This window comes from Pseudomonas sp. Marseille-Q5299, assembly GCF_943737035.1.
Lineage (GTDB): Bacteria > Pseudomonadota > Gammaproteobacteria > Pseudomonadales > Pseudomonadaceae > Aquipseudomonas > Aquipseudomonas putida_E.
This window is the reverse complement of record NZ_CALSFR010000002.1, coordinates 734,849-790,987: the sequence shown is the minus strand read 5'-3', so window position 1 is coordinate 790,987 and position 56,139 is coordinate 734,849. Positions and strand designations below refer to the sequence as shown.

At 61.4% G+C, this 56,139-nt stretch carries 52 protein-coding genes and 1 pseudogene (2 of these 53 only partly in view); 30 read left to right on the top strand and 23 right to left on the bottom strand.

Annotation, left to right across the window (positions count from 1 at the left end; all coding sequences use genetic code 11):
* From NGJ21_RS08065 to NGJ21_RS08010, 12 genes are all read right to left on the bottom strand, one after another.
* On the bottom strand, window positions 1–1,317 hold the 5' portion of the coding sequence (locus NGJ21_RS08065; protein ID WP_046784811.1) for a mannose-1-phosphate guanylyltransferase/mannose-6-phosphate isomerase. It extends 138 nt beyond the left edge of the window; the window shows 1,317 of its 1,455 coding nt (coding positions 1–1,317); the start codon lies at window positions 1,315–1,317; its stop codon lies beyond the left edge, outside the window.
* Window positions 1,318–1,354: 37 nt separating this feature from the next.
* Window positions 1,355–2,002 (bottom strand): alginate O-acetyltransferase AlgF, encoded by a 648-nt coding sequence (locus NGJ21_RS08060; protein WP_115273612.1) that lies wholly within the window; start codon window positions 2,000–2,002, stop codon window positions 1,355–1,357.
* A gap of 21 nt (window positions 2,003–2,023) precedes the next feature.
* Window positions 2,024–3,181 carry an alginate O-acetyltransferase gene (locus NGJ21_RS08055; RefSeq protein WP_174142261.1) on the bottom strand — a complete coding sequence of 386 codons (1,158 nt, stop codon included), beginning with the start codon at window positions 3,179–3,181 and terminating at the stop codon, window positions 2,024–2,026.
* Between the two features lie 11 nt (window positions 3,182–3,192).
* A complete protein-coding gene (locus tag NGJ21_RS08050) occupies window positions 3,193–4,653 on the bottom strand; it encodes an MBOAT family O-acyltransferase (RefSeq protein WP_012312809.1) in 1,461 nt (486 codons plus the stop codon).
* A 216-nt stretch (window positions 4,654–4,869) separates the two neighbouring features.
* Entirely contained in the window at window positions 4,870–5,973 is a 1,104-nt protein-coding gene (locus NGJ21_RS08045; RefSeq protein WP_012312810.1) for a mannuronate-specific alginate lyase, read from the bottom strand.
* 7 nt (window positions 5,974–5,980) lie between these two features.
* Window positions 5,981–7,420 (bottom strand): alginate O-acetyltransferase, encoded by a 1,440-nt coding sequence (locus NGJ21_RS08040; RefSeq protein ID WP_177010705.1) that lies wholly within the window; start codon window positions 7,418–7,420, stop codon window positions 5,981–5,983.
* A gap of 13 nt (window positions 7,421–7,433) precedes the next feature.
* Entirely contained in the window at window positions 7,434–8,993 is a 1,560-nt protein-coding gene (gene algG, locus NGJ21_RS08035; protein ID WP_046784815.1) for a mannuronan 5-epimerase AlgG, read from the bottom strand.
* Between the two features lie 19 nt (window positions 8,994–9,012).
* On the bottom strand, window positions 9,013–10,491 hold the full coding sequence (locus NGJ21_RS08030; protein WP_115273615.1) for an alginate export family protein: 1,479 nt from the start codon (window positions 10,489–10,491) through the stop codon (window positions 9,013–9,015).
* Window positions 10,488–11,909 carry an alginate biosynthesis TPR repeat lipoprotein AlgK gene (gene algK, locus NGJ21_RS08025; protein ID WP_119688304.1) on the bottom strand — a complete coding sequence of 474 codons (1,422 nt, stop codon included), beginning with the start codon at window positions 11,907–11,909 and terminating at the stop codon, window positions 10,488–10,490. The genes NGJ21_RS08030 and algK overlap by 4 nt, the downstream gene beginning before the upstream one ends.
* 12 nt (window positions 11,910–11,921) lie before the next feature.
* Window positions 11,922–13,088, bottom strand: coding sequence for a PilZ domain-containing protein (locus NGJ21_RS08020; RefSeq protein WP_251961996.1), 1,167 nt, complete (start codon window positions 13,086–13,088; stop codon window positions 11,922–11,924).
* A gap of 37 nt (window positions 13,089–13,125) precedes the next feature.
* Window positions 13,126–14,607, bottom strand: coding sequence for a mannuronan synthase (gene alg8 / locus NGJ21_RS08015; RefSeq protein ID WP_174142263.1), 1,482 nt, complete (start codon window positions 14,605–14,607; stop codon window positions 13,126–13,128).
* 67 nt (window positions 14,608–14,674) lie between these two features.
* Window positions 14,675–15,991 (bottom strand): nucleotide sugar dehydrogenase, encoded by a 1,317-nt coding sequence (locus NGJ21_RS08010; RefSeq protein WP_119688305.1) that lies wholly within the window; start codon window positions 15,989–15,991, stop codon window positions 14,675–14,677.
* A gap of 341 nt (window positions 15,992–16,332) precedes the next feature.
* Between NGJ21_RS08010 and NGJ21_RS08005 the strand changes: the two genes are divergently transcribed.
* The 7 genes from NGJ21_RS08005 to NGJ21_RS07975 all read left to right on the top strand — a co-directional run bounded on the left by NGJ21_RS08005 (window position 16,333) and on the right by NGJ21_RS07975 (window position 22,757).
* Window positions 16,333–16,857 carry a hypothetical protein gene (locus NGJ21_RS08005; protein ID WP_251961995.1) on the top strand — a complete coding sequence of 175 codons (525 nt, stop codon included), beginning with the start codon at window positions 16,333–16,335 and terminating at the stop codon, window positions 16,855–16,857.
* A gap of 60 nt (window positions 16,858–16,917) precedes the next feature.
* Window positions 16,918–17,358, top strand: coding sequence for a hypothetical protein (locus tag NGJ21_RS08000; protein WP_115273619.1), 441 nt, complete (start codon window positions 16,918–16,920; stop codon window positions 17,356–17,358).
* Between the two features lie 114 nt (window positions 17,359–17,472).
* On the top strand, window positions 17,473–18,267 hold the full coding sequence (locus NGJ21_RS07995; RefSeq protein ID WP_052750401.1) for a hypothetical protein: 795 nt from the start codon (window positions 17,473–17,475) through the stop codon (window positions 18,265–18,267).
* Complete coding sequence (locus tag NGJ21_RS07990) at window positions 18,264–18,929, top strand: ABC transporter ATP-binding protein (protein ID WP_251961994.1); 666 nt, start codon at window positions 18,264–18,266, stop codon at window positions 18,927–18,929. Before NGJ21_RS07995 ends, NGJ21_RS07990 begins: the two co-directional genes overlap by 4 nt.
* Window positions 18,922–20,091 carry an ABC transporter permease gene (locus NGJ21_RS07985; RefSeq protein ID WP_251961993.1) on the top strand — a complete coding sequence of 390 codons (1,170 nt, stop codon included), beginning with the start codon at window positions 18,922–18,924 and terminating at the stop codon, window positions 20,089–20,091. The genes NGJ21_RS07990 and NGJ21_RS07985 overlap by 8 nt, the downstream gene beginning before the upstream one ends.
* Window positions 20,084–21,547, top strand: coding sequence for a TolC family protein (locus tag NGJ21_RS07980; protein ID WP_251961992.1), 1,464 nt, complete (start codon window positions 20,084–20,086; stop codon window positions 21,545–21,547). Before NGJ21_RS07985 ends, NGJ21_RS07980 begins: the two co-directional genes overlap by 8 nt.
* 97 nt (window positions 21,548–21,644) lie before the next feature.
* Complete coding sequence (locus NGJ21_RS07975) at window positions 21,645–22,757, top strand: efflux RND transporter periplasmic adaptor subunit (RefSeq protein ID WP_251961991.1); 1,113 nt, start codon at window positions 21,645–21,647, stop codon at window positions 22,755–22,757.
* 68 nt (window positions 22,758–22,825) lie between these two features.
* Here NGJ21_RS07975 and yaaA read toward each other — a convergent pair whose 3' ends face one another.
* Window positions 22,826–23,605 (bottom strand): peroxide stress protein YaaA, encoded by a 780-nt coding sequence (gene yaaA / locus NGJ21_RS07970; protein WP_251961990.1) that lies wholly within the window; start codon window positions 23,603–23,605, stop codon window positions 22,826–22,828.
* Between the two features lie 136 nt (window positions 23,606–23,741).
* On the opposite strand from yaaA, the gene NGJ21_RS07965 reads away from it, so the two are divergent.
* The 5 genes from NGJ21_RS07965 to moaE all read left to right on the top strand — a co-directional run bounded on the left by NGJ21_RS07965 (window position 23,742) and on the right by moaE (window position 27,805).
* Entirely contained in the window at window positions 23,742–24,869 is a 1,128-nt protein-coding gene (locus tag NGJ21_RS07965; protein WP_251962018.1) for a polysaccharide deacetylase family protein, read from the top strand.
* A gap of 281 nt (window positions 24,870–25,150) precedes the next feature.
* Window positions 25,151–26,545 (top strand): PhoH family protein, encoded by a 1,395-nt coding sequence (locus NGJ21_RS07960; protein ID WP_046784825.1) that lies wholly within the window; start codon window positions 25,151–25,153, stop codon window positions 26,543–26,545.
* 95 nt (window positions 26,546–26,640) lie between these two features.
* Window positions 26,641–27,111 carry a cyclic pyranopterin monophosphate synthase MoaC gene (moaC, locus tag NGJ21_RS07955; protein ID WP_161871772.1) on the top strand — a complete coding sequence of 157 codons (471 nt, stop codon included), beginning with the start codon at window positions 26,641–26,643 and terminating at the stop codon, window positions 27,109–27,111.
* Complete coding sequence (moaD, locus tag NGJ21_RS07950; RefSeq protein WP_012312828.1) at window positions 27,111–27,356, top strand: molybdopterin converting factor subunit 1; 246 nt, start codon at window positions 27,111–27,113, stop codon at window positions 27,354–27,356. Before moaC ends, moaD begins: the two co-directional genes overlap by 1 nt.
* Window positions 27,357–27,358: 2 nt before the next feature.
* Window positions 27,359–27,805: a molybdopterin synthase catalytic subunit MoaE gene (gene moaE, locus NGJ21_RS07945; RefSeq protein ID WP_046784826.1), complete on the top strand. Its 447-nt coding sequence runs from the start codon at window positions 27,359–27,361 to the stop codon at window positions 27,803–27,805.
* A 136-nt stretch (window positions 27,806–27,941) separates the two neighbouring features.
* Here the strand turns inward: moaE and rhlB are convergent, their stop codons facing one another.
* Both rhlB and NGJ21_RS07935 read right to left on the bottom strand, forming a co-directional pair.
* On the bottom strand, window positions 27,942–29,393 hold the full coding sequence (rhlB, locus tag NGJ21_RS07940) for an ATP-dependent RNA helicase RhlB (RefSeq protein WP_125923868.1): 1,452 nt from the start codon (window positions 29,391–29,393) through the stop codon (window positions 27,942–27,944).
* A gap of 100 nt (window positions 29,394–29,493) precedes the next feature.
* Window positions 29,494–30,150, bottom strand: coding sequence for an alpha/beta hydrolase (locus NGJ21_RS07935; RefSeq protein ID WP_046784828.1), 657 nt, complete (start codon window positions 30,148–30,150; stop codon window positions 29,494–29,496).
* 330 nt (window positions 30,151–30,480) lie between these two features.
* Here NGJ21_RS07935 and NGJ21_RS07930 point away from each other — a divergent pair, with 330 nt between their 5' ends.
* From NGJ21_RS07930 to NGJ21_RS07915, 4 genes are all read left to right on the top strand, one after another.
* Entirely contained in the window at window positions 30,481–31,509 is a 1,029-nt protein-coding gene (locus tag NGJ21_RS07930) for an amino acid ABC transporter substrate-binding protein (protein ID WP_046784829.1), read from the top strand.
* Between the two features lie 67 nt (window positions 31,510–31,576).
* Entirely contained in the window at window positions 31,577–32,755 is a 1,179-nt protein-coding gene (locus NGJ21_RS07925) for an amino acid ABC transporter permease (RefSeq protein WP_119688313.1), read from the top strand.
* Between the two features lie 10 nt (window positions 32,756–32,765).
* A complete protein-coding gene (locus NGJ21_RS07920) occupies window positions 32,766–33,863 on the top strand; it encodes an amino acid ABC transporter permease (RefSeq protein WP_046784831.1) in 1,098 nt (365 codons plus the stop codon).
* Window positions 33,864–33,873: 10 nt separating this feature from the next.
* Window positions 33,874–34,638: an amino acid ABC transporter ATP-binding protein gene (locus NGJ21_RS07915; protein WP_012312835.1), complete on the top strand. Its 765-nt coding sequence runs from the start codon at window positions 33,874–33,876 to the stop codon at window positions 34,636–34,638.
* 103 nt (window positions 34,639–34,741) lie between these two features.
* On the opposite strand, the gene algW is transcribed toward NGJ21_RS07915, so the two are convergent.
* Complete coding sequence (gene algW / locus NGJ21_RS07910) at window positions 34,742–35,902, bottom strand: Do family serine endopeptidase AlgW (protein ID WP_115273626.1); 1,161 nt, start codon at window positions 35,900–35,902, stop codon at window positions 34,742–34,744.
* Between the two features lie 158 nt (window positions 35,903–36,060).
* On the opposite strand from algW, the gene NGJ21_RS07905 reads away from it, so the two are divergent.
* The 3 genes from NGJ21_RS07905 (at window position 36,061) to cysN (ending at window position 39,879) form a co-directional block, all read left to right on the top strand.
* Window positions 36,061–36,819: a Nif3-like dinuclear metal center hexameric protein gene (locus NGJ21_RS07905; protein WP_012312837.1), complete on the top strand. Its 759-nt coding sequence runs from the start codon at window positions 36,061–36,063 to the stop codon at window positions 36,817–36,819.
* Between the two features lie 225 nt (window positions 36,820–37,044).
* On the top strand, window positions 37,045–37,962 hold the full coding sequence (cysD, locus tag NGJ21_RS07900; protein WP_009684445.1) for a sulfate adenylyltransferase subunit CysD: 918 nt from the start codon (window positions 37,045–37,047) through the stop codon (window positions 37,960–37,962).
* A gap of 15 nt (window positions 37,963–37,977) precedes the next feature.
* Entirely contained in the window at window positions 37,978–39,879 is a 1,902-nt protein-coding gene (gene cysN, locus NGJ21_RS07895) for a sulfate adenylyltransferase subunit CysN (protein WP_046784834.1), read from the top strand.
* Between the two features lie 71 nt (window positions 39,880–39,950).
* On the opposite strand, the gene NGJ21_RS07890 is transcribed toward cysN, so the two are convergent.
* Together NGJ21_RS07890 and NGJ21_RS07885 are read right to left on the bottom strand one after the other, a co-directional pair.
* The gene (locus NGJ21_RS07890; RefSeq protein WP_251961989.1) at window positions 39,951–40,463 is read right to left on the bottom strand and encodes a hypothetical protein; all 513 of its coding nucleotides are present in this window, start codon (window positions 40,461–40,463) and stop codon (window positions 39,951–39,953) included.
* Window positions 40,464–42,069: 1,606 nt separating this feature from the next.
* A complete protein-coding gene (locus NGJ21_RS07885) occupies window positions 42,070–42,549 on the bottom strand; it encodes an Lrp/AsnC family transcriptional regulator (RefSeq protein WP_039604488.1) in 480 nt (159 codons plus the stop codon).
* A 127-nt stretch (window positions 42,550–42,676) separates the two neighbouring features.
* On the opposite strand from NGJ21_RS07885, the gene NGJ21_RS07880 reads away from it, so the two are divergent.
* The gene (locus NGJ21_RS07880) at window positions 42,677–43,870 is read left to right on the top strand and encodes a methionine gamma-lyase (RefSeq protein ID WP_115273632.1); all 1,194 of its coding nucleotides are present in this window, start codon (window positions 42,677–42,679) and stop codon (window positions 43,868–43,870) included.
* Between the two features lie 185 nt (window positions 43,871–44,055).
* Here NGJ21_RS07880 and NGJ21_RS07875 read toward each other — a convergent pair whose 3' ends face one another.
* A complete protein-coding gene (locus NGJ21_RS07875; protein WP_012312843.1) occupies window positions 44,056–44,493 on the bottom strand; it encodes a Z-ring associated ZapG family protein in 438 nt (145 codons plus the stop codon).
* A gap of 136 nt (window positions 44,494–44,629) precedes the next feature.
* Here NGJ21_RS07875 and NGJ21_RS07870 point away from each other — a divergent pair, with 136 nt between their 5' ends.
* The 3 genes from NGJ21_RS07870 (at window position 44,630) to zapE (ending at window position 47,820) form a co-directional block, all read left to right on the top strand.
* The gene (locus NGJ21_RS07870; protein ID WP_115273633.1) at window positions 44,630–45,265 is read left to right on the top strand and encodes an alpha/beta hydrolase; all 636 of its coding nucleotides are present in this window, start codon (window positions 44,630–44,632) and stop codon (window positions 45,263–45,265) included.
* A 25-nt stretch (window positions 45,266–45,290) separates the two neighbouring features.
* Complete coding sequence (locus NGJ21_RS07865; protein ID WP_046784839.1) at window positions 45,291–46,640, top strand: tryptophan--tRNA ligase; 1,350 nt, start codon at window positions 45,291–45,293, stop codon at window positions 46,638–46,640.
* Window positions 46,641–46,725: 85 nt separating this feature from the next.
* Window positions 46,726–47,820, top strand: a complete 1,095-nt coding sequence (zapE, locus tag NGJ21_RS07860) for a cell division protein ZapE (RefSeq protein ID WP_039603943.1) — start codon at window positions 46,726–46,728, stop codon at window positions 47,818–47,820.
* A 377-nt stretch (window positions 47,821–48,197) separates the two neighbouring features.
* Here zapE and NGJ21_RS26045 read toward each other — a convergent pair.
* The 3 genes and pseudogenes from NGJ21_RS26045 to NGJ21_RS07845 all read right to left on the bottom strand — a co-directional run.
* Window positions 48,198–48,368, bottom strand: a pseudogene (locus NGJ21_RS26045) (IS110 family transposase); the annotation flags it as partial.
* A gap of 309 nt (window positions 48,369–48,677) precedes the next feature.
* Entirely contained in the window at window positions 48,678–49,598 is a 921-nt protein-coding gene (locus NGJ21_RS07850) for a GlxA family transcriptional regulator (protein WP_174142280.1), read from the bottom strand.
* A 219-nt stretch (window positions 49,599–49,817) separates the two neighbouring features.
* Complete coding sequence (locus tag NGJ21_RS07845) at window positions 49,818–50,858, bottom strand: NADP(H)-dependent aldo-keto reductase (RefSeq protein ID WP_251961988.1); 1,041 nt, start codon at window positions 50,856–50,858, stop codon at window positions 49,818–49,820.
* A gap of 257 nt (window positions 50,859–51,115) precedes the next feature.
* Here NGJ21_RS07845 and rplM point away from each other — a divergent pair, with 257 nt between their 5' ends.
* From rplM to NGJ21_RS07810, 7 genes are all read left to right on the top strand, one after another.
* Entirely contained in the window at window positions 51,116–51,544 is a 429-nt protein-coding gene (rplM, locus tag NGJ21_RS07840) for a 50S ribosomal protein L13 (RefSeq protein ID WP_008097538.1), read from the top strand.
* Window positions 51,545–51,558: 14 nt separating this feature from the next.
* Window positions 51,559–51,951 carry a 30S ribosomal protein S9 gene (gene rpsI, locus NGJ21_RS07835; protein ID WP_046784841.1) on the top strand — a complete coding sequence of 131 codons (393 nt, stop codon included), beginning with the start codon at window positions 51,559–51,561 and terminating at the stop codon, window positions 51,949–51,951.
* A 263-nt stretch (window positions 51,952–52,214) separates the two neighbouring features.
* On the top strand, window positions 52,215–52,808 hold the full coding sequence (gene petA, locus NGJ21_RS07830; protein WP_039604011.1) for a ubiquinol-cytochrome c reductase iron-sulfur subunit: 594 nt from the start codon (window positions 52,215–52,217) through the stop codon (window positions 52,806–52,808).
* Window positions 52,808–54,019 carry a cytochrome b gene (locus NGJ21_RS07825; RefSeq protein WP_042111179.1) on the top strand — a complete coding sequence of 404 codons (1,212 nt, stop codon included), beginning with the start codon at window positions 52,808–52,810 and terminating at the stop codon, window positions 54,017–54,019. Before petA ends, NGJ21_RS07825 begins: the two co-directional genes overlap by 1 nt.
* Window positions 54,019–54,798: a cytochrome c1 gene (locus tag NGJ21_RS07820; RefSeq protein ID WP_012312852.1), complete on the top strand. Its 780-nt coding sequence runs from the start codon at window positions 54,019–54,021 to the stop codon at window positions 54,796–54,798. Before NGJ21_RS07825 ends, NGJ21_RS07820 begins: the two co-directional genes overlap by 1 nt.
* 120 nt (window positions 54,799–54,918) lie before the next feature.
* On the top strand, window positions 54,919–55,542 hold the full coding sequence (locus NGJ21_RS07815) for a glutathione S-transferase N-terminal domain-containing protein (protein ID WP_046784843.1): 624 nt from the start codon (window positions 54,919–54,921) through the stop codon (window positions 55,540–55,542).
* Between the two features lie 10 nt (window positions 55,543–55,552).
* Complete coding sequence (locus NGJ21_RS07810) at window positions 55,553–55,984, top strand: ClpXP protease specificity-enhancing factor (RefSeq protein ID WP_046784844.1); 432 nt, start codon at window positions 55,553–55,555, stop codon at window positions 55,982–55,984.
* 51 nt (window positions 55,985–56,035) lie between these two features.
* Here the strand turns inward: NGJ21_RS07810 and NGJ21_RS07805 are convergent, their stop codons facing one another.
* Window positions 56,036–56,139 carry the end of a YgdI/YgdR family lipoprotein gene (locus NGJ21_RS07805; RefSeq protein ID WP_046784845.1) on the bottom strand. It continues 115 nt past the right edge of the window, so the window shows 104 of its 219 coding nt (coding positions 116–219); the start codon falls outside the window, past its right edge; the stop codon is at window positions 56,036–56,038.

Sequence of the window (56,139 nt, the reverse complement as noted above, 5' to 3'; positions counted from 1 at the left end):
GCCCGGGTTGCGCAGGCGGTGGACCGAGGCGATCGGGATATAGGTCGACTGGTTTTCGGTGAGCAGGAAAACGTTTTCATCGCACGTCACTTCGGCGGTGCCCGATACCACGATCCAGTGCTCGGCCCGGTGGTGGTGCATCTGCAGCGACAGGCTGGCGCCCGGCTTGACGGTGATGTGCTTGACCTGGAAACGACCGCCCATGTCCACCGAATCATAAGAGCCCCACGGGCGGTACACTTCGAGATGGTTCTGGGTTTCGCTACGGCCTTGCTCGTCGAGGGTCTTGACCATCTGCTTGACGCCCTGGACCTTGTCCTTGTGGGCGATCATCATCGCGTCCTTGGTCTCGACCACGACGATATTTTCCAGGCCGATCACCGACACCAGCTTGCCATTGCCATGGATCATGCAGTTGCGGCTGTCCTGCACCACCACATCACCCTTGGTGACGTTGCCATTGGCGTCCTTGTCATGCACTTCCCACAGCGACGACCAGCAGCCGACGTCGCTCCAGCCAGCCGACATCGGTACAACGCAGGCGCGCTGGGTCTTTTCCATCACCGCGTAGTCGATGGAGTTGTCCGGGCAGCAGGCGAAGGTCGCTTCGTCGATGCTCAGCACATCATCTGTTTCGTCGCTGCGCTCCAGGGCCAGCACGCAAGTGTCATAGATGTCGGGCTCGTGCTTTTTCAGCTCTTCAAGGAAGCGGCTGGCGCGGAACAGGAACATGCCGCTGTTCCAGAAGTAGCCACCGGACTGAACGAATTCGGCGGCGCGTTTTTCGTCGGGTTTTTCGACGAACTGCGCCACCCGGGCCACACCTTCGGGCAGCAGGGCGTCCTGGCTGGAGCGGATGTAGCCATAGCCGGTCTCGGGCTTGGTCGCCGGGACGCCGAACAGCACCATCTCGCCACGCTCGGCGGCCACGGTGGCCAGGGCCAGGGCACGTTGCAGGGCCTTCTGGTCGTCGATCACGTGGTCGGCCGGCAGCACCAGCATCAAGTCATCGCGCCCCTCGTTGACCAGCTTCATGGCGGCCATGGCCACCGCAGGGGCCGTGTTGCGGCCGAAGGGTTCCATCAGGATGCCCTGGGTTTGCAGTTTCAGCGCCGCGAGCTGTTCCTGGACGATGAACTTGTGGTCCTTGTTGCAGACCACGATCGGGGCGTCCATGCCTTCGAACACCAGGCGCTCGAGGGTTTGCTGGAACAGCGTGTGCTCACCGGTCAGGGCGAGGAACTGCTTGGGGAACTGCTTGCGCGACAAAGGCCACAGACGCGAACCGCTACCACCAGAAAGAATTACCGGGATCATGTTGTTTCTCCAATAAGGTCGTTAAAGAGGCAGAGGATCAGTTGGTGGACACTGGGCGGGTGACCCAGACTGGCGACAGGCTGCTGCCCGAGCCGGTGACGTACAGCACGGCGGCTTCGCCGCGCTCCAGGGCGACGGGTTTGACGTCGCTGACTTTCTTGTCTCCTGCAAACAGGGCCAGGTTCACCTTGACCGGGTTGATCTCACGCTCGCCACGGCCTTTGGCCGCCACCGGAGTAACCACCTCGGTCTTGCCGTCAGCGGTCTTCAGGGCCAGCGCCTGATCGCTCAGGTTCTGTACACGCACCAGGGCTTTCTGCTTGTTCTTGAAAGGCGGTTCTTCGATCAGCTGCGGGTTGCCGCTGCCGTTGTTGACCAGGGTGTAGTACTTGTCTGCGGCGAGCTTGACCGGGACACTCTTGCCGGCGACCTGCGCGGTGTAGTCACCGCCCGGGAGGAAGCTGAAGTCGCTGCTGGCCTGGGCGCCGACCTGTTTGATCTGGGTGTTGCCGACGCTGGCGGCAGCCGGTGCAGGGGAGGCGTTGTACAGGCGCACGAAGGTCGAGCCTTTCGGTGCGGTCGGGCCATACAGGGCAGCGTCGGCGCCGGCGAATGCCTGCATCGAAGCCAACGACAGGCCTGCTGCGAGGGTGAGGGCTTTGGCAATGGAAGTCTTGGTAGTCATGTGCGTGTTCCTCTCTATCTATCAGTGGTCCGTCCGGTTGGACGACAGGGCCAGGTTTTCTTCGGATTTGCGGGTGTTCTTCAGTTGCGCGATCCACTGTGGATCGAAGCTGCTGAGGTCGTTTTTCATTGGCAGATAACGTTCGGGGAATTCCCACACCACAACCTGTGGCGCGGCGTTCTTGAAAGCATCGCTTTGCAGGTACTTGAGCATTGGCAGCAGGGGGCCGTGGCCGTCTTCGGCATAGTTGGCGACGTCGCTGCGCAGGGCCTGCTGCAGCGCGCCGAGGAAGTTCCAGTGCGGGTTGGCGCTGTAGCTGGTGCCGACCAGGGCGACCGGGATCTGGCTGTCGGCGAACAGGGCATCGCCCGCATCACCTTCGGCCTCGACCGGGCGCGTGCTGCGTTGCTGCAGGGTGTCCGGGCTGGGCAAGAGGTTGCTGAACAGCGGGTCCAGTGGCAGGAAGTTGGTCAGGTCGCCCTTGTACGGGGCGGTGTTGCCGGTCTCGGTGATGAACGTCTGGGGGGCGCCATTGAGCAGGCTCTGGCGCCCGACCGCCTCGGCCACAGCCTGTGCGGCGACTTCAGCGCCCATCGGCGTCCAGTGGGTATCGGTGCGCAGGAAGACCTGGCCGCGGGCCTTGGCCTGTTCCATCGGGGCCATCAGGTCAGGGGCGAACACGTTGGCCTGACGGACCTGGGCATGGAACTGGTTGTACAGGTCGTCATGCAGGCTGGCTGGCGCTTCCTTGCCCACATACTCCGAGTAGACCCGCGCCTTGGCCGGCACGATCGCCAGCACCAGCTGGCTGCCGTGCTGTTGCAGGGTGTCGCGCACACCGCGGATCAGCGCCAGGTTTTCCTGCATGAGCTGGTCGGCACCGGCAGTCGGTTTGAACTCTTCGTCGCTGAACAGCCACTGGTCACGGCCCAGCACCACGCCCGGGCGGCCTTCGTTGAACAGCTTGTAATCCAGCGCGGCCCAGAGGTTGGTGCCCAGGCGCTTGATCGGGAACTCGTCGTCGTAGTGCGTCTCGGCGGCCTTGGCCAGCTTGCCGTTGAGCACGGTCATCTGTTCGGTGCGCTGGAAGCTTTGCAGGCCACCGGTGGACCAGGCGCCCATGCCTACCAGCAGGCCGATGAACGACAGGGAATAGGTGATGCGTAATGTCCGGGTCATGGTCATCAACCTCAGAACTGGAAGTAAAGGAACGGCGAGTAGCTCTGCGCCGAAAGCTTGAGGATCGAGGCCACGAACAGCAGCAGGATCAGGGCGCGGGTCATCACCCGGGTCCAGTCCAGGCCAAGCGAGCCGTCGGCATTGACCTGCGCCGGGGTGCGCATGGCTGCCGGCGGGGTGGCATTGCGGTAGAAGTCACGCAGGCCGAAGAACGCCAGGGTGATGTAGGCGATGACCAGCGTCGCCACCTGCAGCCCGGTGAGCTGGGCGCGGTTGAGTTCGGACAGCTGCCACTCGCCGAAGCTGAACATGGCGCCGTACATGCGGCCGGCCACTTCCAGGTTTTCGGCGCGGAAGATCACCCAGCCGACCACCACCAGCAGGAAGGTGAACGCCCACTTGACCGGGTTGAAGCGCTGCGGGTTGGTGTCCAGGCCCAGTGCTCGCTCGATTGCCAGCCACATGCCGTGCCAGGCGCCCCAGATGATGTAGGTGAAGTTGGCGCCGTGCCACAGCCCGCCCAGCAGCATGGTCAGGAACAGGTTGCGGTAGGTGTTGAAGGTGCCTTTGCGGTTGCCGCCCAGGGTGATGTACAGGTAGTCGCGCAGCCAGGTCGACAGGCTGATGTGCCAGCGGCGCCAGAACTCGGTGATCGACTGGCTGATGTAAGGCTGCTTGAAGTTCTCCATGAAGCGGAAGCCCATCATCAGCCCCAGGCCGATGGCCATGTCGCTGTAGCCGGAGAAGTCGAAGTACAGCTGCGCGGTGTAGGCCAGCGCACCGAGCCAGGCGTCACCGGTGGTCGGGTTCTGCAGGGCGAAGCAATGGTCGGCGACCACCGCCAGGGTGTCGGCGATGAACACTTTCTTGATGAAGCCCTGCATGAAGCGGGTGCAGCCTTCGGAGAACTTGTCCAGGGTGTGGGTGCGGTTGTTGAACTGGTCGACCAGGTCCTTGAAGCGCAGCACCGGGCCGGCGATCAGGTGCGGGAAGATCGCCACGAACGCTGCGAAGTCGATCAGGTTGCGGGTGGCCGGGGTGTCGCCGCGGTACACATCGATGATGTAGCTGATCGACTCGAAGATGTAGAACGAGATACCGATCGGCAACAGCACGTGGGTGAGGATGAAGGGCTCAAGGCCGAACGAGCTGATGATCGCGTTGAGGCTGTCGACGCCGAAATTGGCGTACTTGAAGTAGCCGAGGATCGCCAGGTCCACGCCTACGCCCAGCAACAGCCAGCGCTGTGCAGGCTTGGTGCGCACGCCAGCGGCGCCGACTTTCAGGCCGATCCAGTAGTTCCACAGGGTGACACCGGCGAACAGGGCGAGGAAGTCCACCCGCCACCAGGCGTAGAAGATGTAGCTGGCGACCAGCAGCAGCAGGTTGCGATAGCGTTGCCCGCTCAGGTAGTACAGGCCGAGGAATATCGGCAAGAACAGGAACAGGAACACGTTGGACGAGAAGACCATCCCGGTTCTCCTAAATTGTTCACAGCATCCAGGGCAAAGCGCCCCCCAAACCCCCCAGTGAGAAACTGGAGGAAACCTTTGTTGCTTCAATACCGCTGGCGAGGGGCTTGGCCCTCGTTTCGCGACGCGAGGCCGCTCCTACAGATTCAGCGCCGTCCTTGTAGGAGCGGCCTTGCGTCGCGATGGGCCGCAAAGCGGCCCCCATTCAGGCAACGCTCATTTCTTGGATTGCGCGCTCGGGTCATAGACCCGGGTCAGGTTGCCGCCCAGGCGGAAGCTGTCGAACGGCTGCATCCGGTGTTTGCGCTCAAGCGTGTCGCCCACGCACTGGTACAGCGCGCACCAAGGCTCGAGCCAGGCGTACTTGCCGTCGACCTTGAGGTCCTTCATGTCCTGTTTCTCACCTGCGCGCTCGGCGAAGTGGCGCGGGTCGCGGGCGCCGTACAGCACGCCTTCACCCAGGCGCTGCAGGGCAAAGTTGTTTTCGCTGCGCAGGTCCACGCCATTGGCCTTGGCAAAGCTTGCGATCATCGCCAGTGGCGGCAGGGCGTAGTTGTGGTAAGCCAGGGCACGCTGCTTGCGCTTGATTTCGTTGGGCAGGAAGCCTTGGTCGTCGATCTGGTTGGCGCCGACCTTGTATTCCTTCACCGCCCAGTCGAACAGGTCACGGCGGTCGGTGGCCACGGCGGTGGCCATCACCGACCAGGCCGCCCAGTAGCTGTGGTTGTTGATCTTCTCCAGCGGCAGGTTGCTCCAGTCGCGCACGGTCTGCTCGGCGAGGCGGGCGAACCACTTCTCGATCAGCTCGGCCTCGGCCTGGTGTGCTGCCAGTGGCTGCGAATTGGAGAACTTCAGGCGCAGCCACGAGCCGCTCATGCTGCCCAGCGCCCATTTGCGCATGGACTTGCCGGTGTGGTTGTAGTTGGTGGACATCAGCGCATCGGCGCGTGCCCAGGTGCCCAGCCAGGTCAGGGTGCAGTCCAGTTGTGCCGGGCGGCCGTCACGCATGTACTGGTTGACCATCTTGGCGACACCACGCTCAAGGGTGGTGATGTCTTTGGTGGAGTCGCGGAAGGCTTGTTCCGAGTCCCGGTTCAGGGTCGCCCGAGCCTTGTCCGAGCCTTCGTACTTGCTGCGAAATTGCAGCGCGCCGGTGAAAGGTTTGGGCGCAGATTCGCAGCGGAAGTTGCCGTCGCTGGTCTTGATCTTTTCAATCCCCTCGTAATAACCCTGGGGCGGTACCAGCGCGGCATGCGCGGCACCTCCGTACAGGGCCAGAACGAGCAGGGCCGGGCTGAAGATTCGCTTGAATGCAGTCATGATCGCCTCACTGGCCGGCTTGCGCGGTTTGCGCGGGCACGGCGAAGTTGTTGCGTTTGCAGAGCTTGGCCTCGACCTTCTGGGTACCGTTTTCCGGCCCCTGGACTTCCAGGGCCAGCAGGTTCTGGCTGGCCCAGTCCTCGTCTTCACGCATCTGGAAGACGAAGCGGCCATTGGTGTCGGAGGTTTCCGGCTTCTCGATCTTGATGTCCTCGTGGCGCCCGTTGAGGTACCAGAGGGTGGCTTGCAGCACCTTGACCGAAGGGTCTTCAAACTTGATGTCCATCTGCAGGTTGCGGTTGACCAGGTCCTTGATCACGCCGCCCTTGCCGTTGACCATCAGCTCGTTCTTGCCGGGCTTGAGGGTGCTGCTGGCGCTCATCAGTGCCGGGCGCGCGTCACAGCCATCGTCGAGCAGAGCGAGGATCTGCCGCCAGATGGTTTCCTGGTCCAGGCGATACAGCGGCGAGAATTCCCAGATGAGGATCTTCGGTGGATTGTTCTGGAATTCCTCGCTGCCCAGGTACTCGATCATCGAGCCTTCCAGGCCGCCGCCAGGGAAGGCGACGTTGAGCACGTCGGCGCCGATGTACTGCTCGAGGAAGCCCGAGAAGTTGTAGTTTTTGCCGCTGTGGCTGGTGCCGACCAGGGTGATCTGGGCGTTACCGCTGTCGCCGAACAGATCGTCGCCGCCGCTGGCGCCTTTCGGTTCGGTGGCGAACTGGTCCATGTACTGCACGGCGTAGCTGGTGCCGCACAGCTGCCCGGCAACGTTGTGCAGGGTGCCGGTCTTGCCCATGCGCCCGGACTTGTGGGTCTCGAATTCCTTGCGCGGGATACCTTCGAAGGCCGGCATCTTGTGTACGGTGTCGGCCACGATCCTGGCTGCACGTTCGGCGCCGTAAGGCGTCCAGTGCTGGTCACCACGGAAGTAGAAGTCCTTGCCCTGCTCGGCGGCCGCCAACTGTTCGTTGGTCAGCGGCGACAGGTCCGGCACGTTGTAGCCCATGCCGGCGAAGCGCTTGAGCATGGCCTGGTAGTTGCCCAGGGCCTTCTGGTAATCGAAGGCGGCTTTCTCGGCCGGGTTGAGCATGTTGCGGTTCACCAGGCCCCGGGTGGGCTGGTACACCACCACCAGTTCCACGCCCCGCTTCTTGAACGCGTCGTGCACTTGCTGCAGGCGTTTGTAGCCTGCCGGTGTGGTGCTGAACTCGGTACGCAGGTCTTCGCGGGTACGGAACAGCCAGTCACCCTTGGCCTGTACCAGCGTGGTGAAGTTCTGCTGGTAGCGTGTGGTGTAGCGGCTGGCGTCGTGTGCTTCGGGGCACAGCTGGCAGCAAGGCTCGGCAGTGAAGGTCGGCGCCTTGACCTCGTCGGCGCGCACGCCCTGGCTGATGGCCAGGAGGGCGGCGGACAGGCCCAGCAGTTTCATCAAGTGTGGGGTCATGGTCTGGGCTTCCTTAATCGATCATTTCGGTCTGGCGTTCGACCGGGTCGATCAGCACGGCCTTCTGCTGGCGCACCAGCAGGTCGAGGATTTCGTCCTGGCGCTCGCCCAGGATGCCGTTGAGGCTGATGCCGTTGGATTTGCGCGGGGCGAGCATGGAGACTTTGTACAGCTCCACCGACAGCGGCGAATCGATCGAAAGAGGCCCCGAGCCGTTGGCCGCCAGCTCACCGCCGACCACGATCAGCGAGACCTTGGTGTCGAACGGGTCGAGGGCGATGTCACGGTCGGTGTCGGACAGGTCCTTGATGTGCCCGTACACGCCAACCAGGCCATTGGCCATGGCGACGTTCTCGTACAGGCGGATGTTGACGCTGTTGCGCACGCGGATGCCGTGGCGACGGTTGCTGATCAGCTTGTTGCCCCAGATCAGGTTGTCACCGCTTTCGTACAAAGTGATGCCGTCGGTGTGGTTACGGTAGATCTCGTTGTAAGCGATCAGGTTGTTGACGCTGTTACGGTCGATCACCACGCCCGAGAGCTTGTTGTCGTAGCTCTTGTTGTTGATGATCCAGCTGTCGTTGACCTCACGCGAGACGATGATCCCGTGCTTTTTCTTGGTGCCATACACCGTGTTGCCGGCGATGATCAGGCGGTGCGAACGGTCGTGCGGGTCGATGCCGTAGACGATGTTGTCGCGGTAGGTGCTGTCCTTGACCACGAAGTCCTGGGTCTCGTAGCAGTAGAACCCGTACCACATGTCACTGAATTCCGAGCCGATGATCCAGCCGGTGGGCTCCGGGCGGCCCATGCGCTTGGCCATGTTCGGGGTGTACTGCGAGATGCTCACACCGTACGACTTGGACTTGGCATAGCCAAAACTGGCCATCTTGGTGTTGACGATGTACGTCTCGGTGCCGCCCCACGACAGCAGGAACGGGCGGAATTCATTGGGCGAGCGGAAGGTCGCCGGGCCGTTGTCCTTCTCGCGCCAGCCAGTGACCTGGGTGTCGCTGACGAACAGTTTGCCGTCATTGACCAGGAACGCGCCGCCCTCCTGGGACAGGCGCAGTTGCTTGACCTTGCCGTCGATCTCGAGGATGCCCTTGTGCCCGACCACGATCGGCAGACGCGCCAGGTAAACACCTGGCTCGACTTCGCTGAGGTACTGCTTGGGCACCTTCTTGCTCAGTTCGACCAGGTCGACATGGCCGTCATCGACGAAGATCGCCTGGGGGATGCCGTGCTGGCGTTGTACCCACTCGGCAGCCTTGTTGTCGCCGCCGATGAATTCCTTGAGCGATTCTTCCTGCAGCATGCGGCGCACGCTGACCTTGCCCTTGTGGCTGCGGTCGATCTTTTTCTGCACAGCGGCGGCGGTGTAACCGCTCAGATCGGGCAGCTTGGGCGGGTCCATGTGCAACGGCTCGGTCGGTGCGCTGGACACGGTGTAGGTCTTGGCATGCTGCAGTTCCTTGGCGATCACCGCAGGTTCTGCGGCGACGGCCAGCCCTGAGGCCAGCAGCAGAGCGCTGGCCAGAAGGCTGTGACGTAAGTGCGGGTGAAGGTTCATTGCAGGTCCTCTACCGGCCTTAGAAGCGCCAGATCACGTCGACGAAGGCGCGGTGCATGTAGGAGTCCGCTTCCTTGCCATAGGCATCGCCGGGCTTGAACACACCGGCGCGCAGGCGCACCAGCGCGGACGGCTCGTCGATCGCCTGGCTCATCGAAGCAGGCAGCAGGCCCTGCTTGAAGTACTTGGTGACGACCACGTCCATTTCCTGGCCCAGGTCTTTCTCGCCGTTGACCAGCGGGCGGCTCACGCCGTTGTCGTTGACTGCAGCGTTGATGCCGCTGGAGCCGATGTTCTGCGAACCGTCGACACGCCAGAACTTGTGGTAGATGAAGCTGGCGTCGTAGTCCTCGCGCAGTTGCCAGGAGGCGAACAGGGTGGCCGCCTGCAGGTTGCCCAGCTCGCCGCGGAAGGCCTCGCCGAAGCGGTGCACGCGCGAACGGGTACCGGTGAAGTTGGAGCGGTTGCTCTCAAGGCCGGTCTGCTCGAAGTTGCTCGAACCGTCGTCGCCACCACCGCCGCTGCCGCGGGCATAGGCCGCGCCAACCTGCCAGTTCGGGTCCAGGCGCAGGCGGATGCCCAGGTCGGTGGCCCAGGCGTTGACGTCGCCGCTCTGCTTGCCGACGACGACCTGGTCGTCACCGACCAGCTGGCTGTTGAGCTTGTCGCGATCACCGGTCAGCCAGGTCAGGCTGCCCCAGTAGTTGACGGTGTGGTCGTTGCGCCAGTTGTAGGCGTCGCTGTTGGCTTCCAGGCCCAGCCAGGTGAGGTCGCCGGTGCGAGTCTTGTCCAGTGCGTCGATGGTTTCGCCCGGGCTTTTCAGGCTGCCGCTGTCATGGGTGTGATGGGCGCGCAGGCCGACCCAGTGGCCGGGTGTCCACTGCGTGGCGACGTTACCGTAGATGTGCGTACGGTCTTCGTCTTCCGGGGCCAGCTCGGTCAGGTCGGTGCGGTATTCGCTGAAGCGTTGGGCCACACCCAGGTCAGCCTTGAGCAAGGTGGTGTCGAAGGTCCAGTTCAACGCTTCGATGTTGGTGTCGCGCCACATGCCGTCGTCGCTGCGCAGGCGTTGGCGACCAAGGCGCAGCTGCTCGCCCGGGTAAGCCGTGAGGCCGCTGTAGCCGACCCAGAACTCGCGCATGGCCAGGTAGCTTTTGTCGGGTTGGCGGCTGTCGTCACCGGTGTCGGTGGTGGTGCCGTCATCGTTCTGGCGCAGGGTGTCGGTTTCGATGGTGTCTGTGGCAGCAACGGCCTGGCCCATGGCGAAGGCACTCCAGTTGCCGCGCTCGCCGTATACCCAAGGGCGCAGGTCAAGGCCCAGGCCGTTGACGTCACCGCCGGAGCGGGTGCCCAGGTCGCGATCGTCTTCCGACTGGCCGGTGATCTTCACATCCAGGCCGAAGTTTTTCTGGGCGGTCATGTCGGCCAGGGTCGGGCAGGACCACAGCAGGGCGAAGCTCAGGCCGATGCCGGCTTTCACGAAGGGATTGAGCGTCATAGCGAGTCCTCACCGTCTACTTCTTTTTCGTCGTCTTGCAGGGCCTCGAGGGCCAGGGTGCCGCCTTGGGCCATGCTGCCGCGAGCCTGCTTTTCCTGCGTCAGCAGGCTTTGTGCCTGGCTGCGCTGGTCAGGCGTGAGCTGCTGGTCGAGTTGCTGCAGCAGCTCGGTGGACTGCGGCGTCGGGTTGGCCTGCGAAAGCTGGGCGAATACCCAGGCGTTGCCAGGTTGTGGGCGAATGCCATGGCCTTCGCTGAACAGCTGGGCAAGGGCATAGTCGGCACTGTTCTGGCCACCGCGGGCTGCGCTGAGCAGGTGATCGACGGCCTTTTGCGGCTCGACGTTGCCCAGGTAGCCACGGCGATACAGCTGGCCAAGGTAGTAGTGGGCGCTGACTTCGCCGGCCTCGGCAGCTGCCTGCAGGTGGTGTTCGGCCTTTTCGGCATCGGCGGGCAAGGTCTTGCCTTCGTAGTACAGGCGGCCCAGCAACAGTTCGGCACGCGGCTGTTCGGCTTCGCGGCCCTTGTCGATGTAGGCCATCAGCTGGTCGGTGTCGCCCAGTTCCGGGAAGTCGTAGACCAGTTGCGCCAGGCTCACCCAGGAAGCCGGATTGGCCGGGGCGACCTGTTCCAGCAGCGCTTTGGCGGTTTTTTCGTCAGTCTGGCCCAAGCTACGGTCGGCCAGTACACGGGCAACGCTGTCGACCCGAGTGGCAGGCACCGCACCGCGGGCATAGGCGGACTTGAGCTGGCCGAGCAGGGCGGCTTGCTGGTCGGCCTGGCCGCGTTTCTGATACACGGTGGCCAGCTCGACATAGCAGATGTCGCTGGTGTTCAGCGCAGCCTTGCAGATCTTCTCGACTTCACCCAGGTGCTGGTCGTAGGTGCCCTGGGTGCGATACAGCAGCACCTGGGCCAGGCCCGCTTCCGGGTTGCCGGCAGCGCGCCACTGGTCGATCTGCTGCTGGGCATTGATGTTGGGGAAACTCTGCGGGTAGGTCAGGTAGAGCATCGCCAGCGGGATCAGGGTATTGCCTTGGCCCTGCTTGGCGGCGAGCTTGAGCAGGGCCTGGGCTTCTTCGCGTTCGGCCTGGGTGCTGTCGGGCTTGGCCACCAGCAGGCGGCCGAGGCGTGCCTGGGCGCGTGGCGAGGTTGCCGCCGCAGCGCGATAAGTGGCCTCAGCTTCCTTGAGCTGCGAAGGGTCGCGGGTAGCGACCTTGATGTCGGCCAGGCCTACTTGTGCGTCGCTGTAGCCCAGGTCAGCCAGGGCCTTGTAGTTGCGCTCGGCCAGCGCGGTGTCACCGCGCTTGAGGGCTTCGTTGGCCAGGCGCTGGTCAGGCAGGCCCGCACAGCCTGCCAGGGCGATCGCCGCGGCCAGGGCACAGAGGCCCAGGCTTGCGCTTTTCTTGTGGGGAATCATCGTTTGATCCTCTTACAGCCCACGGGCCACGGCTTTGTCGATCAGCCAGTTGAGCGAAGGGCCACGGTCGCTGCTGACCGATGCCGGGCGCCCGGCCAGCTCGGCAGGCAGGCCGCCGTCTGGTTTGATCTGCACGCGGATGTCGGAGGCCAGGTTTTCGCTGTCGAGGCTGGCGCTGCTGACGATCTGGCCGGTGCGCACTTCGTTTTCGCCAGCCACCTGGAAGTTGACGCGGGTACCTGGCTTGACTTCGTCGAACTGGCGGTAGCTGAAGCGTGCTTCGACCATCGGGTTGCTGGTACGCGGGACCAGTTGGAAGATCGGCTGGCCCTTGGCGGCGTACTGGCCATCGTCCACCAACTGGCGGGCGACTACGCAATCGCAGGGGCTGGTGAGGGTGCCGGAGAGTTGCTTGCCGAACAGTTCCTCGACCTTGGCCGGCTCCAGCTGCGAGTCGTCCAGGTGGCCTTTGAGCATGTCCAGCATGCTGGTGCTGAAGCTTGCCAGCGGCGCGCCCTTGACCACCATGCCACCGGGCTCGACCAGGCTGTTGACGGTGCCGTCACGCGGCATGGTGATGTTGGTGGTCGGCACCGCGACCACGCCGGCTTCGGCGTGGCTGACGAAGTACATGCCGTACAGCGATTTGGCGACGAAGCCGAAGGCGGCTACACCAACGACGAACACCCCGAGGGTCACGGTCACTGCCTTGAGGCGGCCGAAAGCGGACAGGCCAGAGCCGCCGTCCTTCTGTTTGCGCGCCTTGGTGAAGTTGTCGCGCTGCAGGGTGCTGAGCACGTCGCCGACGCTGATCAGTTCACCCGAAAGGTGGCTGGTGATGATGTGGCGCAGGGTGGCGATGTCGCGGGGTTCGAGGTTCTGGAACTGCGCACCGGTACGGCCATCGCTCGGGTTGCAGGAGCGCACCTGAAACTCGATGTCCATCGACAGGCCCAGGTTGTCGACCACGAACTGCAAGCGCCCGCGCAGTACCTGGCCGACCTGCAGCGGCTGCTTGGCGTAAAAGCTCAAGCCGCCTGCGGACAGGTCTTCGACCTTCACCTCATGGGTCTGGCGTTCGCCATCCAGGTAGCGCAGCTTGGCCGGGATGCGCACCCGGGCGTGCTGGCGCTGGGCTTCGGACTCATGCACGACATTGACGTTCACGGCGGTATTCATGGTGGTTTGTTCCTGTTAGTTCCGATCCGGGTTGGGCTCACACGACCATGAACAGCACAGCGACGAAGATGCTGGCAGCCGAGAAGGTCATGGTCCGCGAGGACCAGGTGTTGAACCATTGTTGAAAACTGGCGAGGTCGCGTTTCAGGGCAGTCGGTTGACGGGTCCAGGACTGCTTGTCGAGGCGGAAGAACACGTAGATCTTCATCAGTGCGCCGACGATCTGGTTGTAATAGAGGATCAGCGGATAGGCCGGGCCGACGTTGTGCCCCGAGCACAGCAGCATGATGGTGAGGATCAGGCGGGTGATGCCGATCCACAGCAGGTACACCAGCAGGAAGCCGAGGCCGAACTTGAGGCTGGCGATCACGGCCACGGTCAGGCCCAAGAGGCTGGTCCACATCGACACGCGCTGATCGAACAGCACGATGCTGGTGAACAGCCCCAGGCGGCGCATGCCCAAGCCCAGCGCGCGGGAGTTCTGCCGCAGGTTGTTGCCGTACCAGCGGTACATCAGTTTGCGGCTGGCCTTGAGGAAGCTCTTCTCCGGCGGGTGCTCGACCGTGTTGATGGCGGCGTCCGGCACGTAGAAGGTGTCGTAGCCAAGGCGCATCAGGCTGAACCAGCTGGACTTGTCGTCCCCGGTGAGGAACTTGAAGCGGCCCAGGCGCCAGTGCATCAGCGAGTCGCTTTCGACGTCGGCGATGAACTCGGGGTTGGTCACAACGCTGGCACGGAACATCGACATGCGCCCGGTCATGGTCAGCACGCGCTTGCTCAGGGCCATCGAGCACATGTTGATGTGGCGCTGGGCGAAGCGCAGCTTGTGCCACTCGCTCATGATGTAGCCACCGCGCACTTCGCAGAACTCGTTGGTGGTCAGGCCACCGACGTTCGGGTACAGCTTGAACCAGGGTACGGTCTTGCGAACCACGCCTTCGGCCAGCACGGTATCGCCGTCGATCACCGCGACAACGGCGTTCTCATCCGGCAGCATCCGCGAGATGGCGCGAAAGCCGTACGCCAGGCCATCACGCTTGCCGGTCCCGGCGATGCGCACGATGTCCAGCTTCACGTGGGCGGGCGGGTTGTATTTGGCCCACAGGCTCTTTACCAGCAGTTCATCGGACATTTCCACCAGCGAACAGACCACGGTGGTGGGGAAGCCGCAATCGATCGCTTCACGGATCACTGAGCTGTACACCTGGGCAGTGGTCAATGCTTCGATGCGAAAGCTGGTGACCATCAGGTACACGTGCGACGGGTCGGCCGCGCTGCCCATCTTCTGCACCTTGCGGCGCAGGTAGGGGTACACGCCGTATAGGAAGATCATGCCGCGAATGAAATGGGTGGCGCCCATGGAGTAGCGCCAGATGCCGACTGCGCCGACCAGGAAGATGAAGTGCTTGGACTGCGAGTCGAAGATTTCGGCCGGCAAGGCCAGGGCGATCAACATGAGCAGGCTCATGTAGAGCAGCCAACCGGCGCACTGCAGCAGCACTGTCTGTAGCCTTTGCATGTTCAGCATCCGTCGAGAATTCTGGGAAAAGGGCAGCGCAGGAGGCCTGCGCTGCCTGGCTGCTGGCTTACCAGCAGATGCCTTCGGTACGGCTGATGTTGCAGGTCGGTTTGCTCATGAAGCCGACCAGGTCGATCACTTGCTTGCCTTCCGGCGCTTGTTCGGCCAGGGCGCGGAACTGCTCGTCACGGTTGCCCAGGACGATGATGTCGGCGTTGTCGATGACCTTCTGGAAGTTGGCGTTGAGCAGCGACGAGACGTGCGGGATCTTCGACTCGATGTACTCTTTGTTCGCACCGTGAACACGGGCGTACTCGACGTTCTCGTCGTAGATGTCCAGTTGGTAGCCTTTGCCGATCAGGCGCTCGGCCAGCTCCACCAGCGGGCTTTCACGCAGGTCGTCGGTACCGGCCTTGAAGCTCAGGCCCAGCAAGGCGACCTTGCGCTTGTCGTGGGCTTCGATCAGTTCGAAGGCGTTCTGCACCTGAGATTCGTTGCTGCGCATCAGCGAGTCGAGCAGTGGCGCCCGTACGTCGAGGCTGGCGGCACGGTAGGTGAGGGCGCGCACGTCCTTGGGCAGGCACGAGCCGCCGAAGGCGAAGCCAGGGCGCATGTAGTACTGCGACAGGTTCAACACCTTGTCCTGGCAGACCACGTCCATCACGTCGCGGCCATCGACGCCGACGGCCTTGGCGATGTTGCCGATTTCGTTGGCGAAGGTGACCTTGGTGGCGTGCCAGACGTTGCAGGTGTACTTGATCATCTCGGCGACTTCGATCGGCTTGCGGATGATCGGTGCATCGAGTTCTTCGTACAGGCTTTGCAGGACGTCGCCGCTGGCGCTGTCCAGTTCGCCGATGACAGTCATAGGTGGGTGGTCGTAGTCCTTGATCGCGGTGCTTTCACGCAGGAACTCGGGGTTGACCGCGACGCCGAAGTCGACGCCGGCTTTCTTGCCCGAGCAGTCTTCGAGAATCGGGATGACCACGTTCTTGACCGTGCCTGGCAGCACCGTGCTGCGCACCACGATGGTGTGGCGGCGAGTGGTATCGCGCAGGACGTAGCCGATTTCGCGGCAGACCGACTCGATGTATTCCAGGCCCAGGTCGCCATTTTTCTTGCTTGGGGTACCGACGCAGATCATCGACACGTCGCTGGCGCGGATGGCCTCGGCGAAGTCGGTGGTGCCACGCAGGCGGCCGTTGGCGATGCCCTGCTGCAGCAGTGCTTCCAGGCCAGGTTCGACGATGGGCGACTTGCCCTGGTTGATCAGGTCGATCTTGGTGCTGGACACGTCCACACCAATCACGTCATGGCCTCGCGCCGTCAGGCAGCCTGCACAGACCGCACCCACATAACCCAAACCAAAGATGCTGATACGCATCGCTATCACCTCATGTGTTTATCACGCCAGCTCTTCCGGGAAGAGCCGGACCGGGTTGATTAACAACAGTTTTAGGGCGCACGGATCCCATGGCGAATGCACACTTCACCGAGCGCAGGCATGAATAAATCCGGAGCGCACAACGTTGTGCACTCAAAGTTGGCAGTCAAAGGCCAGTAATTAATAGGCGTGCCCTGAAATGCAGCCGTCTTTATTGCAAAGCGCTACTTGGCGCGTTGCTGTGCTTGTTCTTTCAAGTGGAAAAATCCTTTGAAATCAACCACTAGGACGATTCTTTAGGGGCGCGTCTCTCCTGCTGGGCAGGGCCTACGGGAGTACCCGTGGCATCTGTTAAAAGTTTCGGAGCCGCTATTGGTTCGCGGCTGCTTGTCATCTGTAAGTCATCTCTCACACCGCACAGGCATGAAATTCGTTACGGCACTATGAGCGATGCGTCACAGAAGAAGTTCCTGGGTGGGTTTCGCCTCGATGAAAGATTTCTAAATAATTCTTCAGTGGCGAATACTTTCAAACTGATAGCACGCCTCAGGCGCACCCCTGTATATAAAGGGCGAAATCCGGGTGAGATATTTTTGTGCCAGCACCGAAAAATTTTTTTCAAAATTCGTCAAAAAACTACGAATGGGCTTATGACGGTTTGCGATAACAGCTCGTATGCCGATTTTTTGGCGCTGGTTTGTTGGCATGGTGGCTGCGTGATCCCTGCTTCAGTGTGGTGCGGGTTCACATTCAGAAATATTCAAAGCCATGCGAAAGCTAAGGTTTTTCCGGGGCTGGTCGTTAACACCCTTGGACGCGCCTATTCGGAGCTGTCCATGAACGACGGAGCGTCTTGGGCAGCCTGAGGCCACTGGCCATCAGGGGCGTCTCATCCTTAATCACATGGAAGAGACGAGATCACGCTAATGAAAAAGACATCGCAGATTGTGCTTGCCACCGTATCGCTGCTTGCCGCCGGCCTGGCGCAGGCGGGGCCGCCGGTTGAGGTGACCATCAAAAATCTCGGCGCTCAGCCCGCAGTCATGAAACTGGTGACCTCAAATGAGACCAGTAGCTATCAGATCGCCAACCCTAAACCCTCCAATACGATTCCAGCCTCATCTTCCACCTTCATGCGCGTGCAGCGGTTGGTAAGCCCGGACGTAAATGGTGCGATGGTGCGCTACACCATTGGCAGCAAGACGTGCGCTTTTGGCACCACTTTTCAGATGCGCATGCTACCGGGTGGAATAAAGCAGCCCCAGTGGACCAAAACCGCAACGCCAAGTGGCGGAGCAACGTGCACGGCGACTATTACGAGTACATCCGCTGACTTCGCATGGAAAGTTGAATTCACGATGAGGTGAGTGGCGTTTCAGTCTTCTTCTCAACGTCTGCACTTTGCCGGTATGCGCCGGCGGAGTGTAATTGAAGTATTTGTGCGAAAGGTGGGTGCTGCATCAGCAGCAGGAGTTATGTATATGGATGGAGTCAATGGTCGTGGGGTATATAAAAGCCAGGTTGGCACGGCTCTAACTGTCAGGCGTGTAGAGGAGTCTGACCTTGTAGACGCGCAGAAAATAGACAGCAAAACGGGGAATGGCGAAGAAAAAATTTCGAGCCTGGCTAAACAGTTGAGCGCTGCTGCCGAGCGTGCGGCGTTGCGTGATAGCCAGCTCTCCCGTAGTGAGCTGGCAGACCTTGCAGCCAGCATTCTTGACCGGTTGGGAGGGCTTTCATATTCCTTGGCGAAAGACTTTTATGATTCACAGCTACCGGATACGGATAATGCCGAGTTGCTGGCGCGTGCGCGCCAAGCCAATGATTTTGCAAGTGGCAAAGGTAGCAACCCATTCAAGGGTTTTAGTCGCGAGCAGCTAAGCCTGATCATTTACGATGAAAGCGGGGCTTTCACGGTGAGTGAGCGGCGTGCTGCAATGTTCGAAAAAACAGACCAGCATAACCAGTGGGCACAATCAATAAGCGGCAAGATGAACGCTGAATATCAGCGAACGGGCCGAATTGATGAAGGGTTGCATGAAATTCTGGACTTTTATAATGCTCTACCGCCCATTGAAGTTGCCGAATATGGGAACTATGAGGCCGATATCATGATGCAGTTGTCGCAGCATGAAGTGCCGCAGCCGGAGTTTGATACTTCGTTGATCGACATGCTGGCAAAGGAGTGGAAATCGGCACGAAGCGATCAAGCGAAAGCACTCGACTCGCAGAGCGACGCTGCATTTCAGGGTGAGAATGGGGGGGGCAAGGCATGAACCCGATAGTCTGCGTGAACGGTATCGCGCGCATTCTGGGCTGCCAGCCAGTCCTGCAAGATGTCTCTTTGTCCATCCCCCGCGGCCAGACCTGCGCCATCATCGGCCCTTCCGGCTCGGGCAAAAGTACCTTGCTCAACCTGATCGGCCTGCTCGACCAGCCTTGCCGTGGCCAGATAGTGCTGGCTGGCCGGGACATGACCGCCGCCACCGCCGACCAGCGCGCAATCATGCGTAATCGCCTGCTGGGTTTCATCTTCCAGAGCTTCAACCTGCTGCCGCGCCTGACTGTGCTGGACAACGTCGCTTTGCCGTTGAGTTACCGGGGCATCGGGCGGGTAGCGGCACGCCAGGCGGCACAGCAGCAACTGGAGGCGGTCGGGCTAGGTCAGCGGGCGCAGCACCTGCCTGCCGACTTGTCCGGTGGCCAGCGGCAACGGGTCGCCATCGCCCGGGCGCTGGTGACGGAGCCTGCGTTGCTGCTGGCCGATGAGCCGACCGGTAATCTCGATGGCGCCACGGCCGAGGGTATCGCAGCGCTGTTACTGGCGCTCAATCGTGAGCGGGGCGTGACCTTGCTGATGGTCACCCACGACCCTGCCATGGCGCGGCGCATGGACCGTTGCATCGAGGTGCGCAACGGTGGGGCCTTTGATGCCTGAGGCCTATGGCCCTTCGTGGCCGCAGCGCTTGAGCGAGGCGTTGGCCAGCTTGCGTCAGGCAGGCCCCCGCGCCTGGCTGGCGCTGATCGGCATCGCTGTGGGGTGCGCTGCGCTGGTGGCCTTGCTCAATATCGGCCACAGCGCCACGCAGCATGCTCGGCAGCTGTATCGAGGCATGGGCAGTGAACTGCTGGTCGCCAATCTGCAACGCCCCGCTGAAGTTGCAGCACCCGTGGCACTGGACCTGTCAGTACTGCCAGCGTCCGTTCGCGCCGCTGCGCCATTGCTGGTTTCTGTGGCCACAGTGCAATTGGCAAGCAAGCGCCATGAGACCCTTGTCGGCGCAAGCACGCTGCAACTGGCGCAAGTGCTGGACCTGCAAGCCAGCCAGGGCCGCTTGTTGTCCGCCTACGACGATGACACCACGCATGTATTGCTGGGGGCTACGCTGGCCCGGCAACTGGGTGCGCGTGTGGGCGATCGTCTGCAGTCGGGCCGCTACCTGTTCGAGGTGGTTGGCGTGCTTGCGCAGCGGGGTTACAACCCGATGCTGCCAATACAGGTCGACGATGTTCTGCTGATGCCCTTGCCGGGTATGCGCCGCCTGGGCGCTGCGCCCGAGGTGGGGACGGTGCTTGCACGCGGGCATGATGTCGCGGTGTTGACGGGCACGGCGCAGGCGCTGACTGACTACCTGGTTGCACGATTGCCAGGTTACGAGGTCGACGTGCAACTGCCACAGCAGCTGCTGGAAGGGATGGCCAACCAGTCACGGATGTTCACGTGGGTGCTCGCCGGGTTCGCCGGTATCGCATTGCTGTTGGGTGGGGGCGGGGTGATGAATGTGATGCTGATGAGCGTTGCGCAGCGCCGTCGCGAGATCGGCGTGCGCTTGGCGCTGGGCGCACGCACCCGCGATATTGCCTGGTTGTTCCTGCTCGAAGCGCTGTTGCTGGCGGTTGGCGGAGCGTTGCTCGGAACACTGGTGGGGCTAGCGGCGAGCTGGGGCTTTGCCCTGGTGTCAGGCTGGCGCTATGCGCTGGATGCGTCATCGATAGCGCTGGGCATGGGCAGCGCGTTGGCGCTCGGCCTTTTCTTCGGCTTGCAACCGGCACTGGCGGCGGCGCACCTGCAACCTGTATTGGCGTTGCGCGATGACTAGATGGCTCGTTTTTCTGTGCTTGGCGCTGCTGGGCGGTGCCGTACTGGCTGCTGATCCGCTGCAGCTGCCGCGTTCGGACCAGGGCTTTGCGGTGTCGGCCACTGCCTGGGCGGCCAGCGGGGGCGCCGAGGTATCGCTGGAGCTGGCCGATGCCGTTGCCTTGGCCCTGCGCGACAACCGCGCCGTTCGCAGTGCTTATCTTGAGCGCATCGCGCAGAAATTCGACCTGCGCGTGGCGCGTGATCACTATGCCCCGCAGCTGTCATTCAAGGCACGCTACCTTGGCAATCGCAACAGTGATGACCACTACCGCGAAGTCCAGCTCGCTCCGGCGGCGAGCCTGCTCACGCCCTACGGCACACGGCTGAGCCTGGACTGGGCGTACGGCCAGACACGCGCCGACAGGGCTGGCGTACATTACCGTGATGGCGCCAACCTGATGGTGATTCAGCCGCTGCTGCGCGGTGCCGGGCGCGAGGTGGCCAGTGCACCGCTACGCCAGGCGCTGCTGGCCGAGCAACTAAACCGGCTGGTGCTCAAAGACCGCGTGGCTGAAGTGATCACGCGTACCATCCTGCACTATCGCGAACTGCTTCACGCCCAGGAGCAGTTGCACATTGCCCAGCAGGCGCTGGCCCGGGCGCAGCAGTTGGTAGAGGTGAACCAGGCGCTGATCGCTGCCGGGCGCATGGCCGCATTCGACAAGGTTCAGGCCGAAGCCGAGGTGGCTGGGCAGGAGTTGGCGCTCGAAAGCAGCCGTAATCAGCTCCACGCAAGCCGGCTGGCGTTGGCCCAGGTGTTGGCAGTGGACCTGGCCACCCCTTTGCGAGCAGTGGAAAAGGTCCACGTCCAGCGCTTGCAGGTCGATACTGCGCAGGCACTGACCCAAGCCGAAGCGCTGCAGCCTGCGTATCTGATGCAGGTGATCACGGGTGAGCAGGCGTTGATTGAGCTGCAGGTGGCACGCAATGAGCAATGGTGGGACGTGTCGCTGGTCGGCGGGGCCAGCCAGACGCGCCAGCGCCCTGGCAACCAGGCCGGCTGGGAGCACTATGTAGGGCTGGAGCTGGAAATACCGCTTGGAGACCTGAGCCGGCGTCAGGCCGAGGTACGTGCCCGCGTGGCGGTCGAAAGGCAGCAGGTCAGCCTGGCCGAGGCGCGCCAGCAACTCCAGCGCGATGTGTTGACTGCAGTGCGCGATTCCCAGGTGCGTTGGCGCCAGCTGGAAATTGCCGCACGGGCGCTGGCGCTATCGCGGCGCAAACTGGAGATAGAACAGGAAAAACTCGCCGTCGGACGCTCGAGCAATTTCCAGGTGCTCAGCTTCGAGAGCGATTTGCGCCATGCGCAGAGCGTCGAACTGGATGCCAGAATTGCCTACCTCAATGGCCAGGCTGAACTCGACCGGACACTGGGTACCACGCTGGAAAGCTGGGCTGTGGCGCTCAATGATTAGGTGGCGGTTGCTGTTGTGGCTGCTGGCGTGGCCGGCAGCGTGGCTCCTGTGGCAAGCCTGGCCTGCTAGCCAGGGACAGGATGTCGCGGCGCGCTGGTTGTGGGTTGAGCCGCAGCGGCTGGAAAGCCGGGTGGGCCTGGTCGGCAGGGTCCAGGCGGTCCGCCAGCAGATCCAGGCTGCGCCATTCGACGGGGTGGTCACCGAAGTGGAGGTGGAGCCAGGGCAGCGGGTGGCTCCAGGCCAGCCACTGTTCAGGCTCGATACCGCACAACTGGATGTGCAGATACGCCAGGCCGAGGCCGAGTGGCTCAAGGCGCGGACAAGCGTGCGCCTGCTGCAGGGTTGGCAAACCGGGCCGCAGGTGGCCCGTGCGCGCCGCGCGATGTTCGGCGCCCGGGGGGCTTTGGCAGCCAGCGAGGGCGCGCTGGCAGACACACGACGCCTGTTCGAGCGGGGGATCGTCGCCCGCATCGAGGTCGACAGCCTGGCGCAGCAGGTAGTCGCTCAGCGCGAGGCACTGCAAGATGCCGAACAGGAGCTGAGCCTGGTGCGCGAACGCGGGCGAGGCGATGAGCTGCGCATTGCACAGATGGCGCTGGCTAATACCCACGCCCGCTGGCAGGCGATGCTGGCCCAGCGTGAGCGCAGGGTGGTCAGGGCGCCTTTTGCGGCCTTGGTGGTGCGTGCCGACAACGCTGGGGGCGGTGCCTCACGGCACCTGCAAGCGGGCCAGCAGGTGAGCCAGGGTGCGCCATTGCTGACGCTGGTCGACCTGAGCCAGCTGCAGGTGCTTGCCGCAGTCCAGGAGCATGATCTGGACAGGCTGCGCGAAGGGCTGGAGGTCGAGGTCATCATCGCCGGTCAGCCACTTGCCGGCCAGGTGCAACGCGTTGCCCTTCAGGCCAGGGACGATGAAGGGCAGGGGGCCTGGTACGACGTGCGGGTGGCCTTGGAAATACCGAGGGAGCCGCCGACACCATTGTTGCGCCTTGGGATGACGGCGCAATTGACAGTGATCGCGCACAGAACGGAACAGGGCATTGCGGTACCGGCAGAGGCGCTGCAGGTGGATGAGGCGGGGCAGGCTTACGTGGTTTACCGGGCTACGGCAGATCGACAGGGGCGCAAGGTACCGGTCACGGCAGGTGTCGCGGTAGCGCAGGGGGTCGAGGTGCAGGGGCTATCGGCGGGTTATGTGCAAATTCCGTAAAGGGCCGCTGTGCGGCCCGGTCGGTTGTCACAGATCCAGGGATCAGGGCTTGGCGGTGGTGCAGGCACTCACTCGGCCGGATGATCGCGCAAGAACACCAGGTGATCAGGCTTGGACTGTTCGGCGCTGTAGTAGTAGCCCTGTACATCGAACTGCTTGAGCTGCTGCGGGTCATTGACCCGTTCCTGGATCACGAAGCGGCTCATCATGCCGCGGGCTTTCTTGGCGTAGAAACTGATGATCTTGTACTGACCGTTCTTCAGGTCCTTGAAGTCGACGTTGATTACCCGGCCTTTCAGGGCGCTGCGTTTCACCGCGCTGAAATACTCGTTGCTGGCCAGGTTCAACAGCAGGTCATCGCCCTGCTCGGTCAGCGCCTGGTTCAGCCATTGGCTGATACGCGTGCCCCAGAAGGCATACAGGTCCTTGCCACGGGCATTGGCCAGCTTGGTACCCATTTCCAGGCGGTAAGGCTGCATCAGGTCGAGCGGGCGCAGCAGGCCGTACAGGCCGGAAAGCGTGCGCAGGTGCTGCTGGGCGTAGGTGAAGTCGTCTTCGCTCAGGGTTTCGGCGTCCAGCCCGGTATACACGTCACCCTTGAAGGCCAGCAGGGCCTGCTTGGCGTTTGCCGGCGTGAAGTCTGGCGTCCAGCTGCCAAAGCGGGCGGCGTTGAGACCGGCGAGCTTGTCCGACAGGTGCATCAGCTCGCTGATCTGCGCCGGTGACAGCTCACGCAGTTGCACGATCAGTTCCTGGGAGTCGTCCAGGTACTGGGGCAGGGTAAAACGCTCGGTCACCGGTGGGGTGTCGTAATCGAGGGTCTTGGCGGGGGAAATCACCGTCAGCATCGGGTCGGCTCCTGAAATCGTTGCCGGGGATTCTACGGATTGAAGGGGGGAACGCCAAACTATGGCGACAATAGTCACAGACCATCGGATGAGCAGGCGCTATAGTGCGCGTTTCGCTGTGACGGAGAGACCGATCGTGCGCATTGCCGGTGCCTTGCTGGCCTCACTCCTGAGCCTGGCCGCCCAAGCCGCTCCTATCCCCCCCGCCAGCCTGGACCGCAGCCTGTGGCCCGAACAGTTGGACAGCCCTGCATTGTTCGATGTCGCCTCGCGCGCAGAGATCCTGTCGTTTGCCCAGGTACTGCACGAAAGTGAGCTGCTCGACGATGGGGCGCTGGCTGCGCGCCTGGGCTTGCGGCAGATCAACCTGCAGAAGGTCCGGGCGCTGCGGGCGCGCATGTGGCAGCGTTTGTGGCAGGGCTACCAGCAGGCCCAGCGCAGCTGCGAGCAGGATGCCTCGTTCTGCTACGTGGTGGAGTCCATGGCCGATTTGCGCACAAGGGCTGCGACGTTCGCTACCGATGTCGGCACCTTCTATACCGGCTGGGTCGAACCAAGCCACCAGTTCCATGTGCGCTACCTGGATGAGCAACTGCGCAAGGCGGCGCTGTTGCCGCAGATCACCAGCGAGGTCGAACGCCTGTCCAATCGTGAGCGCAGCGGCGATGAGCTGAATGACCGCATGTTCTTGCTGACCTTCGTGGGCGGCCCCGGCCCCCAGGGCAGCACGACCGACACGCTGACCGCTTACCTGCGCAAACAGAAGATGCAGGGCACCTTCTTTGTACTGGGCAACCGCTTGCAGCAGCGCCGTGACGCTGGAGCGGCCAATGCGCTGGGGCAGCTCTATGATGGCCAGTGCGTGGGGCTTCAGGGGTGGGAGTATCGCTCGCATGCCCAGTGGAATGGCTGGCAGGATTCGCTCAGGCGCAGCCAGGCGCGGGTCCAGGCCGACCTGCCTGAGCAGTATGTGCCGTTGTTCCGCCCGCCCTATGGCCAGCGCCGGGCCGATGGCGAGGCATTCATGGCCAGCCAGCAGCTGCGGGTGTCGCTGTGGGATATCGACGCACAGGATGACGGCCCGTTGACAGCCCAAGCCTCGGCCCAGCGGGTGGTGACCTTGATGCTGCTGTGGCGCAAGGGCGTGATCCAGTTCCATGACAGCCTGCCCAAGGCGCAGCCGGCGGTGCAATGGTTGCTGGAACATACCGCGCAAAGCGGCATTGGCTGGGAGGATTGCCGTGAATACGGCTATCAGGAATAACGGGTCTGACTTCTGACTGTAGTCCCGTCTGGGTCCATCGCCAAGTCCTGTTCGTCAATCGGAAAAATAAACTTCACCAACACGTAAAAATGCTTTTTTTAGTCATGCTTTTTGCGGTATGAAGAAACCAGACAGCCGATTCCTGCAGCACAGGTGGCGTCATCCGAGCCCACCTTGCCAGGTTCACTTCCCGCCCGTAGCAACGCGGATACGGGGAGAACGGCAGTCACTCTGCGGCGCAGCAGACCGCGCCGTGTGGCTTCGACATAAGGTGACCGAGTATGGATGACCAAGGACGCAACCCTTCCTCCAGCAAGCCAATCCTCTATGTGCTCGATACCAACGTCCTGATTCACGACCCCAACGCACTTCTCAACTTCGAGGAGCACCACGTCGCCCTTCCGATGACGGTGCTGGAGGAACTCGACAAGCTCAAGACCGGTAAACAGTCCATCGCCGCCGAATGTCGCCAGGCCATCCGCCTGATCGACCAGACCCTCGGTGACGCCTCGCCCAGCGATGTCGAGCAGGGCGTACCCATACAGCGTGGCAAGAGTGGGCCCAAGGGCTTCCTTTCGATCCTGATGAGCCCACGCAACGAACCCAACCGGCTGCTGCCGGAGAACCTCAACGACAACATCATCATCAACCAGTTGCTGGAACTTCGGGCCAAACGTGCCGACCTGGACGTGGTGCTGGTAACCAAAGACATCAACATGCGCCTTAAGGCGCGGGCCTGCGGTATCGCGGCCGAAGATTACAGCACCGACCAGCTGGTCGATGACGTCTCGCTGCTTTCCAAGGGCTACCACTCGGTCACCGGTTCGTTCTGGGACCGTGTCAGCAAGGTCGATACCCGTCAGGAGCGGGGCCGAACCTGGCACCGGGTGCAACTGATCGACAACCTGCCGGCAGTGCATGTCAACGAGTTCATCATCGATGAGCAAGGGTTCGTCGGCTGGATCAAGGGCATCCGCGAAGATGAACTGCTGCTGCTCGACCTGCACCAGGAGCCACTGCTGCACCAGGAGGCCTGGGGCCTCAAACCGCGGGATATCCATCAAAGCCTGGCGCTGTTCGCGTTGCTCGACCCGGATATCCACCTGGTCAACCTGACCGGCGCCGCCGGCTCCGGCAAGACTATCCTGGCGCTGGCAGCGGCTATCGAGCAGACCATGGTCAGCAAGCGTTACCGCCGTATCATCGCCACCCGCAGCGTGCAGGGGCTGGACCAGGAAATCGGTTTCCTGCCGGGGACCGAAGCCGAGAAAATGGAACCTTGGCTGGGTGCGATCACCGACAACCTCGAAGCGTTGCACATGGATGACGAGAGCACCCACGGCAGTGTCGAGTACATCCTCGAGCGGGTCCCGCTGCAGTTCAAATCGCTGAACTACATCCGGGGCCGCAGCTTCCAGCAGAGCCTGATCCTGATCGACGAGTGCCAGAACCTGACGCCGCACCAGATGAAAACCATCATCACCCGTGCCGGCTCTGGTTCCAAGGTGGTCTGCCTGGGCAACCTGGCGCAGATCGACACCCCCTACCTGTCCGCGACCAGTTCGGGCCTGACCTACCTGACCGAACGCTTCAAGGACTTCCCCCACGGCGTGCACATCACCTTGCAAGGTGTACCGCGCTCGGTGCTGGCCGAGTACGCCGAGTCGCATCTGTAACCTCTCGAACCGGGCGGTGCGCCGCCCGGTTTTTTCCACTGCTCAAACCTGACCCACAGGTTTACACTCTGTGTTCCCTTCACAGGAGCAGAGCAGTGCTGACACATCTTGATTCCCAGGGGCGGGCCAACATGGTCGACGTCACTGAAAAGGCCGTGACCGAGCGCGAGGCCACCGCTGAGGCGCGCGTGCGGATGTTGCCGCAGACCTTGCAGATGATCGTCGAGGGTGAGCACCCTAAGGGCGATGTGTTCGCCGTGGCGCGTATCGCCGGCATTCAGGCGGCGAAGAAGACCAGCGACCTGATTCCGTTGTGCCACCCTTTGATGCTCACCAGCGTCAAGGTCGAACTCAGCGCAGAAGGCACGGATGTGGTGCGCATCGTCGCGCGCTGCAAGCTGGCCGGACAGACCGGTGTGGAGATGGAAGCATTGACCGCTGCCAGCGTCGCGGCGCTGACGATCTATGACATGTGCAAGGCCGTGGACAAGGGTATGGTCATCGAGCAGGTGCGCCTGCTGGAAAAGCTCGGTGGCAAAAGCGGCCACTACAAGGTGGATGCGTGATGAACGTGAAAGTGATGTATTTCGCCCGTTACCGTGAGTTGCTTGGTGTGGATGCCGAGCGCCTGGAGGGCGACTTCAAGGTGCTTGACGATGTACGCCAGGCCCTGGTGGCCAAGGGTGGGCAGTACCAGGTGCTGGCCGAGCAGAACCTGATGTGCGCGCGCAACGAAGAGCTGTGCAGGCTCGATGAGCCGCTGGAAGCGGGCGATGAGGTGGCGTTCTTCCCACCGGTGACCGGAGGCTGAGCATGGCAGTGCGAGTGCAGGATGGCGCGTTCGACCCCGGGGTCGAGGTCAATGCCATGCATGCCGCCAATGTTGGCGTGGGCGCGGTGGTCGGGTTCGTTGGTTACGTGCGCGATTTCAATGATGGCCGGGACGTGGCCGGGATGTTCCTGGAGCATTACCCTGGCATGACCGAGAAGGCTTTGGCGAAGATCGTGGTCGAGGCCGAGCAGCGCTGGCCGTTGCTGAAGGTTGAAGTGCTGCATCGTATTGGTGCGCTGGAGCCTGGGGAGCCGATCGTGTTCGTGGGGGTGGCCAGTGCCCATCGGCAGGCGGCTTTCGATGCCTGCAATTTCATCATGGATTACCTGAAGACCCGTGCGCCGTTCTGGAAGAAGGAGAATACCCAGGAGGGCCCGCGCTGGGTCGAAGGCAGGCAGAGTGATCAGGATGCGGCGGGGCGCTGGTAAGGTCTGATCGATTGGCCGGGGCTTTGCCCCGGATCGCCGGCAAGCCGGCTCCTACAGGTACCCCGTCGCTCTCAAACTCAGCGCAAACCCAGTGTGAGCCGGCTTGCCGGCGATTGGGCTGCAAAGCAGCCCTGTATCAATGGTGTTTGCGCGGCACCGGCGTGAGCAGCTCGTCCGGTGGCATCTCGCACTTGATCTTGCGCCCCAGCAACTCTTCGATCGCCGGCAACTGGTAGGAGTCATCCTCGCCGGCAAAGCTGATCGACACGCCACTGGTGCCGGCACGGCCCGTACGACCGATGCGGTGCACGTAGTCATCCGGGTCTTCCGGCAGGGTGAAGTTGATCACATGGCTGATGCCGTCGATGTGAATGCCTCGCCCCGCCACGTCGGTGGCCACCAGCACGGTAATCCGGCCCTCGCGGAAGCTTTCCAGGGTACGTATGCGCTTGTGCTGCGGCACATCGCCCGACAGCTGGGCGGCATTGATACCGTCGCGCACCAGTTTTTCCTCGATACGCCGCACTTCGTCCTTGCGGTTGGCGAACACCATCACCCGTTCCCACTTGTTCTGGGTCACCAGGTTGTACAGCAGCTTGTACTTGTCGCTGCCCGCCACTGCGAACACGTGCTGTTCGACGGTTTCGCTGGCGACATTCTCCGGCTCGATCTCGACGATCGCAGGGTCGGTGGTCCACTGCTTGGCCAGGTTCATCACGTCGTCGGTGAAGGTGGCAGAGAACAGCAGGGTCTGGCGCTCGCTCTTGGGCGGGGTCTGGCGGATGATCTGCCGTACCTGCGGGATGAAGCCCATGTCCAGCATGCGGTCGGCTTCGTCCAGCACCATCACCTCGACCATGTCCAGGTGCACATCGCCCCGCTGGTTGAAGTCCAGCAGGCGGCCAGGGGTAGCCACCAGGATGTCACAATGGCGCGCTTCGAGCGCCTTGAGCTGCTTGTCGAAGTCCATGCCGCCGACGAAGGTCATGACGTTCAGGCCGGTGTATTTGGTCAGGGCGGCGGCGTCCTTGGCGATCTGTACCACCAGCTCGCGGGTTGGCGCGATGATCAGTGCACGCGGCTCGCCCATGTAGCGCTCTTTGGGCGGCGGCGTCTGCTGCAACTGAGAGATGATCGAGATGAGGAACGCGGCGGTCTTGCCGGTGCCGGTCTGCGCGCGCCCGATGGCGTCCTGGCCACGCAGGGTGTGGCCCAGCACCTGGGCCTGAATCGGCGTGCAGTACGGGAAGCCCAGGTCATGGATGGCGTGCATCAGCTCGTTGGAGAGCTTGAAGTCGTGGAAGCGGGTCTTGCCTTCCTGCGGTTCGACCACGAAGTCTTCCGGCTTCCACAGGCTGGCCTGGGGTTTGGGCTTGCGTTCGCGGCGCGGCTTGTCCATGGCCGGTTGCTCGGCAACGGGCGCGGCTGCAGGCATCTGGGCCTTGGCGGCGGGTTTGGTGCGCGGCGTGGAGGGCTGCGGCTCGGGCTGAGCCATGGGGGCCGCAGGCGGGGTGATGCTGGCAGCAGGAGCGGCGGCCTGAGGTGCCGGGTCTCCCTTGCCGAATATTTTCTTGAGTGCCTTGAGCACGATCGTCTCATCAACTGATTTAGGAATGTACGCCGGGCAGTGTAATGCAAGATCTGGGCGCGGCGTAGCGGAATGCGCCCACAACTACAAGAGAGCCTGCCTATTGCAGTTGCTTGCTCAGCCAGTCGTGGATATCGCTCAGCTCTGCCACCACCACCTCGTGTTCCATTGGGTATTCCTGCCACCGCGCGGCCACGCCCCAGGTGTTCAGGTACTCGAAGGCGGTGCGGCCCATGGAGGGGATCACCACCGGGTCGTGCACGCCGTGCAGGCACAGGGCCGGGGTACGTTGCTGGCAGGCGCTCAGCTGATGGCCGTCGTTGAAGGTTGGTGCATAGGTAGACAGTGCGATCACGCCGCCCAGTGCCTCTTGCCACTTTATATAAGCAGTGTGCAGCACCACGGCGCCGCCCTGGGAGAACCCGGCCAGGATGATCCGTGCCAGGTCGATGCCTTTGGCCCGCTCGGCCTCGATCAGGGCAATGATCTGGTCAGCCGATTCTTCCAGCTGCGCTTCGTCGATGGCGCGGGCCGGGGTCATGGCCTTGATGTCGTACCAACTGGGCATTGCATAGCCGCCGTTGATGGTGACAGGCCGGGTCGGCGCCTGGGGCATGACGAACCGCGTGCTGAGCAGACGCTCCTGCATGAATTCGGCAACCGGTAGGAAGTCGTAACGGTCGGCGCCCAGGCCGTGCAACCAGATCACACAGGCGTCTGCGGTTTTCTGGGGTTCGAGAATCAACGGGTGGGTCATGACTGCTCCGAAAGTGTGCGAATCGTATGAAGGCATGCGCAAAAAGAAGGCGCTGGAAATGATTGTCGGAAAAAGAATGTCGCAACGATACAACTTTCCCTACTTGACGAGCGCTTAAACGCTTTAGCCGCCAACTGTGGTACGCCCCTTGCTATGAAACCTTCGATGCAAGGGTCGGGCCGGTACGGTAACACCCTTGTCACGCGAAGGCTGTCATAGAACAGCCCATTGCGCCATTGACCCAATAACAAGCCAACAAGGGTCGGATGCGCCTCATAAGGGTGCGGTGCAATTCCGGCTCGTACAACAAGAGCGATTTGGAGGTTGTGAATGAAGATGTTGAAAACCACCCTGGCAGTCCTCACCGCTGCCGCCGCGCTGGGCGCCGTGAGCAATGCCCAGGCCGGCGCCACCCTCGATGCGGTCAAGAAGAAGGGCTTCGTCCAGTGTGGCGTGAGCGACGGTCTTCCAGGCTTCTCGGTACCTGATGCGCAGGGCAAGATCGTCGGTATCGACGCTGATGTCTGCCGCGCCGTGGCCGCCGCCGTGTTCGGCGATGCCACCAAGGTCAAGTTCAGCCAGCTCAACGCCAAGGAACGCTTCACTGCGCTGCAGTCCGGCGAAGTCGACGTGCTGTCGCGCAACACCACCTGGACCAGCTCGCGCGATGCCGGCATGGGCCTGGTGTTCGCAGGCGTCACTTACTATGACGGCGTCGGCTTCCTGGTCAACAAGAAGCTGGGTGTTTCCAGTGCCAAGGAACTCGATGGCGCGACCATCTGCATCCAGGCAGGCACCACCACCGAGCTGAACGTGTCCGACTACTTCCGCGCCAACGGCCTGAAGTACACCCCGATCACCTTCGATACCTCCGACGAGAGCGCCAAATCGCTGGAGTCGGGCCGTTGCGACGTGCTGACCTCGGACAAGTCGCAGCTGTTCGCCCAGCGTTCCAAGCTGGCCGGGCCAACCGACTACGTGGTGCTGCCGGAAACCATCTCCAAGGAACCGCTGGGCCCGGTGGTGCGCAAGGGCGACGAGGAGTGGTTCAGCATCGTCAAGTGGACCCTGTTCGCCATGCTCAATGCCGAAGAGGCGGGCGTCACTTCGAAGAACGTCGAAGCCGAGGCCAAGTCCACCAAGAACCCGGACACCGCCCGCCTGCTCGGCGCTGACGGTGAGTACGGCAAGGACCTGAAGCTGCCCAAGGACTGGGTAGTGCAGATCGTCAAGCAAGTGGGTAACTATGGCGAGGTGTTCGAGAAGAACCTGGGCCAGAGCACTGACCTGAAGATCGACCGTGGCATGAACGCCCTGTGGAACAACGGCGGCATCCAGTACGCGCCACCTGTGCGCTGATGGCTGCACCCTGCGGCGGCATTCCGCCGCCGCAGGCTGTTCGAATCCCTACTGTCCGGGGCACTTCATGCAAAATCGAATCGGCGCACAAAAGGGGCTGACCCTGAGCGATCCACGTGTGCGCGCGTGGTTGTTCCAGATTCTCACGATCATCTTCGTGGTGGGTCTGGGCTGGTACCTGTTCCACAATACTCAAACCAACCTGCAACACCGGGGCATTACGTCCGGCTTCGACTTCCTCGACCGCAGTGCCGGCTTCGGCATCGCCCAGCATCTGATTCCCTATGTGGAGTCCGACAGCTATGCGCGGGTGTTCGTGATCGGCTTGCTCAATACCCTGCTGGTCACCTTCATCGGCGTTATCCTGGCAACGATCCTGGGGTTCATCATCGGTGTGGCTCGCCTGTCACCGAACTGGATGATCAACAAGCTGGCGACCGTGTATGTCGAGACGTTCCGCAACATCCCGCCGCTGCTGCAGATCCTCTTCTGGTATTTCGCCGTGTTCCTGACCCTGCCGGGGCCACGGGGCAGCATCAGCTTCGACGATGCCTTCTTCATCAGCAATCGTGGCCTGAACATGCCCGGCGCCCTGATGGCCGACGGCTTCTGGCCGTTCGTCGCTGCCGTAGCCCTGGCGATCGTAGCCATCATGGCGATGGTGCGTTACGCCAACAAGCGCTTCAACGAAACCGGCGAGCCGTTCCATAAGTTCTGGGCAGGGCTTGCCCTGTTGGTGGTGATTCCAGGCCTCTGTGCATTGCTGTTCGGCAGCCCTGTGCAGTGGGAAGTCCCGCAGCTCAAAGGTTTCAACTTCGTTGGCGGCTGGGTACTGATCCCGGAACTGCTGGCGCTGACCTTGGCGCTGACCATCTACACCGCCGCGTTCATCGCCGAAATCGTGCGTTCGGGCATCCGTTCGGTCAGCCATGGCCAGACCGAAGCCGCCCGTTCGCTCGGGCTGCGCGAAGGCCCGACGCTGCGCAAGGTGATCATCCCCCAGGCACTGCGGGTGATCATTCCGCCACTGACCAGCCAGTACCTGAACCTGGCGAAGAACTCGTCGCTGGCGGCCGGTATCGGCTACCCGGAGATGGTCTCGCTGTTCGCCGGTACCGTACTCAATCAGACCGGCCAGGCCATCGAGGTGATCGCCATCACCATGAGTGTCTATCTCGCCATCAGCATCAGCATCTCGCTGCTGATGAACTGGTACAACAAGCGCATTGCGCTGATCGAGCGGTGAGGATACGCCCGTGAATGCTCATGTTTTCAAACCTGACATGCCGCCACCGGTCAAGACCGTCGGCGTGCTCGCATGGATGCGGGCAAACCTGTTCTCCAGCTGGCTCAACACCCTGTTGACCCTGTTCGCCGTGTACCTGGTATGGCTGATCGTGCCGCCGCTGCTGCAGTGGGCGTTGATCGACGCCAACTGGGTCGGCACCACGCGCGCCGACTGCACCAAGGAGGGTGCCTGCTGGGTGTTCATCCAGCAGCGCTTTGGCCAGTTCATGTACGGCTATTACCCGGCTGAGTTGCGCTGGCGCGTGGACCTGACCGTATGGCTTGCCGTGCTTGGCGCTGCGCCGCTGTTCATCAAGCGCTTCCCGCGCAAGGCCGTTTACGGCCTGGGCTTTCTGGTGGTGTACCCGTTCCTGGCCTACACGCTGCTGCATGGCGGCTACCTGGGCCTGGAAAGCGTGCCGACCAGCCAGTGGGGCGGGCTGATGCTGACCTTGGTGATCGCCACGGTGGGTATCGTCGGCGCCTTGCCGCTGGGCATCTTGCTGGCCCTGGGGCGGCGTTCAAACATGCCTGCGGTGAAGGTGGTCTGCGTGACCTTCATCGAGTTCTGGCGTGGCGTGCCGTTGATCACCGTGCTGTTCATGTCGTCGGTGATGCTGCCGTTGTTCCTGCCCGAAGGCATGAGCTTCGACAAGCTGCTGCGGGCCATGATCGGCGTGATCCTGTTCCAGTCGGCGTACATCGCCGAGGTGGTGCGCGGCGGCCTGCAGGCCATCCCCAAGGGGCAATATGAAGCCGCTGCGGCGATGGGCCTGGGCTACTGGCGCTCGATGGGCCTGGTGATCCTGCCGCAGGCCTTGAAGCTGGTGATCCCTGGCATCGTCAATACCTTCATCGCCCTGTTCAAGGACACCAGCCTGGTCATCATCATCGGCCTGTTCGACCTGCTCAACAGCGTCAAGCAGGCTGCCGCCGACCCGGCCTGGCTGGGCATGGCCACCGAGGGCTATGTGTTCGCAGCCCTGGTGTTCTGGATCTTCTGTTTCGGTATGTCCCGCTACTCCATGCACCTGGAGCGCAAGCTGGACACTGGCCACAAGCGTTAGGAGTTTCGAAATGAGTGAAGCGATCAAGCAGCCTGCCGGCCCCGAAGGCATCATCCAGATGCAGGGCGTCAACAAGTGGTACGGCCAGTTCCATGTACTGAAGGACATCAACCTGAACGTGCGCCAGGGTGAGCGTATCGTGCTGTGCGGGCCTTCCGGTTCGGGCAAGTCCACCACCATCCGCTGCCTCAACCGCCTGGAAGAACACCAGCAGGGGCGCATCGTGGTCGATGGTGTGGAGTTGACCAACGATCTCAAGCAGATCGAGGCGATCCGCCGTGAGGTGGGCATGGTGTTCCAGCACTTCAACCTGTTCCCGCACCTGACCATCCTTGAAAACTGCACCCTGGCGCCCATGTGGGTACGCAAGATGCCGCGGCGCAAGGCCGAGGAAATCGCCATGCACTATCTGGAGCGGGTACGTATCCCGGAGCAGGCGCACAAGTACCCTGGGCAGTTGTCCGGTGGCCAGCAGCAGCGCGTGGCGATTGCCCGGGCGCTGTGCATGAAGCCGAAAATCATGCTGTTCGACGAGCCGACGTCGGCGCTCGACCCGGAAATGGTCAAGGAAGTGCTCGACACCATGGTTGGCCTGGCCGAGGACGGCATGACCATGCTCTGCGTGACCCACGAAATGGGCTTTGCCCGAACCGTGGCGAACCGGGTGATCTTCATGGATAAGGGGGAGATCGTGGAGCAGGCTGCGCCGGATGACTTCTTCGACCGGCCACGCAGTGACCGGACAAAGCTGTTCCTAAGCCAGATCCTGCACTGATGCTGTAGGGGCACAAGGCCGCTCCTGCAGGGTCACGCGTTTTGCCTGCAGGAGCGGCCTTGTGTCGCGAAAGGGCTGCAAAGCAGCCCCGGATCTTGAAGCCTTACTTCTCTTCCTGAGCCGCAGCCGGCGCAGGCGGCGGCCGTAGCCCCACTTCGGCGATCAGCTTCAACTGCTGCCCGTTGCGCATCACCTCGATGGTGATCTTCTCGTTGGGCTTGATCCGCGCCACCTGGTTCATCGACTTGCGCCCGTCACCGGCCGGCTCACCATTGATGCTCAGGATCACGTCACCCAGTTGCAACCCGGCCTTCTGCGCCGGGCCATCGCGGAAAATGCCCGCTACAACGATGCCTGGGCGCCCTTGCATGCCGAACGATTCGGCCAGTTCCTGGCTCAGCGGCTGAACTTCGATACCCAGCCAGCCACGAATCACCTGGCCGTGCTCGACGATCGACTTCATCACTTCCAGCGCCAGTTTGACCGGTATGGCGAAGCCGATGCCCTGCGAACCGCCCGATTTGGAGAAGATCGCCGTATTGATGCCGACCAGGTTGCCGTTGGCATCGACCAGCGCGCCGCCGGAGTTGCCCGGGTTGATTGCGGCGTCGGTCTGGATGAAGTCTTCGTAGTTGTTCAGGCCCAGCTGGTTGCGGCCAGTGGCGCTGATGATGCCCATGGTAACGGTCTGGCCGACGCCGAAGGGGTTGCCGATGGCCAGGGTGACGTCACCGATGTGGATGGTGTCGGAGCGGCCGATGGTGATGGCCGGCAGGTTCTTCAGGTCGATCTTCAATACCGCCAGATCGGTTTCGGGGTCGCTGCCGATCACCCGTGCCAGGGTTTCGCGGCCGTCTTTGAGCGCCACGACGATCTGGTCGGCGCCGCTGGTGACGTGGTTGTTGGTCAGCAGATAGCCCTCGGGGCTCATGATCACCGCCGAGCCCAGGCTCGACTCCCAGCGCCGTTGCTTGGGCAGGTTGTCGCCGAAGAAGCGGCGGAACTGCGGGTCTTCGAACAGCGGGTGGGCGCTCTTGTTCACCACCTTGGTGGTGTACAGGTTGACCACGGCAGGGGCGGCGAGCGTGACGGCGTCGGCATAGGACACCGGGCCTTGCATGATCTGCGTGGTCTGTGGCGCTTGTTGCAGGTTTACATCCTGGCTGGGCAGGCCGACCCACTGCGGGAAGCGCTGGATGATCAGCATGGCGATCAGTATGCCGGTAAGTAGGGGCCAGCCAAAATAACGCAAAGCCTTGAACATGAACGAATCCTGGGAGTGGGCGAGGGCCATGGTGGTGCGGCGGGGCGCGAACGCGCGCGATCATACACCGGTTTCCCCAACGCCGGCGACGGCCCATAATGGCGGCCATTATACGGGCGTTGTTCCCGTTGAACGTGCAGATTTCGAGGAGATTTTCCATGGCCGTCGCCCTTGACACCCTGGTTGAAGAAGCCGAGCGTTACCTGGGTAGCGCGAAAATCCAGGATTACTGCCCCAACGGCCTGCAGGTCGAAGGCCGCCCGCAGGTCAGCCGCATCGTCAGCGGCGTCACCGCCAGCCAGGCATTGCTGGATGCGGCGGTCGAGGCACAGGCCGACCTGGTGCTGGTACACCACGGTTATTTCTGGAAGGGCGAGAACCCGTGCATTACCGGGATCAAGCAGCGGCGCTTGAAAACCCTGCTCAAGCACGACATCAGCCTGCTGGCCTTCCACTTGCCGCTGGATGTGCACCCTGAGGTCGGCAACAACGTGCAACTGGCCCGCCAGCTGGACATCACCGTCGAAGGGCCGCTGGACCCAAGCGACCCCAAGGTGGTCGGGCTGGTCGGCTCGTTGGCCGAGCCTGTGACGGCGCGCGATTTCGCCCGCCGTGTTCAGGAGGTCATGGGGCGCGAACCCCTGCTGGTCGAAGGTGACCAGGTGATCCGTCGCGTCGGCTGGTGTACGGGCGGTGGGCAGGGCTATATCGATACGGCGATTGCTGCCGGGGTGGACTTGTTCATCAGTGGTGAAGCGTCCGAACAGACCTACCACAGTGCCCGCGAGAATGGCGTGAGCTTCATTGCCGCCGGGCATCATGCCACCGAGCGCTATGGTGTGCAGGCGCTGGGCGACTACCTGGCGCGGCGCTTTGCTCTGGAGCACCTGTTCATCGACTGCCCGAACCCTATCTGAGGCCATCTTCGGCCTCATCGCCGGCAAGCTGGCTCCCATGGGGCGGTGGGGCCGGCTTGCCGGCGATTGGGCCGCAGAGCGGCCCTTTGATAGCCAAACCCCCAGTCATATCGTTAGACCTTTTCGATCTAGTCCGGCGCCTAAATAGAATCAGCCGCTGTGATAAAGTGGCTCGCTCGAACACGGCCCGAAGGCCGTCCATAAGATCGTTTTACGTGAGTAGCCATGGTCGACAAACTGACGCACTTGAAACAGCTGGAGGCGGAAAGCATCCACATCATCCGCGAGGTGGCCGCCGAGTTCGACAACCCGGTGATGCTGTACTCGATCGGCAAGGATTCCGCCGTGATGCTGCACCTGGCGCGCAAAGCCTTCTTCCCAGGCAAGCTGCCGTTCCCGGTGATGCACGTCGACACCCAGTGGAAATTCCAGGAGATGTACCGCTTCCGCGACAAGATGGTCGAAGAAATGGGCCTGGAGCTGATCACCCACGTCAACCCCGAAGGTGTGGCGCAGGGCATCAACCCGTTCACCCATGGCAGCTCCAAGCACACCGACATCATGAAAACCCAAGGCCTCAAGCAGGCACTGGACAAGCATGGTTTCGACGCCGCTTTCGGTGGTGCCCGCCGCGATGAAGAGAAGTCACGTGCCAAAGAGCGCGTCTACTCGTTCCGTGACAGCAAGCACCGCTGGGACCCGAAGAACCAGCGCCCGGAACTGTGGAACGTCTATAACGGCAAGGTCAACAAGGGCGAGTCGATCCGCGTGTTCCCCCTGTCGAACTGGACCGAGCTGGACATCTGGCAGTACATCTACCTTGAAGGCATCCCGATCGTGCCGTTGTACTTCGCCGCCGAGCGTGAAGTCATCGAGAAGAACGGCACCCTGATCATGATCGACGACGAGCGCATCCTCGAGCACCTCTCCGAGGAAGAGAAAGCGCGCATCGTCAAGAAGAAGGTGCGTTTCCGTACCCTGGGCTGCTACCCGTTGACGGGTGCTGTCGAGTCGGAAGCCGAGACCCTGACGGACATCATTCAGGAAATGCTCCTGACCCGAACGTCCGAACGCCAGGGCCGTGTCATCGACCACGATGGCGCCGGTTCCATGGAAGACAAGAAACGCCAAGGCTACTTCTAATTTCAGGGTTACTCCATGTCGCACCAATCTGATCTGATCAGCGAGGACATCCTCGCCTACCTGGCCCAGCACGAGCGCAAGGAACTGCTGCGTTTCCTGACCTGCGGCAACGTCGACGACGGCAAGAGCACCCTGATCGGGCGCCTGCTGCACGACTCCAAGATGATCTACGAGGACCACCTCGAGGCCATCACCCGTGATTCGAAGAAGTCCGGTACCACCGGTGAAGAAGTCGACCTGGCGCTGCTGGTCGATGGTCTGCAGGCCGAGCGTGAGCAGGGCATCACCATCGATGTCGCCTACCGCTACTTCTCCACCGCCAAGCGCAAGTTCATCATTGCCGATACCCCGGGCCACGAGCAGTACACCCGCAACATGGCCACCGGCGCGTCCACCTGCGACCTGGCGATCATTCTGGTGGATGCCCGCTACGGCGTGCAGACCCAGACCCGCCGCCACAGCTACATCGCTTCGTTGCTGGGCATCAAGCACATCGTCGTCGCGGTCAACAAGATGGACCTCAAAGGCTTCGATGAAGGCGTCTTCGAGGAAATCAAGGCCGACTACCTGAAGTTTGCCGATGCCATCAACCTGACCCCGAGCAGCCTGCACTTCGTGCCGATGTCGGCGCTCAAGGGCGACAACGTGGTCAACCGCAGCGAGCGTTCGCCGTGGTACACCGGCCCTGCGCTGATGGAAATCCTCGAAACCGTCGAGGTCGCGGCCGACCGCAACTTCACCGACCTGCGTTTCCCGGTGCAGTACGTCAACCGCCCGAACCTGAACTTCCGCGGCTTCGCCGGTACCCTTGCCAGCGGCGTTGTGCACAAAGGTGACGAAATCGTCGTACTGCCCTCGGGCAAGAGCAGCCGGGTCAAGTCCATCGTCACCTACGAAGGTGAACTGGAGAACGCCGGCCCGGGCCAGGCCGTGACCCTGACCATGGAAGACGAGATCGACATCTCCCGTGGCGACCTGCTGGTGCATGCCGACAACGTCCCGCCAGTGACCGACCAGTTCGACGCCATGCTGGTATGGATGGCCGAAGAACCGATGCTGCCGGGCAAGAAATACGACATCAAGCGCGCCACCAGCTACGTGCCAGGCTCGATTGCCAGCATCACCCACAAGGTCGATGTGAACACCCTCGAAAAAGATGCAGCCAGCGCGCTGCAACTGAACGAGATCGGTCGCGTCAAGGTGTCGCTGGACAGCGCCATCGCCCTGGACGGCTACGACAGCAACCGCACCACCGGTGCGTTCATCGTCATCGACCGCCTGACCAACGGCACCGTCGGCGCCGGCATGATCATCGCTCCGCCTGTTCTGCCGCACGGCAGCACCGGCCAGCATGGCAAGCAGGCCCACGTGTCCACCGAAGAGCGCGCCCTGCGCTTCGGCCAGCAGCCAGCCACCGTGCTGTTCAGCGGCCTGTCCGGCGCTGGCAAGAGCACCCTGGCCTACGCGGTCGAGCGCAAGCTGTTCGACATGGGCCGTGCAGTTTACGTGCTCGACGGCCAGAACCTGCGCCACGACCTGAACAAGGGCCTGCCGCAAGACCGCGCCGGTCGCACCGAAAACTGGCGCCGCGCCGCCCATGTGGCGCGCCAGTTCAACGAAGCCGGCCTGCTGACCCTGGCCGCGTTCGTGGCCCCGGATGCCGAAGGCCGCGAGCAGGCCAAGGCGCTGATCGGCAAGGAGCGCCTGGTGACCGTTTACGTCCAGGCCTCGCCATTGGCCTGCCGTGAGCGCGACCCGCAAGGCCTGTACGCGGCTGGTGGTGACAACATCCCGGGTGAAAGCTTCCCGTTCGATGTGCCGCTGGATGCTGACCTTGTGATCGACACCCAGGCCACTAGCGTGGACGAAGGTGTGAAACAGGTGCTGGACGTGCTGCGTCAGCGCGGCGCGATCTAAGCGCTGGCTGCTGCATCAAAAAACCCGCTTCGGCGGGTTTTTTGTTTATTGGAGGGCGCATGGCTAATCCGCTACATCCGGTGGAAAAGATGATGGCCAAGGCGCCGAAAGTGCCAAGAAGGCTTGGGTCTGGAGAGTGGGGTGCTGACAAGGTAGCGCCGATCAGCACTACCGAGTGTTGATGGCCAAGCTGCTGCCAGAGCGGTGACGATGAACTGAGGAGCAGCCGCAACGGTCACCGCCCCCATGCCAGCTACTGCTGCTTTGATAGCCTCCAGCATTACAGTGGACGCACTTTCCGCTAGTGCGAACGTTGCCGCGCCGATCGGAGTGATGGTGGGTACTGAGGATGCGGTTCGGGCATCGCTGATGTAGCTGATGCGTTGGCTTGCCGCTTCTTGGCGCTGACGTTCAGCGTGTGCTGCCAGTCGTTCGGCTTCTGCCTGTTTTCGTGCAGCCTCTTCGGCAGCCAATCGTTGCGTTTCGGCCTTCAGTCGTGCAGCTTCCTGGCCCGCAGCCTGTTCTGCCGCGTGCCTGGCTTGAAGTTGCTCCGCCTCAATGGCGCGCTGAGCCAGGTTGCCCATCGCAGCGCTGACCCTTGCAGGTAGCGAATGGATTCTGTCAGCGCGAGTGCGCGATGGTAGTCCGCCCACAGTTGTCCGGCTCGACGTGTGGCCTGCTCATCGACCAAATGTTGCAAGGCTTCGGTTTGCGGCTTGGGCAGTGGCCCGATGATGTTCGGGTTGGATTCGCTGAATGCCGGTACTTACGCCTTCTTGGCCTCAATCAGACCGTTGGCGGTATTCAAGTATGCCGACAGCCGCTGGGGCAGGGTATCGGTATCCTGAATGGACGTGGCCTGAACCACCTGATGCTGTACGAAGTTAGGCAGACAGTCGAAACAGATCTGCTGCTCCAATTGTATCTGCCGGATCCTGCGCTCGATTGCCTTTGGCAGGTCTGCATGAGGCTGCTGCAGTTCTGTGTTGTCGCGAAGCAAGCACATGGATTTCGAATTTCGAGTAATTACTCCGTAGGGTTGTTTTGTTTTGTGTTATCTATCCATCGGAAGTGTTCTTGGTAATCCTTCTGTCGTTCGCAACCCTGCTTGTAGGGATCCATGTCGCATTTAAAGTGGATTTCTTGTTTGTCAGGGAGAAGCATAGGCATTTCGCCGGTGCATCCACTTAGCAATAATAGGGTGGTGATCGCTAGCTTTTTCATGGGTAGAGTTCGTTAAAGTAATTATTTGCTCGAGGGGTACACGTTGCTGTGCAGGGACTGGGTGAGCGGTTTGTTCTTGAATTATGCCTTGTTTTCGAGAATTAATATGGCGCAATAGGTGTAGGAAATTCCGCCTTGATGCGTAGGAATTTGTTCCTGATTTGGTGGGGAGTAATTCTATGTGTTGTTTTGCGCGCTATGTACCCATGATGGCCATGGAGCGCTGCTTGAGCACTCCATGTGTATCCATAGGAATGAGGTGTGCAATGGGGCGAAGTAAGTATCGGAAAACCGCTATCAGCCTTTCCTTGGTTCTGGTGGGATATTGCTACCTCCTAATCAAGCCATGCAGGCTGGGCAGTTTATAAAATCAGAGAATGGCCGGTTTATTCTGCGTCTTCGAAGTGATGGAAATCTTGTGTTGGAAGATGGGGGGACCGTCGTATGGGTGGCAGACGAGAGTCAATCTCATAGCTCTACATTTCGGTTACGAACTCGCGAGTCACTCCAGTTCGTTGTCAGCAACTCCGGATTTTTATATGATCCTGTCCGACTGCGGATCTGGTCCGCACAGTCCACTGAAACACTGGATAGGTCCTACTGGGAAAACAACTATCTTGCGTTGACTGATACGGGAAATATCCTGATCTTTGACGGTCGTAATGGGGAGGTGCGATGGGCGCGCTATGGCTATGTGCCTGGACGGCTGCCGCGTAGAACCAAAATATATCCGGAGGTCTATCCACCAATCCCTCCGCCACTCATTAAGATTCCACATGACTATCCGTGATGCATAATCGCGTTTCGCTGAATGTAGACCACCAAACTTAATACGCTTGGTGGTTTTATGTGGATTTAGATTTTAGTGCGCTCTTAGGTGACTTTTTGACTGGTTGTGTTATTGAGCAACTGCTCATTGGAGGAAATGGGGAAAGCTAGCCCTACTTCCGGCTTGAAAGGTCTCATTCAGATATGCGTTTCCGACACGGGGATCACGCGTTTTTCCTTAACTGCCTTGTAGGAAAAACTCGAATAAATCTCCTTCACCCCGGGCAAGCGCTGCAGCACTTCGCGGGTAAATTCGCCGAACGACTCCAGATCCCGTGCGAGGATTTCCAGCAGGAAGTCATAGCGCCCGGAGATGTTGTGGCAGGCGACGATCTCGGGGATTTCCATCAGCCGCTGTTCGAACGCCAGCGCCATTTCCTTGGTGTGCGAGTCCATCATGATGCTGACGAACGCAGTTACCCCAAACCCTAGCGATTTGGGCGAAAGAATAGCCTGGTAGCCGGTGATGTAGCCGTTGTCCTCCAGCAGCTTGACCCGTCGCCAGCAGGGCGAGGTGGTCAGGGCTACCTGGTCGGCGAGTTCGGCGACGGTGAGGCGGGCGTTGTCCTGTAAGGCGGCGAGTAGGGCGCGGTCGGTGCGGTCGAGGCTTGAAGGCATGTTTTGCCCTCCTGGTCCGTTAATTGTTGTTTTTGTTCCAGCAAGCACGCAGATGTGTGGGCTATTTTGGAAAAAATCGGGCAGCTCGGTGGCATAAGCTTATAACAAACCACAAGAGGCTGTTGCGATGCGCGACTCCCATAACAACACCGGTTTTTCCACACGGGCCATTCACCATGGCTACGATCCGCTTTCCCACGGTGGTGCCCTGGTGCCACCGGTGTACCAGACCGCTACCTATGCCTTCCCGACCGTCGAATACGGTGCTGCCTGCTTCGCCGGGGAGGAGGCGGGGCACTTCTACAGCCGCATCTCCAACCCCACCCTGGCCTTGCTTGAGCAGCGCATGGCCTCGCTGGAGGGCGCAGAGGCGGGATTGGCGCTGGCGTCGGGGATGGGCGCCATCACTTCGACCATCTGGACCCTGCTGCGGCCTGGTGATGAGTTGATCGTCGGGCGCACCTTGTATGGCTGCACCTTCGCGTTCCTGCACCATGGCATCGGCGAGTTCGGGGTCAAGATTCGCCATGTCGACCTTAACGATGCCAAGGCCATGAAAGCGGCGATCAACGGCAAAACGCGGATGATCTACTTCGAAACGCCGGCCAACCCCAACATGCAATTGGTGGATATAGCGGCCGTCGTCGAGGCAGTGCAAGGCAGTGATGTGCTTGTGGTGGTCGATAACACCTACTGCACGCCTTATCTGCAGCGGCCGCTGGAGCTTGGGGCGGACTTGGTGGTGCATTCGGCGACCAAGTACCTCAGTGGCCATGGCGACATTACCGCCGGCCTGGTGGTGGGGCGCAAAGCGCTGGTCGACCGCATTCGCCTGGAAGGGCTGAAAGACATGACCGGGGCTGTGCTTTCGCCGCATGACGCTTCGCTATTGATGCGCGGTATCAAGACCCTTGCACTGCGCATGGACCGGCACTGCGCCAATGCACTGCAGGTGGCGCAATGCCTGGCTCGGCAGCCGCAGGTAGAGCTGATTCATTACCCGGGGTTGCCGTCGTTTGCCCAGTACGAACTGGCACAGCGGCAGATGCGTTTGCCGGGCGGGATGATTGCGTTTGAGCTCAAGGGTGGTTTCGAGGCTGGGCGGCGCTTCATGAATGCCCTGCAGCTGTTTGCCCGGGCAGTGAGCCTGGGGGATGCCGAGTCGCTGGCGCAGCACCCGGCGAGCATGACCCATTCCAGCTACACACCGCAGGAGAGGGCGCATCACGGGATATCGGAGGGGCTGGTGAGGTTATCGGTGGGGCTGGAGGATGTGCAAGACCTGCTGGCGGACATCGAGCAGGCGCTGGGGCATCTGTAAGAGCGGCCTTGTGCCGCGAAAGGGGCGCGCAGCGGCCCCCGGATTTCAGCCATCCTGCAAGATTGCCGGGGCTGCTTTGCAGCCCGTTCGCGGCGCGAGGCCGCTCCTACATGGGGTCGTGCACGGGCAGGAAAACGGCATCCACAAAAAAGGCCTCTTACGAGGCCTTTTACGTGTTCAGCAGATCAACGCTTGAGCCCGTAGCTCTCGTCAAGCATGCCCGGCGAGTTCGGCGCTTTTGGCGCATAGTCGCGCGGTACTTCGGCGGTGTCCTTCGGCGGCGTCAGGCGGTCACGTGGTGCCTGGGCCGACTCGGAGTGCAGTGCAGCCAGCAGGCGCTGGCGAGTGACTTCATCGAGGGCCAGGCTGTTGGCGCCTTCGGCCAGGTGATCCTGGACATCCTGGTAGCTCTGGGTCAGTTTCTTGACCAGCATTGCGGTGCTGTTGAAGTGGGTGACCACTTCGTTCTGGTAGCTGTCGAAGCGCTTCTGGATGTCGTCCAGTTGGCGCTGGGTGTTGGTCGGCGCAGCATTGGGCAGCAGGCGGGCCACGATGAAACCGACCGCCACACCGATGACCAGGGCCAGGGTTGGCAACAACCAAACAAGGAGCGAGAGTTCCACGAGTCCTTCCTCTATAAACGGCTTTGCTTTACGTTAACGGCTCAGACCTGCGCTGTATACCGCGAGCGATCGCAAATCAGAACAGAATTCCTACCCTAGACGAATCGACCCCCTTCGAGGTCACGGAGTGAGTGCCTTGCTTGTCCGCGAAACCCCCTTGTTCATCGATGGCCCCGTCGGCCAGCTGGAAGCCTTGTACCTGGACGTGGCCGACGCCCGTGGCGCGGTGCTGATCTGCCACCCCAATCCGGTTCAGGGTGGCACCATGCTCAACAAGGTGGTCTCGACCCTGCAGCGCACGGCACGCGACGCTGGCTACGTGACATTGCGTTTCAATTACCGCGGTGTTGGCCAGAGCGCGGGCAGCCATGACATGGGCGCTGGTGAAGTGGCCGATGCACAAGCTGCCGCAGCCTGGTTGCGCGAAAAACACCCGCACCTGCCGCTGGTGCTGATGGGCTTCTCGTTCGGCGGCTTTGTCGCCACCAGCCTGGCCGGGCGCCTTGAGAGCGCTGACGTCACGCTGCAGCACCTGTTCATGATAGCCCCGGCCGTGATGCGCCTGACTGCAGAGTTCCCCTTGCCGCAGCGCTGCCCGATCACCGTGGTGCAGCCAGATGCCGACGAAGTCGTTGCACCGCAGCTCGTTTACGAATGGTCTGACACGCTGCCGCGCCCCCATGAGCTGCTGAAAGTGGCAGAATGCGGACACTTCTTCCATGGCAAGCTGACCGATCTGAAGGATCTGCTGCTGCCGCGCCTTTCGAATTGAGCCAAGCCTGAATAAGCGAACACCCATGACCACGCGCATTCTCACTGGTATCACCACCACCGGTACCCCACACCTGGGCAACTACGCCGGTGCCATTCGCCCGGCGATCGTTGCCAGCCAGCAGCCGGGGGCCGACTCGTTCTACTTTTTGGCCGACTACCACGCCCTGATCAAGTGCGATGACCCGCTGCGCATTCAGCGCTCGCGTCTGGAAATCGCTGCTACCTGGCTGGCCGGCGGCCTCGACCCGGACAAGGTGACCTTCTATCGTCAGTCCGATATTCCCGAGATCCCCGAGCTGACCTGGCTGCTCACCTGCGTTGCGGCCAAGGGCCTGCTCAACCGTGCGCACGCCTACAAGGCTTCGGTGGACAAGAACCTCGAGAATGGCGAAGACCCGGACGCCGGCGTGACCATGGGCCTTTACAGCTACCCGGTGCTGATGGCGGCGGACATCCTGATGTTCAACGCGCACAAGGTGCCGGTCGGTCGCGACCAGATCCAGCACGTGGAAATGGCCCGTGACATCGGCCAGCGCTTCAACCACCTGTTCGGCCAAGGCAAGGACTTCTTCGCCTTGCCAGAGGCGGTTATCGAAGAAAGTGTGGCGACGTTGCCTGGCCTGGACGGGCGCAAGATGTCCAAGAGCTATGACAACACCATCCCGCTTTTCTCCAGCGCCAAGGACATGAAAGACGCCATTTCGCGCATCGTCACCGACTCCCGCGCACCTGGCGAAGCGAAAGATCCGGACAACGCGCACCTGTTCACCCTGTTCCAGGCCTTCTCGACGCCGGTGCAATGCGCCGAGTTTCGCGAAGAACTGCTGCAGGGCCTGGGCTGGGGCGAGGCCAAGCAGCGCCTGTTCCAGCTGCTTGACGGGCAACTGGCCGAGAAGCGTGAGCACTATCACCAACTGATTTCCCGCCCGTCGGACCTGGAAGACATCCTGCTGGCTGGCGCTGCCAAGGCCCGCAAGACCGCCACGCCGTTCCTCGAGCAACTGCGCGAGGCCGTTGGCCTGCGCTCGTTCCGTAGCAGCGTGCAGGCCACTACAGAGGTGAAGAAGAAGGCCGTCAAGAGCGCACGCTTCGTCAGCTTCCGTGACGAGGACGGCAGCTTCCGCTTCCGCCTGTTGGCCGCTGATGGCGAGCAACTGCTGTTGTCTCGCAGCTTCGCCGACGGCAAGAGCGCGGGCGCGGTGAGCAAGCAGTTGCAGCAGGGCGGCGACGCCGATGTGCGTGTCGAAGGCCTGGGCTTCAGCTTGTGGCTGAACGGCGAGCAGGTTGCCGACGGGCCGCAGTTTGCCAGTGCCCAGGCCCGTGACATGGCCGTTCAAAGCCTGCGTGAGGCCCTGGCGCCGCAGCAGGACTGAGACAGTTTGACGCAAGTCTGATTGCCATTAGGCGGGCCGGTCGCTACAGTGACGGCCCGTTTTTTGTTGCCTCGCTAACGAAATCATGACGCCCCTAGAACGATATCAAGCAGATCTGAAACGTCCCGACTTCTTCCATGATGCGGCGCAGGAAACTGCGGTGCGTCACTTGCAGCGCCTGTACGACGACCTGGTGCACGCGCAGAACAACAAGCCGGGCATGTTCGGCAAGCTGTTCGGCAAGAAGGAGCAGACGCCGGTCAAAGGCCTGTATTTCTGGGGCGGGGTAGGCCGGGGCAAGACCTACTTGGTCGATACCTTCTATGAAGCGCTGCCGTTCAAGCAGAAGATGCGTACGCACTTCCACCGCTTCATGAAGCGGGTGCACGAGGAGATGAAAACCCTCAAGGGCGAGAAGAACCCGCTGACCCTGATCGCCAAGCGCTTCAGCGATGAAGCCAAGGTGATCTGTTTCGACGAATTCTTCGTCTCCGACATCACCGATGCCATGATCCTCGGCACCCTGATGGAAGAGCTGTTCAAGAACGGCGTATCGCTGGTGGCGACCTCCAACATCGTCCCCGACGGCCTGTACAAGGATGGCCTGCAGCGTGCGCGCTTCCTGCCGGCCATCGCCATGATCAAGCAGTATACGGACGTGGTGAACGTCGACAGCGGGGTCGACTACCGCCTGCGTCACCTGGAGCAGGCCGAACTGTTCCACTTCCCGCTCGACGAGGCTGCCGAGCAGAGCATGCGTGCGAGCTTCAAGGCGCTGACACCCGAGTGCACCCAGGCCGTCGACAATGACGTGCTGATGATCGAGAACCGCCCGATCCATGCGCTGCGTACCTGTGACGATGTCGCCTGGTTCGACTTCCGCGCCCTGTGCGACGGGCCGCGCAGCCAGAACGACTACATTGAACTGGGCAAGATTTTCCATGCCGTGCTGTTGAGCAACGTCGAGCAGATGGGCGTCACCACCGACGACATCGCCCGGCGCTTCATCAACATGGTGGACGAGTTCTACGACCGCAACGTCAAGCTGATCATTTCGGCCGAGGTAGAGCTGAAGGATTTGTACACCGGTGGGCGCCTGAGCTTCGAGTTCCAGCGCACCTTGAGCCGGTTGCTGGAGATGCAGTCGCACGAATTCCTGGCCCGCGCGCACAAGCCCTGAGGTCCTTGCGCTGTAGGAGCGGCCTTGCGTCGCGAAAGGGGCGCGCAGCGGCCCCAGGTTCTGTGGCGCAACAAAAAACATCGGGGCCGCTGCGCAGCCCTTTCCGACCGGTCCGGCGCCCCAGCAAGGCCGCTCCTATGTATGGACTTAGCTGCTTTTTGAACATAGGAACCCGGTTGCATCTACGTATCAGGCCTATTCAAGGAAGCTTTTTGCTTCTGGCCAACATCGTGGTGAGCTCGCAGCGTGCCGTTTACATTGAGGCCACTCATCAGGCCTGTAGGAGCGGGGGCATCTGTCTGCGACGGTCTTACCAAGGGTCAATGTTCACTAGCAGGGGTTGGAGCGCTCAGCGCCCGGTGGCATTGCTCAGTTGATCAGCGGCTCATAGCAGCCTCCGACCGATTTTCCGCTTTGCGTTGGTAAACCTGGCCACTCTGCAGCAGAGCCCAGATTATCCGCAGATTCCGATTAGCCAGTCTGATTGCCGCCTCCTTGCGCCCAAGGCGGGATAGCCAGCGCAAGAGGCGGCGATCGTCTGGCTGATCATCAAGACGGTCACCGTCACGGGTAGTTTGAGCAAGAAATCATGGAAGGCTTGGCGGGATTTGATGCGATCTTCGTAGATCACCCGGCCGGCAGCATCTTCGCCTGCTAGCTGGAAGACCTGCTTGGTCAGGTCTACGCAGATGGTTGTGCAAAGCTCCACATCAGTGGAAGACAGGGAATCGTGCTTCGAACTATGCTTTTTCATGGACTCGCCCTCGCTGCCGTTGGCTTCTTAGAACGCCACCGTGGCACTGTGATGCCTCGGCGGGGGCGAGTCCATCGATTACAGACGGTCGCTTGGGCTGAATTCAGGCTTCCTGCATAAACTGCTGCCGATACTGGTTCGGCGACAACTCCGTGTGCTGGCGGAACAGCCGCGCAAAGAAACTCGCATCGTCATAGCCGACTTCATAGCTGATGGTCTTGATGCTCTTGCGTGTGCTCGACAGCAACCCCTTGGCTGTTTCTATCCGTAGCCGCTGCAGGTAGTGCAGCGGCTTGTCGCCGGTCGCGCCCTGGAAGCGCCGCATGAAGTTGCGGATGCTCATGCCATGGTTGCGGGCCACATCCTCGAAGCGGAACTTGTCGGCGAAGTGCTCCTCGAGCCAGTGTTGAATCTGCAGGATGATCAGGTCCTGGTGCAGCTTCTGCCCACCGAAACCCATGCGCCCAGGGGTGTAGTTGCGCTGCACTTCGTAGAGGATGTCACGGGCCACGGCGCGGGCCACGTTGGCCCCGCAGAAGCGTTCGATCAGGTAGATGTACAGGTCGCAGGCCGAGGTGGTGCCGCCGGCGCAGTAAAGGTTGTCGGCGTCGGTCAGGTGCTTGTCCTGGTTCAGCCGGATCTTCGGGTAGCGCTCGGCGAAGCTGGTGAAGAAGCGCCAGTAGGTGGTCGCCTCCTTGCCGTCGAGCAGGCCGGACTCGGCCAGCCAGAATACCCCGCTGGCTTCAGCGCAGAGTACGGCGCCGCGGGCATGTTGCTCGCGCAACCAGGGCAGCACTTGCGGATAACGTTGCAGCAGGTTGTCGAAGTCTTCCCAGAAGGCTGGGAGGATGATCACATCGGCGTCGTCCAGGCCGCCATCGACCGGCAGCTGCACATTGCTGAAACTGTCCACCGGCCGGCCGTCGGGGCTCACCAGGCAGATCTCGAACATGGGCTGCAGGCCCAGGCCCAGCTGTTTGCTGTAGCGCAGGCTGGCGAGGTGGAAAAAGTCCTTGGCTTGCATCAAGGTCGAAGCGAACACCTTGTCAATGGCCAGGATGCTGACGCGCCGCAATGACGCGGAGGGTTGGGTAAACATCATTGTCATTGTTCTTATAGGGTAGAGTGGTCAATCACCGGCTGGATCGTCTTATGTTTTTTGTCGAGCTGCAAGCTTCAAGCTGCAAGCGGCAAGAAAAAAGCAGAGGCTGCGACACCGCTCTGCTTTTTCTTGCAGCTTTGTTCAAGGTGCCGGGTTGGGCTGCTCCTGATGAACGGCCTCGATCGCCGCCAGCAGCTCATCACTCAGGTTCAGCTCCAGGCTTTTGAGGTTGCTCTGAAGTTGTACCAGGTCAGTGGCACCGATGATGTTGCTGGTCACGAAGGGCTGGCGGGTGACGAATGCCAGGGCCATTTGTGCCGGGTCCAGCCCGTGTGCCTGGGCCAGTTGCACATAGCGGCTGCAGGCCGCCACGGTCTGCGGGTTGGAGTAGCGGGCGAAGCGGCTGAACAGGGTCAGGCGGCCTTTTTCCGGCCGGGCGCCGTTCTCGTATTTACCCGACAGCATGCCGAAGGCCAGCGGCGAGTAGGCCAGCAGGCCACACTGCTCGCGGATGGCCACTTCCGCCAGGCCCACCTCGAAGCTGCGGTTGAGCAGGTTGTACGGGTTCTGGATCGACACCGCCCGGGGCCAGCCGCGGGTGTCGGCCAGGTGCAGGAACTTCATGGTGCCCCACGGCGTTTCGTTGGAAAGGCCAATGTGGCGGATCTTGCCTGCCCGCACCTGCTCGTCGAGCACCTCGAGGGTTTCTTCCAGGGGGGTGAACAGGTCATGCGGCAGGTGCTGGTAACCCAGCTTGCCGAAGAAGTTGGTGCTGCGCTCCGGCCAGTGCAGCTGATACAGGTCGATACGGTCGGTTTGCAGGCGCTCAAGGCTCGCATCCAGCGCCGCCACGATGTGCTGGCGGTTGTGCTTGAGCTGGCCGTCGCGGATGTGGCTGATACCGTTGCCGGGGCCGGCGACCTTGCTGGCGAGAATCCAGTCATCACGGTCGCCGTGCTGGCGGAACCAGTTGCCGATGATGCGCTCGGTGGCGGCATAGGTCTCGGGGCGTGGCGGCACCGGATACATTTCGGCGGTGTCGATAAAATTGACCCCGCTGGTTTTGGCCAGTTTGATCTGGGCGAAGGCCTCGGCCTCGTCGTTCTGCTCGCCCCAGGTCATGGTGCCCAGGCACAGGGCGCTGACATCGAGATCGGTACGGCCGAGCTTGCGGTATTCCATCGGGAAAACACTCCTTGGCAAAGACACCCATAAAAGCAGGTTGAAATTTTTCGCGCAATCTGGATAATTCGGCCCCTCTCCGTGTGGCGGAAGTGATGCACCACCACGCAGGAAGAACCCCGTCGAACATTGGCGTGCCCGACCCGAGCCCCCAAAAGCGTCTGTGTTCGGCTGCGCGCTTGCCCTTGGCAAGCTGTGCACTATCCAGTAAGATTCGCCGTCTATTTTTCGCTGGGCGGCCTCTGAGGCTTTAGAGAATGAAAACTTTTACTGCTAAACCGGAAACAGTAAAGCGCGAGTGGTTCGTAGTCGACGCCGCTGGCCAGACCCTGGGTCGTCTGGCTACCGAAATCGCTAGCCGTCTGCGTGGCAAGCACAAACCAGAATACACTCCTCACGTTGACACCGGCGACTACATCGTCGTCATCAACGCCGAGCAAATCCGTGTAACTGGCGCCAAGTCTTCCGACAAGATGTACTACTCCCACTCCGGCTTCCCGGGCGGTATCAAGGAAATCAACTTCGAGAAGTTGATCGCCAAGGCCCCTGAGCGTGTTATCGAAACCGCGGTCAAAGGCATGCTGCCGAAGAACCCGCTGGGTCGCGACATGTACCGTAAGCTGAAAGTGTACGCGGGTGCTGCTCACCCACACACTGCTCAGCAGCCTCAAGAACTGAAGATCTAACGGGATAGTTCATTATGTCGGCGACTCAAAATTACGGCACTGGCCGTCGCAAGACCGCAACCGCTCGCGTTTTCCTGCGTCCGGGTACTGGTAACATCTCCATCAACAACCGTCCTCTGGACACCTTCTTCGGCCGCGAAACCGCTCGTATGGTTGTTCGCCAGCCGCTGGAGCTGACCGAGACCACCGCGAAGTTCGACATCTACGTCACCGTTGCCGGTGGTGGTGTCAGCGGTCAAGCCGGTGCGATCCGTCACGGTATCACCCGCGCTCTGATGGAATACGACGAAACCCTGCGTGGCGCTCTGCGTCGTGCTGGCTACGTCACCCGCGACGCTCGTGAAGTCGAGCGTAAGAAAGTGGGTCTGCGTAAAGCGCGTAAGCGTCCTCAGTACTCCAAGCGTTAATACCGCTTCGGCAGTCGAAAAAAGCCCGGTTCTTTGGAACCGGGCTTTTTTTATGGCTTGAACTAACCTGTCAGCATGTCCGTGGTGTCCTGTCGCATAGACGCAGATCAAGCAAAGCGAGGGTTGTAGCCCAGACCTGGGTTAATCACCTTGTCACTGTGTGGATTTGTTTCTTACCATGGCGGCCAATTTGGGGTGCCACAGACATTACCTAAGTACAGGCCTGATCCAACAGGCCAAGCAAGCTGATGGGAGAGGACTGAATGAGCAATGACGGCGTCAACGCAGGCCGGCGCCGCTTCCTCGTAGCCGCGACATCCGTGGTCGGGGCAGCGGGGGCAGTGGGGGCTGCGGTACCGTTCGTGGGGTCATGGTTTCCCAGCGCCAAGGCGAAGGCGGCCGGGGCACCGGTGAAGGTCAACATCGCCAAGGTTGAGCCTGGGCAGCAGATGGTTGCGGAATGGCGTGGCCAGCCTGTGTTCATCGTGCGGCGAACGGATGAGATCCTCGGTAACCTGAAAAAAGTCACTGCCGAGCTCGCCGACCCTGAATCGAAGGCCTCCGTACAGCCGGAGTACGTCGACCCCCAGGTACGCTCGATCAAGCCGGAAATCCTCATTCTCGTGGGCCTGTGCACTCACCTTGGGTGCTCACCGACCTTCCGCCCGGAAGTCGCGCCCGCCGATCTGGGGCCCAAGTGGGTGGGCGGCTATTTCTGCCCCTGCCATGGTTCCCACTACGACCTGGCGGGGCGTGTCTACAAATCGCAGCCAGCGCCTCTCAACCTGCCAGTGCCGCCGCACTCTTACGAGTCGGATGACATCGTCGTCATCGGCGTCGACCAGGAGAAAGCATGATGAGCAAGTTCATGGACTGGATTGATGCTCGCTTCCCCGCCACCAAGATGTGGGAAGAGCACCTGAGCAAGTATTACGCGCCCAAGAACTTCAACTTCCTGTATTTCTTCGGCTCGCTGGCCCTGCTGGTGCTGGTCAACCAGATTGTCACCGGTGTATGGCTGACCATGAGTTTCACGCCCTCGGCGGAGGAGGCCTTCGCTTCGGTCGAGTACATCATGCGTGACGTGGAGTACGGCTGGATCCTGCGCTACCTGCACTCCACCGGTGCTTCGGCGTTCTTTGTCGTGGTCTACCTGCACATGTTCCGCGGCCTGCTCTATGGCTCCTATCAGAAGCCACGTGAACTGGTCTGGCTGTTCGGCATGCTGATCTACCTGGCGCTGATGGCCGAGGCCTTCATGGGCTATCTGCTGCCGTGGGGTCAGATGTCTTACTGGGGGGCGCAGGTGATCATCTCGCTGTTCGGTGCCATTCCGGTGATCGGCGACGATCTCACCCAGTGGATTCGTGGTGACTACCTTATTTCCGGCATTACCCTGAACCGCTTCTTCGCGCTGCACGTCGTGGCCCTGCCGATCGTCATTCTCGGGCTGGTCGTGTTGCACATTCTGGCCCTGCACGAGGTGGGTTCGAACAACCCGGACGGGGTCGATATCAAGAAGAAAAAGGACGAAAACGGCATCCCGCTGGATGGTATTCCGTTCCACCCTTACTACACCGTCAAGGACATTGTCGGCGTGGTGGTGTTCCTGTTCGTGTTCTGTGCGGTAGTGTTCTTCTTCCCGGAAATGGGCGGTTACTTCCTGGAAAAACCCAACTTCGAACAGGCCAATGCGTTCAAGACGCCTGAGCATATTGCGCCGGTCTGGTACTTCACGCCGTTCTACGCGATTCTGCGTGCGGTGCCCGACAAGTTGATGGGCGTAATCGCCATGGGGGCGGCGATCGCCGTGCTGTTCGTATTGCCTTGGCTCGATCGAAGCCCGGTACGCTCCATGCGCTACAAGGGCTGGATCAGCAAGGTCTTCCTGCTGGTGTTCTGCATTTCCTTCGTCATCCTCGGCATTTTGGGGGTGCTGGCACCTACGCCAGGTCGCACGCTGCTGTCGCAGGTGTGCACCGTGCTGTACTTCGCCTACTTCCTGCTGATGCCGTTCTACACAAGGCTTGAGAAGACCAAACCGGTTCCGGAAAGGGTGACTGGCTGATGAAAAAGTTGATTGCAGTATTTTTGCTGGCAGTGATGCCTGCCTTTTCCTTTGCTGCCGGACCGGGGCTGGAGCTGGACAAAGTCGATATCGACCTGACGGACAAGGCTGCGATGCAGGATGGCGCACGGACTTTCGCCAACTATTGCATGGGTTGCCACAGTGCCAAGTTCCAGCGTTACGAGCGCGTAGCCGATGACTTGGGAATACCCCATGAGTTGATGCTGGAGAAGCTGGTGTTCACGGGTGCCAAGATCGGCGACCACATGAACATCGGCATGAAGCCCGATGACGCCAAGACCTGGTTCGGTGCTGCGCCACCGGACCTTACCCTGGTTGCCCGGGTGCGTGGTACCGACTGGCTGTACACCTACCTGCGCAGCTTCTATGAGGACAAGTCGCGACCTTACGGGGTTAACAACAAGGTGTTCCCGAATGTCGGTATGCCCAATGTGCTGGTCGGGCTGCAGGGCAATCAGGTGATAGGGTGCAAGCAGGTGCAGATGGTGGTCGATGGCAAGAAGCAATTCGACCCCTTGACCGGCAGCCCTTTGACCCATGAAGCGTGTGACCAGCTGACCATCACGCCGAATTCCGGTACCCTGACGCCTGAGCAGTTCGACGAGAAGGTCAAGAACCTGGTGACCTTCCTGGCCTATTCGGCCAACCCGGTCAAACTGGAAAGCCAGCGCATCGGCACGTATGTGTTGCTGTACCTGGCCTTCTTCTTCGTGTTCGCCTACTTGCTCAAGCGCGAATACTGGAAGGACGTGCACTGATCACGCAGTAGTTTCTGGTAGTTGAACGCGCCCTGGGCGCTCCCTCGTGTATGCGAAGGGGCCTCCAGGGCGCGTTTGCATTTGCAGTTTCACAAGCATCCCCATGCGAGGAGGCGCTACATGGGCGCGACCATCAGGTTAGCCTGCTATTCCGACCCCGCTGACCATTATTCTCATCGGGTACGCCTGGTTCTCGCCGAGAAAGGTGTCAGCGTGCAGATCATCGACGTCGATCCCGGTCGTCTGCCACCCAAGCTGGGTGAAGTGAACCCTTACGGCAGCGTGCCGACCCTGGTCGACCGCGATCTTGCGTTGTATGAATCGACCGTGGTGATGGAATACCTCGAGGAGCGTTATCCGCATCCGCCCCTGATGCCGGTGTATCCGGTGGCGCGTGGTAACAGCCGCTTGTTGATGCATCGCATTCAGCGTGACTGGTGCGCGCTGGCCGATACCGTGCTCGATTCGCGCAGCAGTGATGCCGCTCGTGCCGAGGCGCGCAAGGCACTGCGTGAGAGCCTGACGGGCGTCTCGCCATTGTTCAACGAGTTCGCTTGTTTCATGAGCGATGAGCAAAGCCTGGTCGATTGTTGTCTATTGCCCATACTCTGGCGTTTGCCGGTACTGGGTATCGAATTGCCGCGGCAAGCAAAGCCGCTGCTGGATTATATGGAGCGGCAGTTCGCCCGTGAGCCTTTCCTGGCGAGCCTGTCCTCCGTTGAACGTGAAATGCGCAAGCTTTAAGGAGCCGTTGATGAACTCCAGTCGCCCCTATCTGGTTCGAGCACTGTACGAGTGGATCGTCGACAACGATTGCACGCCCCATATGCTGGTCAATGCCGAATATCCGGCAGTCCAGGTGCCGCAAGGTTTCGCCAGTGACGGCCAGATCGTCCTGAACATTTCCCCAAGTGCCGTGCGCAGCCTGCACATGGACAACGACGCGGTGAGCTTCGAGGGGCGCTTCGGTGGCGTTGCCCACTCGTTGTTCGTGCCGGTCGGCGCGATTCTGGGCATTTATGCCCGGGAGAACGGCCAAGGCATGGTCTTCGAGCTGGAGCCTCCGTTGATGGAGGGTGAAGAGCTGGAAGACGAGGGTGTCGAGCCGGATGATGATGGCCCGCCGGAAGGTGGGGGGCAGCCGCCGCGCCCGAGTGGTCGGCCGAGCCTGAAGGTGGTCAAGTAACAAAAAAGGCGATCCGGTTGGGTCGCCTTTTTCTTTGCAGCACGGTGGTGGTTACAGGTCGCTGATGGTGCGAATCTGGTCACGGTTAACGCGGGTCTGTTTACCGTCGAGCTGCTGGAACTCGTAGAAGCCGGAGTCCTGATCAAACTGTGGTT

What these genes read in the sequence shown, in the direction of transcription:
- yaaA (WP_251961990.1), bottom strand. Translation starts at nt 23,605, where the DNA reads ATGCTGACGGTGATTTCCCCCGCCAAGACCCTCGATTACGACACCCCA.
- NGJ21_RS08030 (WP_115273615.1), bottom strand. Translation starts at nt 10,491, where the DNA reads ATGACGCTCAATCCCTTCGTGAAAGCCGGCATCGGCCTGAGCTTCGCC.
- moaD (WP_012312828.1), top strand. Translation starts at nt 27,111, where the DNA reads ATGAACGTGAAAGTGATGTATTTCGCCCGTTACCGTGAGTTGCTTGGT.
- NGJ21_RS07825 (WP_042111179.1), top strand. Translation starts at nt 52,808, where the DNA reads ATGAGCAAGTTCATGGACTGGATTGATGCTCGCTTCCCCGCCACCAAG.
- NGJ21_RS07960 (WP_046784825.1), top strand. Translation starts at nt 25,151, where the DNA reads ATGGATGACCAAGGACGCAACCCTTCCTCCAGCAAGCCAATCCTCTAT.
- NGJ21_RS08050 (WP_012312809.1), bottom strand. Translation starts at nt 4,653, where the DNA reads ATGGTCTTCTCGTCCAACGTGTTCCTGTTCCTGTTCTTGCCGATATTC.
- NGJ21_RS07815 (WP_046784843.1), top strand. Translation starts at nt 54,919, where the DNA reads ATGGGCGCGACCATCAGGTTAGCCTGCTATTCCGACCCCGCTGACCAT.
- NGJ21_RS07990 (WP_251961994.1), top strand. Translation starts at nt 18,264, where the DNA reads ATGAACCCGATAGTCTGCGTGAACGGTATCGCGCGCATTCTGGGCTGC.
- NGJ21_RS07845 (WP_251961988.1), bottom strand. Translation starts at nt 50,858, where the DNA reads ATGGAATACCGCAAGCTCGGCCGTACCGATCTCGATGTCAGCGCCCTG.
- NGJ21_RS08045 (WP_012312810.1), bottom strand. Translation starts at nt 5,973, where the DNA reads ATGACTGCATTCAAGCGAATCTTCAGCCCGGCCCTGCTCGTTCTGGCC.
- NGJ21_RS08000 (WP_115273619.1), top strand. Translation starts at nt 16,918, where the DNA reads ATGAAAAAGACATCGCAGATTGTGCTTGCCACCGTATCGCTGCTTGCC.
- NGJ21_RS07810 (WP_046784844.1), top strand. Translation starts at nt 55,553, where the DNA reads ATGAACTCCAGTCGCCCCTATCTGGTTCGAGCACTGTACGAGTGGATC.
- cysN (WP_046784834.1), top strand. Translation starts at nt 37,978, where the DNA reads ATGTCGCACCAATCTGATCTGATCAGCGAGGACATCCTCGCCTACCTG.
- NGJ21_RS07925 (WP_119688313.1), top strand. Translation starts at nt 31,577, where the DNA reads ATGCAAAATCGAATCGGCGCACAAAAGGGGCTGACCCTGAGCGATCCA.
- zapE (WP_039603943.1), top strand. Translation starts at nt 46,726, where the DNA reads ATGACGCCCCTAGAACGATATCAAGCAGATCTGAAACGTCCCGACTTC.
- NGJ21_RS07820 (WP_012312852.1), top strand. Translation starts at nt 54,019, where the DNA reads ATGAAAAAGTTGATTGCAGTATTTTTGCTGGCAGTGATGCCTGCCTTT.
- NGJ21_RS07935 (WP_046784828.1), bottom strand. Translation starts at nt 30,150, where the DNA reads ATGACCCACCCGTTGATTCTCGAACCCCAGAAAACCGCAGACGCCTGT.
- NGJ21_RS07995 (WP_052750401.1), top strand. Translation starts at nt 17,473, where the DNA reads ATGGATGGAGTCAATGGTCGTGGGGTATATAAAAGCCAGGTTGGCACG.
- NGJ21_RS08055 (WP_174142261.1), bottom strand. Translation starts at nt 3,181, where the DNA reads ATGACCCGGACATTACGCATCACCTATTCCCTGTCGTTCATCGGCCTG.
- NGJ21_RS08040 (WP_177010705.1), bottom strand. Translation starts at nt 7,420, where the DNA reads ATGACCCCACACTTGATGAAACTGCTGGGCCTGTCCGCCGCCCTCCTG.
- petA (WP_039604011.1), top strand. Translation starts at nt 52,215, where the DNA reads ATGAGCAATGACGGCGTCAACGCAGGCCGGCGCCGCTTCCTCGTAGCC.
- algW (WP_115273626.1), bottom strand. Translation starts at nt 35,902, where the DNA reads ATGTTCAAGGCTTTGCGTTATTTTGGCTGGCCCCTACTTACCGGCATA.
- moaE (WP_046784826.1), top strand. Translation starts at nt 27,359, where the DNA reads ATGGCAGTGCGAGTGCAGGATGGCGCGTTCGACCCCGGGGTCGAGGTC.
- NGJ21_RS08020 (WP_251961996.1), bottom strand. Translation starts at nt 13,088, where the DNA reads ATGAATACCGCCGTGAACGTCAATGTCGTGCATGAGTCCGAAGCCCAG.
- NGJ21_RS08010 (WP_119688305.1), bottom strand. Translation starts at nt 15,991, where the DNA reads ATGCGTATCAGCATCTTTGGTTTGGGTTATGTGGGTGCGGTCTGTGCA.
- cysD (WP_009684445.1), top strand. Translation starts at nt 37,045, where the DNA reads ATGGTCGACAAACTGACGCACTTGAAACAGCTGGAGGCGGAAAGCATC.
- NGJ21_RS07865 (WP_046784839.1), top strand. Translation starts at nt 45,291, where the DNA reads ATGACCACGCGCATTCTCACTGGTATCACCACCACCGGTACCCCACAC.
- NGJ21_RS07880 (WP_115273632.1), top strand. Translation starts at nt 42,677, where the DNA reads ATGCGCGACTCCCATAACAACACCGGTTTTTCCACACGGGCCATTCAC.
- algG (WP_046784815.1), bottom strand. Translation starts at nt 8,993, where the DNA reads ATGAACCTTCACCCGCACTTACGTCACAGCCTTCTGGCCAGCGCTCTG.
- NGJ21_RS07890 (WP_251961989.1), bottom strand. Translation starts at nt 40,463, where the DNA reads ATGGGCAACCTGGCTCAGCGCGCCATTGAGGCGGAGCAACTTCAAGCC.
- NGJ21_RS07915 (WP_012312835.1), top strand. Translation starts at nt 33,874, where the DNA reads ATGAGTGAAGCGATCAAGCAGCCTGCCGGCCCCGAAGGCATCATCCAG.
- NGJ21_RS08060 (WP_115273612.1), bottom strand. Translation starts at nt 2,002, where the DNA reads ATGACTACCAAGACTTCCATTGCCAAAGCCCTCACCCTCGCAGCAGGC.
- NGJ21_RS07930 (WP_046784829.1), top strand. Translation starts at nt 30,481, where the DNA reads ATGAAGATGTTGAAAACCACCCTGGCAGTCCTCACCGCTGCCGCCGCG.
- algK (WP_119688304.1), bottom strand. Translation starts at nt 11,909, where the DNA reads ATGATTCCCCACAAGAAAAGCGCAAGCCTGGGCCTCTGTGCCCTGGCC.
- rpsI (WP_046784841.1), top strand. Translation starts at nt 51,559, where the DNA reads ATGTCGGCGACTCAAAATTACGGCACTGGCCGTCGCAAGACCGCAACC.
- rplM (WP_008097538.1), top strand. Translation starts at nt 51,116, where the DNA reads ATGAAAACTTTTACTGCTAAACCGGAAACAGTAAAGCGCGAGTGGTTC.
- NGJ21_RS07885 (WP_039604488.1), bottom strand. Translation starts at nt 42,549, where the DNA reads ATGCCTTCAAGCCTCGACCGCACCGACCGCGCCCTACTCGCCGCCTTA.
- alg8 (WP_174142263.1), bottom strand. Translation starts at nt 14,607, where the DNA reads ATGCAAAGGCTACAGACAGTGCTGCTGCAGTGCGCCGGTTGGCTGCTC.
- NGJ21_RS07850 (WP_174142280.1), bottom strand. Translation starts at nt 49,598, where the DNA reads ATGCAAGCCAAGGACTTTTTCCACCTCGCCAGCCTGCGCTACAGCAAA.
- NGJ21_RS07985 (WP_251961993.1), top strand. Translation starts at nt 18,922, where the DNA reads ATGCCTGAGGCCTATGGCCCTTCGTGGCCGCAGCGCTTGAGCGAGGCG.
- NGJ21_RS07980 (WP_251961992.1), top strand. Translation starts at nt 20,084, where the DNA reads ATGACTAGATGGCTCGTTTTTCTGTGCTTGGCGCTGCTGGGCGGTGCC.
- NGJ21_RS07905 (WP_012312837.1), top strand. Translation starts at nt 36,061, where the DNA reads ATGGCCGTCGCCCTTGACACCCTGGTTGAAGAAGCCGAGCGTTACCTG.